This is a genomic window from Salinispora cortesiana, from assembly GCF_000484695.1.
Classification (GTDB): domain Bacteria; phylum Actinomycetota; class Actinomycetes; order Mycobacteriales; family Micromonosporaceae; genus Micromonospora; species Micromonospora cortesiana.
This window is the reverse complement of record NZ_AXVR01000002.1, coordinates 112,954-169,499: the sequence shown is the minus strand read 5'-3', so window position 1 is coordinate 169,499 and position 56,546 is coordinate 112,954. Positions and strand designations below refer to the sequence as shown.

At 70.2% G+C, this 56,546-nt stretch carries 53 protein-coding genes, 1 tRNA gene and 1 pseudogene (2 of these 55 only partly in view); 33 read left to right on the top strand and 22 right to left on the bottom strand.

The features are described from left to right. Positions 1-1,459 carry the 3' portion of a fused MFS/spermidine synthase gene (locus K228_RS0102400; protein WP_025616964.1) on the top strand. Its footprint begins 95 nt before the window's first position, so the window shows 1,459 of its 1,554 coding nt (coding positions 96-1,554); the start codon falls outside the window, past its left edge; its stop codon occupies positions 1,457-1,459. Between the two features lie 21 nt (positions 1,460-1,480). On the opposite strand, the gene K228_RS0102395 is transcribed toward K228_RS0102400, so the two are convergent. Both K228_RS0102395 and K228_RS0102390 read right to left on the bottom strand, forming a co-directional pair. Continuing rightward, positions 1,481-2,149: a potassium channel family protein gene (locus K228_RS0102395; protein WP_025616963.1), complete on the bottom strand. Its 669-nt coding sequence runs from the start codon at positions 2,147-2,149 to the stop codon at positions 1,481-1,483. After that, the gene (locus tag K228_RS0102390; protein WP_025616962.1) at positions 2,139-3,473 is read right to left on the bottom strand and encodes a TrkH family potassium uptake protein; all 1,335 of its coding nucleotides are present in this window, start codon (positions 3,471-3,473) and stop codon (positions 2,139-2,141) included. The genes K228_RS0102395 and K228_RS0102390 overlap by 11 nt, the downstream gene beginning before the upstream one ends. Before the next feature lie 181 nt (positions 3,474-3,654). Here K228_RS0102390 and K228_RS0102385 point away from each other — a divergent pair, with 181 nt between their 5' ends. Then, entirely contained in the window at positions 3,655-4,401 is a 747-nt protein-coding gene (locus K228_RS0102385) for an SDR family NAD(P)-dependent oxidoreductase (protein ID WP_025616961.1), read from the top strand. Positions 4,402-4,431: 30 nt separating this feature from the next. Here the strand turns inward: K228_RS0102385 and K228_RS0102380 are convergent, their stop codons facing one another. Further along, the gene (locus K228_RS0102380) at positions 4,432-5,250 is read right to left on the bottom strand and encodes a hypothetical protein (protein WP_025616960.1); all 819 of its coding nucleotides are present in this window, start codon (positions 5,248-5,250) and stop codon (positions 4,432-4,434) included. 105 nt (positions 5,251-5,355) lie between these two features. On the opposite strand from K228_RS0102380, the gene K228_RS0102375 reads away from it, so the two are divergent. After that, entirely contained in the window at positions 5,356-7,494 is a 2,139-nt protein-coding gene (locus K228_RS0102375; protein WP_025616959.1) for a RecQ family ATP-dependent DNA helicase, read from the top strand. A 4-nt stretch (positions 7,495-7,498) separates the two neighbouring features. Here K228_RS0102375 and K228_RS0102370 read toward each other — a convergent pair whose 3' ends face one another. The 5 genes from K228_RS0102370 to K228_RS0102350 form a co-directional block, all read right to left on the bottom strand. Then, positions 7,499-7,915 carry a helix-turn-helix domain-containing protein gene (locus K228_RS0102370; RefSeq protein ID WP_025616958.1) on the bottom strand — a complete coding sequence of 139 codons (417 nt, stop codon included), beginning with the start codon at positions 7,913-7,915 and terminating at the stop codon, positions 7,499-7,501. A 134-nt stretch (positions 7,916-8,049) separates the two neighbouring features. Next, complete coding sequence (locus K228_RS0102365; RefSeq protein WP_025616957.1) at positions 8,050-9,255, bottom strand: class I SAM-dependent methyltransferase; 1,206 nt, start codon at positions 9,253-9,255, stop codon at positions 8,050-8,052. Between the two features lie 101 nt (positions 9,256-9,356). Continuing rightward, complete coding sequence (locus tag K228_RS0102360) at positions 9,357-11,027, bottom strand: DEAD/DEAH box helicase (RefSeq protein ID WP_025616956.1); 1,671 nt, start codon at positions 11,025-11,027, stop codon at positions 9,357-9,359. Positions 11,028-11,611: 584 nt separating this feature from the next. After that, positions 11,612-11,839, bottom strand: a complete 228-nt coding sequence (locus tag K228_RS0102355) for a DUF3107 domain-containing protein (protein ID WP_018218186.1) — start codon at positions 11,837-11,839, stop codon at positions 11,612-11,614. Positions 11,840-11,904: 65 nt separating this feature from the next. Then, the gene (locus tag K228_RS0102350) at positions 11,905-12,564 is read right to left on the bottom strand and encodes a TetR/AcrR family transcriptional regulator (RefSeq protein ID WP_025616955.1); all 660 of its coding nucleotides are present in this window, start codon (positions 12,562-12,564) and stop codon (positions 11,905-11,907) included. A gap of 436 nt (positions 12,565-13,000) precedes the next feature. Between K228_RS0102350 and K228_RS0102345 the strand changes: the two genes are divergently transcribed. The 3 genes from K228_RS0102345 to K228_RS0102335 all read left to right on the top strand — a co-directional run bounded on the left by K228_RS0102345 (position 13,001) and on the right by K228_RS0102335 (position 17,288). Next, positions 13,001-15,022: a hypothetical protein gene (locus K228_RS0102345; protein WP_025616954.1), complete on the top strand. Its 2,022-nt coding sequence runs from the start codon at positions 13,001-13,003 to the stop codon at positions 15,020-15,022. Between the two features lie 75 nt (positions 15,023-15,097). Then, positions 15,098-16,348 carry an adenylyltransferase/sulfurtransferase MoeZ gene (moeZ, locus tag K228_RS0102340; protein WP_025616953.1) on the top strand — a complete coding sequence of 417 codons (1,251 nt, stop codon included), beginning with the start codon at positions 15,098-15,100 and terminating at the stop codon, positions 16,346-16,348. Between the two features lie 109 nt (positions 16,349-16,457). Beyond that, positions 16,458-17,288 (top strand): prenyltransferase/squalene oxidase repeat-containing protein, encoded by an 831-nt coding sequence (locus K228_RS0102335; protein ID WP_025616952.1) that lies wholly within the window; start codon positions 16,458-16,460, stop codon positions 17,286-17,288. 99 nt (positions 17,289-17,387) lie between these two features. Here K228_RS0102335 and K228_RS0102330 read toward each other — a convergent pair whose 3' ends face one another. Both K228_RS0102330 and proB read right to left on the bottom strand, forming a co-directional pair. After that, positions 17,388-18,629 carry a glutamate-5-semialdehyde dehydrogenase gene (locus K228_RS0102330; RefSeq protein WP_025616951.1) on the bottom strand — a complete coding sequence of 414 codons (1,242 nt, stop codon included), beginning with the start codon at positions 18,627-18,629 and terminating at the stop codon, positions 17,388-17,390. A 51-nt stretch (positions 18,630-18,680) separates the two neighbouring features. Beyond that, positions 18,681-19,838 carry a glutamate 5-kinase gene (proB, locus tag K228_RS0102325; protein ID WP_050580927.1) on the bottom strand — a complete coding sequence of 386 codons (1,158 nt, stop codon included), beginning with the start codon at positions 19,836-19,838 and terminating at the stop codon, positions 18,681-18,683. Positions 19,839-19,851: 13 nt separating this feature from the next. Between proB and K228_RS0102320 the strand changes: the two genes are divergently transcribed. From K228_RS0102320 to K228_RS0102305, 4 genes are all read left to right on the top strand, one after another. Further along, the gene (locus tag K228_RS0102320; protein WP_018254550.1) at positions 19,852-20,157 is read left to right on the top strand and encodes an MGMT family protein; all 306 of its coding nucleotides are present in this window, start codon (positions 19,852-19,854) and stop codon (positions 20,155-20,157) included. Between the two features lie 42 nt (positions 20,158-20,199). Then, entirely contained in the window at positions 20,200-21,693 is a 1,494-nt protein-coding gene (locus K228_RS0102315; RefSeq protein WP_025616949.1) for an MFS transporter, read from the top strand. Next, positions 21,690-23,192, top strand: coding sequence for a pyridoxal phosphate-dependent decarboxylase family protein (locus K228_RS0102310; RefSeq protein WP_025616948.1), 1,503 nt, complete (start codon positions 21,690-21,692; stop codon positions 23,190-23,192). Before K228_RS0102315 ends, K228_RS0102310 begins: the two co-directional genes overlap by 4 nt. 169 nt (positions 23,193-23,361) lie before the next feature. After that, positions 23,362-23,928 (top strand): NADH-quinone oxidoreductase subunit B, encoded by a 567-nt coding sequence (locus tag K228_RS0102305; protein WP_025616947.1) that lies wholly within the window; start codon positions 23,362-23,364, stop codon positions 23,926-23,928. Positions 23,929-23,959: 31 nt separating this feature from the next. On the opposite strand, the gene K228_RS0102300 is transcribed toward K228_RS0102305, so the two are convergent. After that, positions 23,960-25,006 carry a glucose 1-dehydrogenase gene (locus K228_RS0102300; RefSeq protein ID WP_025616946.1) on the bottom strand — a complete coding sequence of 349 codons (1,047 nt, stop codon included), beginning with the start codon at positions 25,004-25,006 and terminating at the stop codon, positions 23,960-23,962. A 177-nt stretch (positions 25,007-25,183) separates the two neighbouring features. Here K228_RS0102300 and K228_RS0102295 point away from each other — a divergent pair, with 177 nt between their 5' ends. The 5 genes and pseudogenes from K228_RS0102295 to K228_RS0102280 all read left to right on the top strand — a co-directional run bounded on the left by K228_RS0102295 (position 25,184) and on the right by K228_RS0102280 (position 28,614). Continuing rightward, positions 25,184-25,789 carry an NADH-quinone oxidoreductase subunit C gene (locus K228_RS0102295; RefSeq protein ID WP_025616945.1) on the top strand — a complete coding sequence of 202 codons (606 nt, stop codon included), beginning with the start codon at positions 25,184-25,186 and terminating at the stop codon, positions 25,787-25,789. Continuing rightward, positions 25,789-26,751 (top strand): complex I subunit 1/NuoH family protein, encoded by a 963-nt coding sequence (locus K228_RS0102290; protein ID WP_025616944.1) that lies wholly within the window; start codon positions 25,789-25,791, stop codon positions 26,749-26,751. The genes K228_RS0102295 and K228_RS0102290 overlap by 1 nt, the downstream gene beginning before the upstream one ends. Before the next feature lie 29 nt (positions 26,752-26,780). Beyond that, the gene (rarD, locus tag K228_RS0102285; RefSeq protein ID WP_029723302.1) at positions 26,781-27,743 is read left to right on the top strand and encodes an EamA family transporter RarD; all 963 of its coding nucleotides are present in this window, start codon (positions 26,781-26,783) and stop codon (positions 27,741-27,743) included. A gap of 22 nt (positions 27,744-27,765) precedes the next feature. Then, positions 27,766-27,888 (top strand): annotated as a pseudogene (locus K228_RS28150) (NADH-quinone oxidoreductase subunit H); the annotation flags it as partial. A 66-nt stretch (positions 27,889-27,954) separates the two neighbouring features. Continuing rightward, the gene (locus K228_RS0102280; RefSeq protein ID WP_025616942.1) at positions 27,955-28,614 is read left to right on the top strand and encodes an HAD family hydrolase; all 660 of its coding nucleotides are present in this window, start codon (positions 27,955-27,957) and stop codon (positions 28,612-28,614) included. A gap of 12 nt (positions 28,615-28,626) precedes the next feature. Here K228_RS0102280 and K228_RS28145 read toward each other — a convergent pair whose 3' ends face one another. Both K228_RS28145 and K228_RS26700 read right to left on the bottom strand, forming a co-directional pair. Next, the gene (locus tag K228_RS28145; protein WP_155251549.1) at positions 28,627-28,884 is read right to left on the bottom strand and encodes a hypothetical protein; all 258 of its coding nucleotides are present in this window, start codon (positions 28,882-28,884) and stop codon (positions 28,627-28,629) included. Between the two features lie 100 nt (positions 28,885-28,984). Beyond that, on the bottom strand, positions 28,985-29,851 hold the full coding sequence (locus K228_RS26700; protein WP_188116155.1) for a helix-turn-helix domain-containing protein: 867 nt from the start codon (positions 29,849-29,851) through the stop codon (positions 28,985-28,987). A gap of 394 nt (positions 29,852-30,245) precedes the next feature. On the opposite strand from K228_RS26700, the gene K228_RS0102275 reads away from it, so the two are divergent. The 3 genes from K228_RS0102275 to K228_RS0102265 all read left to right on the top strand — a co-directional run bounded on the left by K228_RS0102275 (position 30,246) and on the right by K228_RS0102265 (position 33,128). After that, positions 30,246-30,551, top strand: coding sequence for a hypothetical protein (locus K228_RS0102275; RefSeq protein WP_029723301.1), 306 nt, complete (start codon positions 30,246-30,248; stop codon positions 30,549-30,551). A 440-nt stretch (positions 30,552-30,991) separates the two neighbouring features. Continuing rightward, positions 30,992-31,942, top strand: coding sequence for an ATP-grasp ribosomal peptide maturase (tgmB, locus tag K228_RS0102270; RefSeq protein ID WP_025616941.1), 951 nt, complete (start codon positions 30,992-30,994; stop codon positions 31,940-31,942). 4 nt (positions 31,943-31,946) lie between these two features. Beyond that, complete coding sequence (locus K228_RS0102265) at positions 31,947-33,128, top strand: methyltransferase domain-containing protein (RefSeq protein WP_245603401.1); 1,182 nt, start codon at positions 31,947-31,949, stop codon at positions 33,126-33,128. An 8-nt stretch (positions 33,129-33,136) separates the two neighbouring features. Here K228_RS0102265 and K228_RS0102260 read toward each other — a convergent pair whose 3' ends face one another. Then, a complete protein-coding gene (locus K228_RS0102260; protein WP_025616939.1) occupies positions 33,137-33,883 on the bottom strand; it encodes a response regulator in 747 nt (248 codons plus the stop codon). After that, positions 33,862-35,136: a sensor histidine kinase gene (locus tag K228_RS0102255; RefSeq protein ID WP_025616938.1), complete on the bottom strand. Its 1,275-nt coding sequence runs from the start codon at positions 35,134-35,136 to the stop codon at positions 33,862-33,864. The genes K228_RS0102260 and K228_RS0102255 overlap by 22 nt, the downstream gene beginning before the upstream one ends. A gap of 132 nt (positions 35,137-35,268) precedes the next feature. Between K228_RS0102255 and K228_RS0102250 the strand changes: the two genes are divergently transcribed. Both K228_RS0102250 and K228_RS0102245 read left to right on the top strand, forming a co-directional pair. Next, positions 35,269-36,168 carry an ABC transporter ATP-binding protein gene (locus K228_RS0102250; protein ID WP_025616937.1) on the top strand — a complete coding sequence of 300 codons (900 nt, stop codon included), beginning with the start codon at positions 35,269-35,271 and terminating at the stop codon, positions 36,166-36,168. Then, positions 36,165-36,950, top strand: a complete 786-nt coding sequence (locus tag K228_RS0102245; RefSeq protein WP_025616936.1) for a hypothetical protein — start codon at positions 36,165-36,167, stop codon at positions 36,948-36,950. Before K228_RS0102250 ends, K228_RS0102245 begins: the two co-directional genes overlap by 4 nt. Positions 36,951-37,236: 286 nt before the next feature. Here K228_RS0102245 and K228_RS0102240 read toward each other — a convergent pair whose 3' ends face one another. Further along, complete coding sequence (locus K228_RS0102240; protein WP_025616935.1) at positions 37,237-38,298, bottom strand: glutathione S-transferase family protein; 1,062 nt, start codon at positions 38,296-38,298, stop codon at positions 37,237-37,239. Positions 38,299-38,535: 237 nt separating this feature from the next. On the opposite strand from K228_RS0102240, the gene K228_RS0102235 reads away from it, so the two are divergent. The 7 genes from K228_RS0102235 (at position 38,536) to htpX (ending at position 46,195) form a co-directional block, all read left to right on the top strand. Further along, positions 38,536-39,225 carry a NuoI/complex I 23 kDa subunit family protein gene (locus K228_RS0102235; protein ID WP_188116154.1) on the top strand — a complete coding sequence of 230 codons (690 nt, stop codon included), beginning with the start codon at positions 38,536-38,538 and terminating at the stop codon, positions 39,223-39,225. Then, complete coding sequence (locus K228_RS0102230; protein ID WP_025616933.1) at positions 39,222-39,785, top strand: NADH-quinone oxidoreductase subunit J family protein; 564 nt, start codon at positions 39,222-39,224, stop codon at positions 39,783-39,785. Before K228_RS0102235 ends, K228_RS0102230 begins: the two co-directional genes overlap by 4 nt. Next, positions 39,782-40,129 (top strand): NADH-quinone oxidoreductase subunit NuoK, encoded by a 348-nt coding sequence (gene nuoK / locus K228_RS0102225; RefSeq protein ID WP_025616932.1) that lies wholly within the window; start codon positions 39,782-39,784, stop codon positions 40,127-40,129. Before K228_RS0102230 ends, nuoK begins: the two co-directional genes overlap by 4 nt. Then, positions 40,126-42,075: an NADH-quinone oxidoreductase subunit 5 family protein gene (locus K228_RS0102220; protein ID WP_025616931.1), complete on the top strand. Its 1,950-nt coding sequence runs from the start codon at positions 40,126-40,128 to the stop codon at positions 42,073-42,075. Before nuoK ends, K228_RS0102220 begins: the two co-directional genes overlap by 4 nt. Continuing rightward, entirely contained in the window at positions 42,072-43,583 is a 1,512-nt protein-coding gene (locus K228_RS0102215) for a complex I subunit 4 family protein (RefSeq protein WP_025616930.1), read from the top strand. The genes K228_RS0102220 and K228_RS0102215 overlap by 4 nt, the downstream gene beginning before the upstream one ends. Positions 43,584-43,602: 19 nt before the next feature. Then, the gene (locus K228_RS0102210) at positions 43,603-45,204 is read left to right on the top strand and encodes an NADH-quinone oxidoreductase subunit N (RefSeq protein WP_025616929.1); all 1,602 of its coding nucleotides are present in this window, start codon (positions 43,603-43,605) and stop codon (positions 45,202-45,204) included. 121 nt (positions 45,205-45,325) lie between these two features. Next, positions 45,326-46,195, top strand: coding sequence for a zinc metalloprotease HtpX (gene htpX, locus K228_RS0102205; protein WP_025616928.1), 870 nt, complete (start codon positions 45,326-45,328; stop codon positions 46,193-46,195). Positions 46,196-46,249: 54 nt separating this feature from the next. Here the strand turns inward: htpX and K228_RS0102200 are convergent, their stop codons facing one another. Next, positions 46,250-47,110 carry a YoaK family protein gene (locus K228_RS0102200; protein WP_025616927.1) on the bottom strand — a complete coding sequence of 287 codons (861 nt, stop codon included), beginning with the start codon at positions 47,108-47,110 and terminating at the stop codon, positions 46,250-46,252. A 197-nt stretch (positions 47,111-47,307) separates the two neighbouring features. Here K228_RS0102200 and K228_RS0102195 point away from each other — a divergent pair, with 197 nt between their 5' ends. Beyond that, the gene (locus K228_RS0102195; protein WP_025616926.1) at positions 47,308-48,024 is read left to right on the top strand and encodes an SDR family oxidoreductase; all 717 of its coding nucleotides are present in this window, start codon (positions 47,308-47,310) and stop codon (positions 48,022-48,024) included. 584 nt (positions 48,025-48,608) lie between these two features. On the opposite strand, the gene K228_RS0102190 is transcribed toward K228_RS0102195, so the two are convergent. Next, entirely contained in the window at positions 48,609-49,103 is a 495-nt protein-coding gene (locus tag K228_RS0102190) for a YajQ family cyclic di-GMP-binding protein (RefSeq protein ID WP_025616925.1), read from the bottom strand. 147 nt (positions 49,104-49,250) lie between these two features. Between K228_RS0102190 and K228_RS0102185 the strand changes: the two genes are divergently transcribed. Beyond that, positions 49,251-49,334: transfer RNA gene (locus K228_RS0102185), tRNA-Tyr, on the top strand. Between the two features lie 63 nt (positions 49,335-49,397). On the opposite strand, the gene K228_RS0102180 is transcribed toward K228_RS0102185, so the two are convergent. Then, a complete protein-coding gene (locus K228_RS0102180; RefSeq protein WP_025616924.1) occupies positions 49,398-49,916 on the bottom strand; it encodes an O-acetyl-ADP-ribose deacetylase in 519 nt (172 codons plus the stop codon). Between the two features lie 387 nt (positions 49,917-50,303). Between K228_RS0102180 and K228_RS0102175 the strand changes: the two genes are divergently transcribed. Next, a complete protein-coding gene (locus tag K228_RS0102175; protein ID WP_029723297.1) occupies positions 50,304-50,897 on the top strand; it encodes a pyridoxamine 5'-phosphate oxidase family protein in 594 nt (197 codons plus the stop codon). 1,289 nt (positions 50,898-52,186) lie between these two features. Then, complete coding sequence (locus K228_RS28140; protein ID WP_155251550.1) at positions 52,187-52,546, top strand: helix-turn-helix domain-containing protein; 360 nt, start codon at positions 52,187-52,189, stop codon at positions 52,544-52,546. On the opposite strand, the gene K228_RS0102165 is transcribed toward K228_RS28140, so the two are convergent. Both K228_RS0102165 and K228_RS0102160 read right to left on the bottom strand, forming a co-directional pair. Continuing rightward, positions 52,427-53,077, bottom strand: a complete 651-nt coding sequence (locus K228_RS0102165) for a futalosine hydrolase (protein ID WP_025616923.1) — start codon at positions 53,075-53,077, stop codon at positions 52,427-52,429. The genes K228_RS28140 and K228_RS0102165 overlap by 120 nt on opposite strands. Next, positions 53,074-54,663 (bottom strand): MFS transporter, encoded by a 1,590-nt coding sequence (locus K228_RS0102160; RefSeq protein ID WP_025616922.1) that lies wholly within the window; start codon positions 54,661-54,663, stop codon positions 53,074-53,076. The genes K228_RS0102165 and K228_RS0102160 overlap by 4 nt, the downstream gene beginning before the upstream one ends. Before the next feature lie 84 nt (positions 54,664-54,747). Between K228_RS0102160 and K228_RS0102155 the strand changes: the two genes are divergently transcribed. Further along, a complete protein-coding gene (locus K228_RS0102155) occupies positions 54,748-55,587 on the top strand; it encodes a DUF3027 domain-containing protein (RefSeq protein ID WP_025616921.1) in 840 nt (279 codons plus the stop codon). A gap of 18 nt (positions 55,588-55,605) precedes the next feature. Here K228_RS0102155 and K228_RS0102150 read toward each other — a convergent pair whose 3' ends face one another. Beyond that, positions 55,606-55,851, bottom strand: a complete 246-nt coding sequence (locus K228_RS0102150; protein ID WP_025616920.1) for a DUF2530 domain-containing protein — start codon at positions 55,849-55,851, stop codon at positions 55,606-55,608. A 50-nt stretch (positions 55,852-55,901) separates the two neighbouring features. On the opposite strand from K228_RS0102150, the gene K228_RS0102145 reads away from it, so the two are divergent. After that, positions 55,902-56,546 carry the 5' end (the start) of an NCS2 family permease gene (locus tag K228_RS0102145; RefSeq protein ID WP_033776403.1) on the top strand. Its footprint extends 867 nt past the window's final position, so only the first 645 of its 1,512 coding nucleotides appear in the window; the start codon lies at positions 55,902-55,904; its stop codon lies off the right edge, out of view.

The following is a 56,546-nucleotide window of genomic DNA, read 5'->3' as shown; positions in this document are numbered from 1 at the left end:
CTTCTTCTCCAGCGGCGCGGTTCTGGTGCTGGAGACAGCCGCGCTGCGCCTGGTCGGTCCGTACGTCGGGGTGACCCTCCAGGTGACCAGCTCGGTGATCGGCATCGCGTTGGCCGCGATCGCGTACGGGGCGTGGGCCGGCGGGTGGCTGGCGGACCGCCGGGACCCGCGTACCCTGCTGGCCCCGGCGCTGGTGCTGGCCGGGATCGCCACCGCGGTGACCCTGCCCGCGGTCCGGTACGCCGGGGAGGTGCTGCGGGGCGGGGCGGCCTCCGCGATCCTGCTGCTCGTCGCGCTGGCCGTCTTCGTACCGGCGATGCTGCTGTCGGCAGTCACCCCGATGGTGGTCAAACTGCAGCTGTCCGACCTGCGCCGGACCGGCCAAGTCGTCGGCCGGCTCTCCTCGATCGGCACCCTGGGTGCGGTCACCGCCACCCTGGTCACCGGCTTCGTGTTGGTGGCCGCGTTGCCCAGCACGGTGATCCTGCTCGGCCTGGCGGTCTCCCTGGGGCTTACCGGGCTGATCCTCGGCGGGTGGTTGAGGCGGACGGCGGGCGAGCAGCTGACCGGACCGGCCCGGGTGTCGGCCAGCCTGGCCGTGCTCGGCCTGCTCGGCGCCGGACTGACCACGGTCGCCCCGAACCCGTGTGACATCGAGACGGCCTACCACTGCGCCCGCGTCGAGACCGACCCAGGCCGGGCGAGCGGGCGTACGCTGCTGCTCAATTCGGCCCGGCACTCGTACGTGGACCTGGCCGACCCGACCCACCTGGAGTACGCGTACACCCGGTGGATCGGGGCGGTCGCCGATGTCATCGCACCGGCGGGTCGTCGGCTGGACGCGCTGCACCTAGGCGGAGGTGGTTTCACCATGCCGCGGTATCTGACTGCCACCCGGCCGGGCACCGAGAACGTGGTCTTCGAGATCGACGGCGGGCTGGTCGAGCTGGGCGAGGAGAAGCTCGGCGTGCGTCCGGGGCCGGAGCTGCGCGCGGAGGTGGGGGACGCCCGGATGCTGGTCGCCGCCGAGTCGGCGGAGAGTCAGGACCTGGTGGTGGGGGACGCGTTCGGGCATCTGGTGGTGCCGTGGCACCTCGCCACCCAGGAGATGGCCGCTGAGATCCGCCGGGTGATCCGTCCTGGCGGCGGCTACGTGCAGAACGTCATCGACTATCCGCCGCTGCGCTTCATTCGCAGTGAGGTGGCCACCGTCGCGGCCGAGTTCCGGCAGGTGGCCCTGATCGCCCCGCCGGCCGCGATCGCCGGTGAGCAGGGGTCCAACTTCGTCATCGTCGCCTCGGACGCGCCGTTGCCGCTGGCCGCGCTCCGAGAGCGGCTGCGCGAGGTGGACCCAGGTGCGGTCGTGCTGGACGGTGCGGCGCTGCAGGAGTTCGTTGGCGACGCGTTGGTGTTGACCGATGACTACGCCCCGGTGGACCAGCTGCTCGCGACCGCGTGATCGACGCCGCCTCCGCCGGGGTCAGCTGAGCGCGGCGAACGACTGCACCTGCTCGATGCTGCCCTCCACGATCAGCATGCTCCCCGAGGCCAGCACGGTGTCGCCGGTGGCCGCCTGGAACCGCTTCCCGGCCAGCTTCGCCGCGACCACCCGTACTCCGTGGCGGTCCTCCGGGTTCAGCTCGCGCAGTGGGCGGCCGGTGAGGCTCTCCGGGGTGCGGACCTTGGCGATCGCGAAGTCGTCGCCGAACTCCATGAAGTCCAGCATCCGGCTGACGATGAGATGGGCCAGCCGTTCGCCGGCCTCCGCCTCCGGGAAGATTACGTGGTGGGCCCCGACCGAGGTGAGGATCTTCGCGTGCTCCGGCGAGCGGGCCCGCGCCCAGATCTGTGGTATCCCCAGGTCAACGAGGGCTAGAACGGACAGTACGCTCGCCTCCAACGAGGCTCCGATGGACACCACGGCGCGTTCGAGGTCTTCCGCGCCGAGCTGGCGCAGCGCCCCCTCTTCGGTGGCATCGGCCTGCACCACCCGGTCGATTCGGTCGGCCCACCGCTGCACCCGCTCCGCGTCCTGGTCGATGGCGAGTACCGGATGCTCGAGCTGCACGAGCGTGTCGGCGACCTGGGAGCCGAAGCGTCCGAGCCCCACCACGATGACCCCGCTGTGTTGGTCTTTCCTAGCCGACAAGGGGTTGCTCCTCCGGGTAGCGGTACAGGCGTCGTCGGGTGTTCAGCGCGAGTGCCGACCCCAGGGTCAGCGACCCGACCCGACCGATGTACATCAGGACAACAAGTACGTACTGCCCGGCGTCGGGCAGGTTGGGCGCGATGCCGAGAGAGAGGCCGGCGGTGCTGAAGGCCGAGGTCACCTCGAAGAGCGCCACGTGGTGTGGCATCCCCTCGGTCAGCAGGATCAACGTCACCGTGCCGGCGAACACGAGTGCCACGCCGAGCAGCGCCACCGTGACCGCCTGCCGTTGGCTGGCGGTGGCGATTCGGCGATGGCGGATGGTGACATCCGGCTCGCCCCGTAGCTCGGCCCAGATCACGAAGGCGAGGAGGAAGAAGGTACTGACCTTGATGCCGCCGGCGGTGCTGGCGCTGCCGCCGCCGATGAACATCAGCGCGGTGATCGCCGGGATGCTCTCCTCGCCGAGCGCCTCGATGTTGATCACGTGGAACCCGCCGGTCCGGAAGAACGCGTTCTGGGCGAACGCGGCGAGGAGCTTCTCCGGCCACGGGCGGATGCCCAGGGTGTAGGGGTTGGACCATTCGGCGGCCAGCAGGGCGAGGAAGCCGACGCTCAGCAGGGTCAGGCTGCCCCAGATGGTGAGCTTGGTGGAGATCGACCAGCGGGTTGGGTGTCGCCGACCCCGGACGGCCTCGAACAGGGCCGGGAAGCCGAGTCCGCCGAGGAGTGCCCCGAACGCCATCGGCAGGATGAGCCAGGCGTCGCTGGAGAACCCGAGCAAGCCGTCGCTGTAGAGGGCGAAGCCACCGTTGTTGAAGGCCTGGACGGCATGGAAGACACCGACCCAGAGCGCCTCGCCGAAGGCGTAGTCGTACCGAACCCACAGGCGGAGCGTCAGGATGACGGCGATGACCGCCTCGGCGGTCAGTGCGATGGCGGCGATCCGAAACAGCAACCGACGGACATCACCGAGCCCAAACTCGGCGGTCTCGGCCTGCACGAGTAGCCGGTTACGCAGCCCGAGTCGGTGGGACACCACCAGGATGACCAGGGTGGCGCCGGTCACGATGCCGAGACCACCGACCTGGGTGAGGATGGTGATCACCGCCAGGCCGAAGTCGTTCCAGTAGTTCGGCGTGTCCACCACGGCCAGGCCGGTCACCGAGACCGCGGAGGCCGAGGTGAAGAGGGCGGTGACGAACGGGGTGTGCCGCTGCTGGCCGGTCGCCCATGGCAGCATCAGCAGGAAGGTGCCGATGAGGATCGTTGCGCCGAACCCGATCGGCACCAGTCGAACGGGGCGCCGCAACAGCCAATGCACCCGACAATCTTCACTTTTCGCCTTAGATGATGGGGTGGAAATGGCACTCTGGAGGGCCGACCAGCGACGAGAAATCGGCCTTCTGTGGGCGTTTCAGGCCAACCTGCGGCCGGTGGCACCCCGGCACGGGCGCACCCCGCTAACCTCCTGATCGACGGTGGGCTTCGAAGGAGGACAGTGCATGGGCGAGCGGCTGGCCGTGATCAGTGGGGGTGGCACCGGGATCGGGGCAGCCACCGCGGAGGCGCTCGCCGTTGACGGTTTCGACGTGCTCGTCGTGGGCCGGCGGGAGGAGGCGCTGCGGGCCACCGCGGCCCGACTCTCCTGGGACCTCGACCGACCCGGCGCGGTCCGGGCGGTGGTGGCGGACCTGACCGATCCGCAGCAGGTTCCCCGGGTGGTCGAGGCGGTCGAAGGCCGGGCGGTGGACGCGGTTGTCAACAACGCCGGGGGCTACCTCGGTGGGGAGCCCGACACCCTGGCCGGGGTCGCCGAGCAGTGGCGGGTCAATCTCGAGGCGAACGTTCTCACCGCCGTCCTGCTCACCGAGGCGCTGCGGCCGGTGCTGCGGCGTCCCGGTGGCCGGGTGATTCTGGTCAGCTCGATCGCGGCGCAGCGGGGCGGAGGTGGGCCGTACTCTGCGGCGAAGGCCGCGCTACACGGCTGGGCGTACGACCTGGCGGTGCGGCTCGGGCCGGAGCAGATCACGGTCAACGTGGTCAGCCCCGGGTATGTCGCGGACACCGACTTCTTCGGCGGCCGGATGACTGCCGAGGGACACGACCGGCGGGTCGCGGCCACGTTGGTCGGTCGGGCTGGCACCCCGGACGACATCGCAGCGGCAGTCCGCTACCTCGCCGGCCCCGCCGCCGGCTACGTCACCGGGCAGGTCCTCGGCGTCAACGGTGGGTCGGTCCTGGGTCGGTGACGACGGCGGCACCCCGCCGCCGTCGGCTCCCTAGCCCAGTAGCTCGTAGACCTCGGCGGGCGCTGGCACCACGTCACCGGTGGGCGGAGTGATCGCCGGCGCCTTGCCGTAGTCGAAATACTTCACCATGTACTCGCCGGCGGGTTGTTCGCCGACTCCGGGAAGTTCGATGGACAGCGTCTCGAGGTTGCCGTCGGCTCCGATCGCTGCGGTGAACGGAATCGACGCCGCCGCGTCGCCCAGCTCCGAGATGTCCCCGTCAAACAACGCCTCGGTGGCCAGCGGATCATCGGTCAGGTCGACGGTGCCGGTGTAAGAGCCATCGGCCTGCTCCTGCACATCGTCGGACGCTCTGATGATCACTCCGGTGTTGCCGACATCGGCGATTTCATACGTCAGTGAGTCGTCGGCGAGCTTGCTCTGGTCGAGATCCACCCACTGCTTCTGCTTAACTCCGAGGAGGTCGTACAGCTCGGTCGTCTCCCCGAAGTCCACCTGCATCCAGAGGTCCTGGTCAAGCGCTCGCATGGACATCGCTATGCTCAACTCGCCCCCGTTCATGTCCTCGGACATGGTGAGAACCATCTCCATGCCGCTGTTCGTCGGGTCAACGACGCCGGAGAGGGCCGTGCCGTCGGTTTCCGTGCCGGAGAAGCGGAACGCCGGCGTCTTCTCGTCCGGCACCGCGGCGAGCAGGGTTTGCTTCGGGGTAGCCGGGGTGCTGGGGGCCGCGGACGGCTCCTTGTCCACCACGCCGCAACCCGCCAGTAGTAGGCCAGCGGTCAGGAAGGCGGCTGATCCGACGGCGGTCCGCCGGATCAGGGGGGTGGCGGAGGTGCGCTGGGTCATGCGTGCTGCCTCGCAAACTATTGGGGGAAAGCACAGTCGATCATTTCATAGCCCGGCAAAACCGGCCGTCCTCGCCAGCGCGGGAGGCACTGGTAGAAATGTCTGATGGGTCAGGATCGAACGGCGGTACGCGAGCAGGCAGAAACGGTGCTGCGCCGGCTGGCCGGAGAAGACGCCCGGCTCCGCGACGACCAGTGGCGGGCGATCGAGGCGCTGGTGGTCGACCGGCGGCGGGTGCTCTGCGTCCAGCGCACCGGTTGGGGTAAGTCAGCAGTCTACTTCGTGGCCACCGCGCTGCTGCGGACGTCCGGCGAGCACGGACCGACGGTGATCGTCTCCCCGTTGCTGGCGTTGATGCGGAACCAGGTCGATGCGGCTGCCCGGGCCGGGATCCGGGCCCGGACCATCAACTCCGCGAACCTCGACGAGTGGGACGAGATCACCGGGGAGATCCACGCCGGGGCGGTGGACGTGCTTCTGATCAGCCCGGAACGGCTCAACAACCCGGACTTCCGGGATACCGTGCTGCCGAAGCTGGCAGCCACCACCGGGCTGCTCGTGGTGGACGAGGCGCACTGCGTCTCCGACTGGGGGCACGACTTCCGCCCCGACTATCGCCGACTGCGGACATTCCTCGGCAACCTGCCGGCCGGCACGCCGGTGCTCGCCACCACGGCCACCGCCAACGCCCGGGTCACCAAGGACGTCGCCGAGCAGCTCGGTGCGGCGTCCCGGCTCGGGGCGGGGCCCGAGACCCTGGTGCTGCGGGGCAGCCTGGACCGGGAGTCGCTGCGGCTCGGCGTGGTCGACCTGCCCGGCCCGGCGTACCGGCTGGCCTGGCTCGCCGACCATCTGGACGAACTCCCCGGCTCCGGCATCATCTACACCTTGACAGTGGCCGCGGCGGCGGAGACCGCCGACTTCCTCCGGTCCCGGGGCTACTCCGTGGCCTCGTACACCGGCCAGGCCGACGACGCGGACCGTCGCGCCGCCGAGCAGGATCTCCTCGACAACAAGATCAAGGCATTGGTGGCCACAAGCGCGCTCGGGATGGGTTTCGACAAGCCCGACCTCGGGTTCGTGGTGCACCTCGGCGCGCCACCGTCGCCGATCGCGTACTACCAGCAGGTCGGCCGGGCCGGCCGGGCCGTCGCCCACGCCGAGGTGCTGCTCCTGCCCGGCGGTGCCGAGGACGCCGCGATCTGGCGATACTTCGCCGCGCTGGCCTTCCCGCCGGAGGATCAGGTGCGGTCGGTGCTGGCCGCCCTGTCCACCGACCGCCCCCGCTCCACGCCCGCGCTCGAGCCGATCGTGGACCTGCGCCGTACCCGGTTGGAGCTGATGCTCAAGGTTCTGGACGTTGACGGTGCGGTCCGCCGGGTACGCGGTGGCTGGATCGCCACCGGTGAACCCTGGACCTATGACGAGGTCCGGTTGCGTCGGGTCGCCGCGGCCCGCACCGCCGAACAGTCGGCGATGCGGGAGTACGCGACCACCTCCGGCTGCCGCCTTCGCTATCTGCGGGAGTGCCTGGACGACGCTGGGGCAACCGACTGCGGCCGATGCGACCGGTGTGCCGCACCGACCTTCACCGAGGAGCTGTCCGAGGACGCCCTGCGGGCGGCCGAGGCCTTCCTCGGTCGCCCCGGTGTCGGGATCACCCCTAAGAAGCTCTGGCCAACCGGCCTTGCCGCGGTGGATGTACCCCTCCGGGGGCGGATCGCCCTCCCCGAGCAGACGTTGCCTGGTCGGGCCGTCGGGCGCCTCTCTGACCTCGGCTGGGGCGGGCGGCTGCGCGAACTCGTCGGGCCGGACACGGCCGACGTGGAGGCGCCCGACGATGTGGTTGCCGCCGTGGTGGAGGTGCTCCGGGAGTGGGCGCACGGCGCCGATCCCTGGCCGCGTCGCCCCGTCGGGGTGGTCGCGGTCGGCTCCCGCCACCCCCGGCTGGTCACCTCACTCGCCGGGCGGATCGCCGCGGTGGGGCGAATGCCGCTGCTCGACACCGTCGCGGTGTCCGCCGGGGGCGGAGCACGCGGCAACAGCGCCCAACGGGTACGCGCCCTGCACGGCTCGGTGACCCTGCCGTCGGAGCTGGCCGGTGCCCTGGCCGGACTGGCCGGGCCGGTGCTGCTCGTTGACGACCTCGTCGACTCGGGGTGGACCATGGCGATGGTGGCCCGGGAACTGCGTCAGGCGGGCGCGCCGGAGGTGCTTCCGCTCGCCCTGGCGGTCGCCGGTTGAGTGTTCAATCCGGCCGGTGGACCGGCCGCTGGGCCAGGTGACGCAGCAGGTCCCGGATGTGGTGCTTCTCCTCGACCGACACCGCCGGGTCGGCCAGGCGCTCGAGGATCGCCCGGACATCCGCCTCGACCGGTCCCTCGTTGCCGAGCCGAGGCAGCGTGGAGCCGGCCTCCGGCAGGCCGAGAGCGCGGAACGCGGCGGCGACGGGTAGGTCGAGCGCGACGCAGAAGCCCCGCACCTTGGCCAACTCGGGGTAGTCCTGCCAGTCACCGGCGAGCCAGCGGAAGACGGTGGAGCGGCCGACCCCAGTTTGGGCCGCCAGGTCGGTCACCGTCCACCCGCGCTCTGCACGGGCATTGTCGATGGCGCGCCGGACGAAGCGGGCGAAAGCTGCCTGTGCGGTTCCCTTTCCCGAAGTCATCCCAGCTGATCTTCCTTCCCTCGGCCTGGTGCGGCCTTCGCATCATCGAGAGTCGACACTCGACATTCGACGGTGCGTGGTTCGAGGGTAGTACGGCGGCCCGGATTGGGGACCGACCACTGTGGATGTAACGATCAGCCGGTGGGGTCTGTGGTGGTGCCCGCCGGGCGGTTGGTGGCACTGGTTACCGTCGCGCCGGCTGGCTCACCGAGCAGGGTCGCCAACCTCGGTGTGACCCGCCACTGGTCGATCAGGGACCGGTACTGCGCCCAGTGTTCACCAGTCGGGGGCGCTCCGGTGCGGCGGGCCCGGATGAGCAGGTTGCGCGGCGTGTGACGGGAGTCGACGAACTCGACCACCTCGGCCCGGTACCCGTGCAGTCGTAACAGTCCGGCCCGGATCGCGTCGGTGAGCACGTCGGCGAAGCGCTCGCGGAGGATGCCCTGTCGAGTCAGCAGCTCGTACGGGGGCGGGGTGGGCTGGGAGCGGAGCTGGGCGGCGAGGTCGTGGTGGCAACAGGGAGCCGCGAGCACCCAGCGAGACCTCCACTGCACCGCCCGCGCGAGCGCCTCGTCGGTGGCGGTGTCGCAGGCGTGCAGGGCCAGCACCAGATCGGGGTCGGGCCCAACAGTCGCATCGGTGATCGTTCCCGCCACGAAACGCACCTGATCGGCCCAGCCCAGCCACCGAGCCAGCTCGGTGTTGCGTTGGCGCTGGTCCTCGCGGACGTCCACGCCGACCAGGTGGACATCGATGCCCTGCTGGGTCAACCAGCGGTACGCGGCGAAGGTCAGGTAGGCGTTCCCACAACCCAGATCGACCACGCGCAGTGGGCCGCGGAGCCCGTCCGGGAGCGTCGCGGCGAGTGCCCGCAGAAAGGCGTCCACCTGCCGCCGCTTGGCGGCTGACCCACCGATCACGGTGAAGATCGGGTCGCCGGGATCGAGCAGGTGGGCCTTCGTTCGGTCGTGTCCGACCGGCTCGGCTGCCGGCGGGGCCGCCGTGCGGTGTACCTGTGCCGCGCCGGACTTTGTGACTCGGAGCTGCAGGGTCGTCGCTGTGGTCTCGACGTGCCAGTTGCCGAAGGGCTCGGCCAGCAGCGCGTCCACCGCCGCCTCCGCTTCCGCGCCGCGGACGAGGTTGCGGGTGTGGGGTGCGCTCCCGTCCGCGGTGATGACCTGGAGGCGGGGGCCGGAGTTGAGGGTGACCGGCCGTAGCTCCGCACGGTGCACCGATGGGCGAAGCCCACGGCGATGCCCAGCGGCCACCGCCCGGGTGAGCCCGGCGTCGAGCAGCAGCGTCCGCACCTCGGCGAGCGCGACGGGTAGGGGTTCCGGCATGGTGTCGTCCTCCGGGATGAGCGGTGGGGCACTGCGCTGGCACCAGCGCGCGACGCCCCCCGCTGGTGCCAGCGAGGGACGTCGGCAGCGACGCGACGTGCTCAGTCGGTGGCCGTCTTGGCCACCGTGCCGGTGTCGGCCGTCTTGACCGTGCCGGTGTCGGAGCCACCGCTGCGGCGCCGCCGACGGCGTCGCGGCTTCGGCGCCGCGGTGCCCGACGAGTCGGCGGTGGCTGCTTCGCCGGTCTCGCCGGTTGACGCCGCGGGCTCGCCGGCGGTGACCACCTCGCCGTCCCGGCGGCGTCGCCGCCGGCGGGGGGTACGCTCCGCGGTCTCGCCGCCCTCGCCCTGCTCGGTGGTGGCGCCGGCGCCAGAACCGGCGTCGCCGCCACGGCCCCGGCGGCGGTCCCGGCCCGTGCCACGGCGGGGCCCGCGGCCGTCGCCGCGGCGGGACCGTCCGCCGAGGTCCTCCTCGACCTCGGCGGAGAGCCCGGCCCGGGTGCGTGCACCGGTGGGCAGAGTGCCGGTGATCTCCGGGGAGATGTCCAGCTCGGCATAGAGGTGCGGGGAGGTGTGATAGGTCTCCGGCGGCTCCGGCATCTCCAGGCCGAGGGTCTTGTCGATGATTCGCCAGCGGGGCATGTCGTCCCAGTCGACGAAGGTCACCGCGACGCCGCTCGCCCCCGCCCGGCCGGTCCGGCCGATCCGGTGGGTGTACGTGTCCTGGTCCTCCGGGCAGTCGTAATTGATGACGTGGGTAACGCCGCTGACATCAATTCCCCGGGCGGCCACGTCGGTAGCGACCAGGGTATCGATCTTGCCGGTACGGAAGGCCCGCAGTGCCCGCTCCCGGGCACCCTGGCCGAGGTCGCCGTGGACGGCGGCCACGGCGAAGCCGCGGAAGTCCAGGTCCGCGGCGACCCGGTCGGCCGCTCGCTTGGTCCGGGTGAAGATCATGGTCAGCCCGCGCTCCTTGGCCTGGAGGATCCGCGCCACGATCTCGATCTTGTTGAGTGAGTGGGTGCGGTAGGCCAACTGCTGGGTCTGCGGTGACGGGCCGGTCTCGGCGGTGTGCCCGGCGTGAATCGTCATCGGCCGGCGCAGGAAGCGCCGGGACAGCGTGACGATCGGGTCCGGCATCGTGGCCGAGAAGAGCATCGTCTGCCGTTCTTCCGGCAGCATCGCCAGAATCTTCTCGACATCGTCGAGGAAGCCCAGGTCGAGCATCCGGTCGGCCTCGTCCAGGACGAGCGCGCGGACCCGATCCAGCTGCAACTGCTTCTGCTTGGCCAGGTCGAGTAGCCGGCCGGGGGTGCCGACCAGGATCTCCGCACCCGTGCGGAGCGCCTCGATCTGCGGTTCGTACGCCACTCCGCCGTAGATCGGCAACACCCGCACGCCACGGGTGCTGCCCGCGGCGTGGAGGTCCTTGGCGACCTGGATGCCCAGCTCGCGGGTGGGTACGACGACCAGCGCCTGTGGGGTGCCGTCGCCGCCCTCGGCGGGAGCGAAGACCCGTTCCAGCAGCGGTACGCCGAAGCCGAGGGTCTTGCCGGTGCCGGTTGGGGCCTGGCCGATCAGGTCAACGCCGCGCAGCGCGATTGGCAGCGCGTACTCCTGGATGGCGAAGGCCCGGGTGATCCCGGCGGCGCTCAGCGCGTCAACGGTCTCTTTACGGGCGCCCAACTCGGCAAAGGTGGGTGCTTCCGGACGTACTGATGCGGTGGCGGCGAGTTCGGTGCCATCCATGAGGTTGTGGGTGAGTTCGCTCATCTCGACTGGGGGTGCCCTCTCGTGGGTGCGCCCCGTTGAGTCCTCGAGGCGCGGACGGTGTGGCGCGGGCCACACGATCGGGTGGCGAATCGCCAAGCCGGACCGGGCCGCACGCGCGCCGCGGGCCGGCTGCGACCAGATCGAAACGGGAACTAATCGATCGTTGGACCAGATCGATTGCTGGACCAGATCGAGATCGAACGTCGGTCGGTGCCCACGGCAACTGTTCTATTCTACCTGAACCTCCCCGGCGCCGCTCAGATTCCGGCAGGTGATGCCGGGGAGAGCCGGCGCCTTTCGCCTGCTCGAGGGGGTAACCGCAGGCTACCGGGGCAGGGGCGAGGGGTGGTCCGCTCGCCGGCACTGAGCTTCGGGTGGGGCCGGGACCCGTCGAGGGTGGCCACGACTCGGCGTGGCGGCCCCAACCGCCTACCGCGCCCCCGGGGCCGGACCGAGGGACTTTCCCCAGGGTTGACTCGCCGCTGTCCCGCGCACGGAGCGCGGGGCGTCGGCATCGCTCGTGGCCGGCGGGCTGGCCACGAGCCACGGCAAGTGCCTCGGCACCTGCCGTGGCGGGCCGCTGGTCAGCGGACGGTGAATCCGACCGCCCGGGAGGACGCCTCGGCGATCTCGACGTAGGCGACCTTGTCGACCGGAACGATGACCCGCCGCCCCTTCTCGTCGGTGAGGGAGAGGGTGCCGCCGTCGCCGGCGATGGCGTCGGTCACGATCCGCTCAATCTCGGCCGGCGACTGTGCGCTCTCCAGAACCAGCTCGCGCGGCGCGTACTGCACGCCGATCTTGACCTCCACTGTGCCTCCTCCGCTGGGGGCGAGAATGCCGCCTTGCGAAGGCTATCCGATCACGGGGGCGGCGGTCAGGCTGACTCACCTTGCAGCGGGAAGCTCGCGATGCCTCGCCAGGAGAGCGTGGCGACCAACGCCTCCGCCTCCTCCTTCGCCACCTGCCGCCCTCGGGCCAGCCAGAACTGCGCCGCCGTCTCGGCCGCCCCGACCAGGCCGGATGCGAGTAGCTCCGCGTGTGCCCGGCTTACGCCGGTATCCGAGATGATCGTGTCGGTGATCGCCGCGATGCAGCCCTGCTCCACCCGCTCGACCCGCTGCCGTACCGCGGGGTCGTTGCGCAGGTCGGACTCGAAGACCAGGCGGAATGCCTCACTCTCATGGTCAACGAAGTCGAAGTACGCGCGGACGGAGGCGCTCACCCGCTCCTTGTTGTCGAGGGTGCCGCGCATCGCTTCCTGCACCTTCGCCACGAGCGTGTCGCAGTGGGTGTCGAGGAGCGCCAGGTAGAGCTCCATCTTGCCGGGGAAGTGCTGGTACAGCACCGGCTTGGAGACCCCTGCGCGTTCGGCGATGTCGTCCATCGCGGCTGCGTGGTAGCCCTGTGCGACGAACACCTCCTGCGCCGCGGCGAGCAGCTGTCTGCGGCGGGCGGACCGGGGCAGGCGGGTGGGCCTGCCGGCGGTCTGGGTGCCGTTCCCCACAGCGGTCATGGGAGCCTCCGAGTTCTTCATACGAGCTGGCATATCACCCGAACCGGTCAAGGATCGCCGCCTGTCCCGGAATTGGCCCGCCGCCGTAACTTATCGCCACTGTCACCACACGGTAGCCTCAGCGGGGGCGACCAAGGAGCGCGCGGTGAGTGATGCAGGGCAACCCGGTGCCGCCACCCCGGGAGAGCACGGTGACGGGACCGGTCCAGAGCCGGTCCACTCCCGATCCGACAGTCCGTGGGCGCCCCCCACCGGAGGCTGGTCGCCAGAGTCAACCACACCCCGGCGCCGAGATGGCTCGTCCGCTGGTTGGGCCGACTCCTCTCCGCGCCATGGCGACCTGCCAGCTCCGTTGCCCGGCGCGACCGAGAGTGGTCCTCGCCCCCATCTCAATGGATACCGGACAAATGGTCACGCATTTGCCGCGCCGGAGGTGCCGGCCAGCCGGCCAGGCCCGGTGAGTGCCCCGCCGGGCCGTTCGGGCAGGCCGGTCCAGGAAGCCGGCGGAGACCGGCCGACCGCGCCCGCCGCTGAGCAGCCACCCGCGCCAGCCGGGGCACCCGAGGCCGTCCGGGACGACCGGCTGGACCCGCCGGCCGAGCCCGACCCTCGGCCGATGGCCGACCAGCCCACACCGCCACCACAGGGCTGGTCCGGCCCGAGTTGGGGGGCCGAGTGGGCGCCTGAGCAGGCCGGCGCCGGGTCGCCACCGGCCGGCCGCCGAGCTCGGGTGGAACCGGATGGATGGGACGAACCGGAGCCGCCTGGCCGCCGGGCTCGGGTGGAGCCGGACGGGTGGAACGAGCCAGAGCCACCTGGTCACCCGGCTCGGGTGGAACCGGACGGGTGGGACGAACCGGAGCCGACCGGCCGGCGGTTCCGGGGCGGGACTCCGCGGGACGCGGCGGGGGAGCGGCGGGAGACCTCCGGCCGCCGGTTCCGTCCAGACCCAGACGAGACCGAGGCGGGCGAGGGGGGCCAGCCGAGCGTCGAGCGTCCCGCCTGGGCCGTCGAATCGCAGCGGGCCTTTGAACCGGTCCGGGCCGAGCCGCAGCGGGCCTACGAGCCGCTCCAGGCCGAGCCGTCCTCGACGTTTCCCAGCGAGCCGGGCCGTCGCTCCGGCATCCGGTCGGAGCACCAGCCCGCCACCGAGTCGGCCCACCAGCCGCCAGCCGCCCCTGCGGCCTGGGCGCCGGAGCAGCCAGCCGGATCGGCGGAGGCGGGCCCGCCGTTGACCGCGTCCGTTCGTGGCGGCCCCGGTGGTTGGGACCGCACCCCGGCCGAGTCGATTCCGACGAGTACACCCCCCTACCCGGCCCGCCGGTCCGCCCCCGAGCCGGCATCCACGGCGCCGTCGGCCGACGCCGACCGACAGCCGGAGTCGGTGTCCGCGATGTTGCCGCAACGTGTCCCCGCCGAACCGGATGTACCCGCCGGGCCGGAGCTGTCAGCTGCAGAGGTGCCCGCCAAGACCCCAGAACTCGCCCGTATCGCCACCCACCTCCGCCAGGTCGACGAGCCCGCTCCGCTGCGCGAACGTCCGGAGGGCTTCGACGTGGACGCCATTCTCGGTGCGGTTCGTGGGGTGACGGGTGTCCGCGACGCGGCGTTGCGCCGTACCCAGTCCGGCGCACACAGCCTCCGGCTGGACCTCGCCGACGGTGCCGACCCGGCGGAGGTGAGTCGGCACGTCGCTCGGCTCCTTCAGGAACGGCTGGGGCTCGCCGCTGCCCCGCAGAACATGCCCGACGGGCTCGCCGATGGGATGTCGTCCACCCATCGGCAGCCGGCCGGGCCGGCTGCGCCGAGCGGACGGTCTCCGGTTGGCCTCCCGTCGTGTACCGAGCGCCGGGACGCGGCCCTGTCGGAGCCGCCGCGTCGCCGACGGCACTCCGGCGGACCGCATCGGGTCCGGGCCGCCGCCGTGGACGAGCCAGCCACGGCGGTCAGCGGTGCCGCCGATGGCCCGGCGACAGCCGAGACGTCGTACGGCGGGGGGCAGGTCGCGGCGACCGAGCTGGCCCCGTCCCGCCCGCTTGACACCGGGGGTCGGCCCGGGCCTCGGGTGGTGCTCGACCACGTGCAGGTAAGCACCTTCGGCCTCGATGCGACCGTCGAGGTTCGCCTGCTCGCCGCCGGGTCACCCGCCGCCGGCTATGCGACCGGGCCGGCGGTGGACGGCTACATGCTGCGGCTGAGCGCGGCGGCGGCCGCCGCCGCAGTGGATCAGCTGCTGCGTGCGCCGGGGCCACAGCCGGACCGGGGGCGCTGCTTCGTCGAGCACGCCACGTTGGTGCCGCTGGGCAACTGCGAGGTCGCGACGGTCGTGGTGTTGCTGGTCTGCGACGGTTGGGTCGAGCAGCTCGCCGGCTCCGCGCTGGTCGCCGGCGACCCCCGCCAAGCGGTCGTACGGGCCACCCTGGCTGCGGTGAATCGTCGCCTCGAGGCGCTGCTCGCCGACCCCGGGGACGCCGGATAGCGCCCCGCTCCGGCGGCCGGCCCACGGCCGGCGGGTTATTCCCGTTCCCGCAGTTCGGGCGACGTGTCCCCGCTCATGGCCGCCGGCCTGCCCGGCGAGCGACAATGGCGCGGTTCGCCACTGCCGACCCACGGGGAGTTAACCGTGTCGCTGCCCCCGCTCGTCGAGCCCGCCGCCGAGCTGACCGTTGACGAGATCCGTCGCTACTCGCGTCACCTGATCATCCCAGATATCGGGGTCGAGGGGCAGAAGCGGTTGAAAAACGCCCGGGTGCTCTGTGTCGGTGCCGGTGGTCTCGGTTCTCCGGCGCTGATGTACCTGGCCGCCGCCGGGGTGGGAACCCTCGGCATCGTCGACTTCGACACCGTTGACGAGTCCAACCTCCAACGGCAGATCATTCACGGCGTCTCGGATGTCGGCCGGGCCAAGGCCGAATCCGCCTCCGCCAGCATCCGTGAGATCAACCCGCTGGTCGAGGTGAGGATCCACAACACCGCGTTGGACCGGGACAACGTCCGGGACATCTTCGCCCAGTACGACCTGATCGTGGACGGCACCGACAACTTCGCCACCCGGTACCTGGTCAACGACGCGGCGGTGCTGCTCGGCAAGCCGTACGTGTGGGGGTCCATCTACCGGTTCGACGGGCAGGCGTCGGTGTTCTGGGCCGAGCACGGCCCCTGCTATCGCTGCCTCTACCCGGAGCCGCCCCCGCCCGGCATGGTGCCCTCCTGCGCGGAGGGCGGCGTGCTCGGCGTGCTCTGCGCCTCGATCGGCTCGATTCAGGTGAACGAGGCGATCAAGCTCCTCGCCGGTGTCGGTGAGCCGCTGGTCGGCCGACTCATGGTCCACGACGCTCTGGAGATGAGCTACCGCAAGATCAAGGTGCGGAAGGATCCGAACTGCGCGCTCTGCGGCGAGAACCCCACGGTCACCGACCTGCTGGACGACTACGAGGACTTCTGCGGTGCGGTGTCGGCCGAGGCTCAGGAGGCCGCGGCGGACGCGACGATCACCGCGGGCGAGCTGAAGGCGTGGCAGGACGCCGGCAGAGAGATCTTCCTGGTTGACGTGCGGGAGCCGGCCGAGTTCGAGATCGTCCGAATCCCGGGCTCCACGCTGATCCCCAAGGGGGAGATCATCTCTGGGCAGGCGCTGGTCAAGCTCCCGCAGGACCGACAGATCGTGCTGCACTGCAAGTCCGGCGTGCGGTCCGCGGAGGCGCTCGCCGCGCTGAAGTCCGCTGGCTTCCGAGACGCGGTGCACCTCCAGGGGGGTGTCCTCTCCTGGATCAAGCAGGTCGATCCGTCGTTGCCCGCGTACTGATCGGGCCGGGGATGGCCAGCGCGGGAACGCCCCGGTACCCGGCGTTGCGGCGAGCACCGGGCAGTGGGTGGCCGATTCCCTGAAGCGGGGTCGCATCTGCCCAGGTAGCGTGACCGCCGTGGTGGATATCGAGGCCGCGATCGGTTACGTGGTGGCGCGGGGAGACGTGGTGGAGCGTGCCCGGCTTGCCCGACTTCGTACCGGCGCGGTGCCGGCTGAGGAGGTGCTCGCCGTCGCCGAGGCCGGGCAGCTACCGGCGGGCGGCTGGCCGGCGTACCTCGAGGGGGAGACCGCCTCCGTTGACGCGACCTGTTTCCGTCTCGGCGAGCTCGACGACCTCGGTGCCCTCGGCCGGCCGGCGGCTCGGCGGGCGCTGGACTGGCTCGCCGCGCGCCAGCTGCCGGAGGGGGGCTGGGAAGAGGACGTCGCGCTGACCGACACCGCCCCGGAGTGGGCCCGGCCGGGCGACCCGGAGGCGGGCTTCTACCTGACGGCGAGCGCGGCGTTCTGGCTCAGCGTCGCCGGGCTGGACGCCCGGGCCGCCGGCCCGTTGGACGCCCGGGTCGGCGGGGCGTACGCGGGCGTCGTGCACGGTGCCGCGCTCTCCCTCGCCGCCCGCCTGAACTCGGACGGGACCTGGCCGTCGTTCCTCGCCGCCGGCTGGCTGAGCGCGGCGGTGCTGTTTCGGCAGGAGATGTACCAGGAGTCCGCCCGGATTCAGGTGGCGCTCGCCGAGCGGATCGGCGACATGGCCCCGGCCAACGTCGCCTGGCTGGCCGCGACGCTGCGCCGGGTCGGCGTGGACCCGCAGGACTGGGTCCTGGTGCGCGCCCGCCGCCGGCTCGCTGAGACCCAGCGCAGTGACGGGGGCTGGGAGAGCGAGGACGGGCACCAGTTCGACGTCCACGCGACGCTGACCGCGGTCCGCGCCTGCCGTTGACCGCCCAGCTTGGGCGTGGTCCCGGCGCTGCCCTGCTCGGGCGCCGCCGGTGCTGCCCCGCCCAGACCTCGCCACCGGGACACCGGCCCGGGCCGGCGGTCAGCGTAGCTGACCGTCCCCGGTGACCACATACTTCGTGCTGGTCAGCTCCGGCAACCCCATCGGCCCGCGGGCGTGCAGCTTCTGGGTGGAGATGCCGATCTCGGCACCGAAGCCGAACTCCCCGCCGTCGGTGAACCGAGTCGAGGCGTTCACCATCACCGCCGCCGCGTCAACCCGGGCCACGAACTCGCGGGCGGCCGACTGGGAGTCGGTCACGATCGCCTCGGTGTGCCCCGTCCCGTACCGCTGGATGTGCGCGACCGCCGCGTCCAGCGACTCGACGACGGCGACCGAGATCTCCGCCGCCAGGTACTCGGTGGCGTAGTCCTCGTCGGTCGCCGGCAGCACGGCGGTGGAGTGCCGAGCGACCTGCGGGCAGCCGTGTACGGTCACCCCGGCCGCGGCGAACGCGGCCAGCGCCGGGGGCAGATAGGCGTCCGCGACCGCGGTGTGCACCAGCAGCGACTCGGCTGTGTTGCAGGTGGAGAGGCGCTGCGTCTTCGCGTTCAGGGTGATCGCGACCGCCTTTTCCACGTCCGCGGCGGCGTCAACGTAGACGTGGCAGTTGCCCACCCCGGTCTCGATCACCGGGACGGTTGACTCCTCGACAACCGTGCGGATCAGTTCCGCACCGCCGCGCGGGATCAGGACGTCGACCAGCCCCCGGGCACGCATCAGCTCCTTGACCGAGTCGCGGGTCGTGGCGTCGAGCAGCTGTACCGAGTCCGCTGGTAGGCCGGTGTCGGCGACCGCGTCCCGCAGCACCGATACCAGCGCGGCGTTCGACCGGGCGGCGGAGGAGGAGCCCCGCAGCAGCACCGCGTTGCCGGACTTCAGGCAGATGCCGGCGGCGTCAACGGTGACGTTCGGTCGCGCCTCGTAGACGATCCCCACCACCCCGAACGGCACCCGAATCTGCCGCAGCTGTAGGCCATTGGGGAGGGTCGAGCCCCGGACCACCTCACCGACCGGGTCGGGGAGCGCGGCCATCTGGCGGAGCGCCTCGGCGATGCCGGCCACCCGCCCCGGGTCGAGGGCGAGCCGGTCCAAGATGGCCGTACTCAGCCCACCGGCACGTCCGGCGGTGAGGTCCGCGCTGTTGGCGGCCAGGATCTCGGCCGTCCGCGCCACCAGCGCGTCGGCCATCGCGTGCAGCGCGGCATCCTTGCCAGACCGCGTGGCGACGGCCAACTCGGCCGCCGCCGTCCGGGCTCGTCGTGCCTGCTCGACGACGCTCATCTGCACTCCTTGGGATCTCGGGAAGGACTCGTGCCGGGCCAGCGCCCAGCCTTACAACAGCACCAGGTCGTCGCAGTGGACGACCTCCCGTTCGTAGCCGGGGCCGAGGGCCGTGGCGAGCTCAGCGGTGGAACGTCCGAGCAGGCCGGGTAGCTCTACCGCGTCGTAGTTGACCAGCCCGCGGGCCACCGGCACGCCGTCGGTGTCAACCAGGTCAACCGGATCGCCGGCGGTGAAGGCGCCCCGCACCGCGGTGATCCCCGCGGGTAGCAGCGACTTGCGTCGGTTGACGACGGCCGCGACCGCGCCCGGGTCCAGCTGCAGCCACCCGCGCGGGGTGGTGGCGTGCGCCAGCCAGAACAGCCGGGCAGCCGGCCGGCGTTGACTGGGGTGAAAGAGCGTGCCGACCGGCTTGCCGTCCAGCGCCTCGGCCGCCTGGTCGGCGGAGGTCAGGATCACCGGGATGCCGAAGCCGGTGGCGATCCGGGCTGCCTCCACCTTGGTCACCATGCCCCCGGTGCCGACCCCGGCCCGGCCGGCGCCGCCGATCGCCACCCCGGACAGGTCCCGTTCGTCGTGGACCTCGGCGATCCGGGTCGATCCGGGGCGGGCCGGATCGCCGGTCCAGAGCGCGTCCACATCAGAAAGCAGGAGGAGCAGATCGGTGTCGACCAGGGCAGCCACCAGGGCGGCGAGCCGGTCGTTGTCGCCGAACCGGATCTCGTCGGTGGCGACCGTGTCGTTCTCGTTGACGATCGGCACCGCGCCCAGGTCGAGTAGCTTGCGCAGGGTCCGGTACGCGTTGCGGTAGTGCGCCCGCCGGGTCAGGTCGTCCACGGTGAGCAGGACCTGACCGACGGTGCGCTGGTGCCGGGCGAAGGCGGCGGCGTATCGCCGGATCAGCAGCCCCTGGCCGACACTGGCGGCGGCCTGCTGGGTGGCCAGGTCCCGGGGGCGGCGGGTCAGCCCCAGTGGGGCCAGCCCCGCGGCGATCGCGCCGGAGGAGACCAGCACGACCTCCCGGCCCTGGGCGGCGAGCGTGCCGAGGGTGTCCACGAGCGCGTCCACCCGCCCGTCATCCAGGCCGCCGGCGGGCGTGGTCAACGAGGAAGAACCGATCTTGACGACCACCCGCCGGGCCGCCGTCACCTTGTCGCGCACCCGCCTATTCTGCGATGTCGGTCCGTCAACGCCCGGCCCGGTTCCCATATCGTGGCGCGTCGTGGGACCCGAGGAGTATGTCGAGGCGGTGCTGGAACTGGTCGAGCGGATCCCGCCCGGCCGGGCGATGTCGTACGGTGCGGTGGCCGACGCGCTCGCCGAACGTTCGGGGCGGGCGTCGCCCCGGCTGGTCGGTTCGATCCTGGCGCGCCACGGCGGGGGTGTGCCCTGGCATCGCGTGGTGAACTCGGCTGGCCGGCTCCCGCCCGGGCATGAACTCTCGGCCCGGGCCCGGCTGCTCGCCGAGGGGACACCGCTGCGCGGCGACCGGGTTGACCTGCGGGCGGCGGGCTGGTCGCCGGAGTAGGGGATGTGATCGCCGCCATACTTGTGAGTAATATTCGACGCCATGGACGCGCCGCCGGTTGGAACCGGTCCACCTGCTGCTGGCTCCACCGCCCTCCCGGCGCCGGCCGGCGCCACTGCCGGCTCGCCCGGAAGCGCGGCGCTGCCCCGACGGGTGCACCTGGGCTACGCCACCGGATCGTTGGCCACCGGGGCCTTCGGCGCCGTGCCCGGGCTGCTGCTGCTGCCCTACCTGACCGACACGCTGGGTGTGACGGCGGGAATCGCCGCCCTGCTCGTGCTGCTGCCGAAGGCGTGGGACGTGCTGGTCAATCCGGTCGCCGGCCGGATCTCCGACCGCACCCGCTCCCGGTGGGGAGCCCGCCGCCCATACCTCCTCGGCGCCGGGATCGCGCTCGCCGTCTGCTTCGCCGCGATCTTCGCAGCGCCGTTCGGCACCGGGGCGGCGGCCGGCGGCTACGTGGCGTTGGCCTTCCTGGCCACCGCGACCGCGTTCGCCTTCTTCCAGGTTCCGTACGTGGCGATGCCGGCCGAGCTGACCACCGGCTACACCGAGCGCACCCGGTTGATGACCTGGCGGATCGCGGTGCTGGCGTTGGCCATCCTGGTCTCCGGCGCGGTGGCCCCGCTGGTGCGGGACGCGGGCGGTGGCGGGATCGCGGGGCACCGCTGGATGGGGCTCTTCGTCGCCGGCCTGATTCTGCTGGGCGCGGTCGGGGCGTTCGTTGGCACCCGGTCCGCCCCGGTCGGCATCGTGCAGGAGAGCGAGCCGTCGTTGCGGACGCAACTCGCAATAGCCGGACGTAACCGCGCGTTCCGGGCGCTCCTGGCCTGCTTTGTGATCCAGTCTGCCGGGGTGGCGACGATCTTGGCCGGGGTGAACTACTTCGCCACCCAGATCCTGCGCAACCCGGAGAGCGGGCCCACCGTCCTGTTCGCCTGCTTCGTCGGGCCGGCGCTGTTGGTCATGCCGCTGTGGAGCCGGTTCGGACAGCGGTTCGGCAAGCTCGCCGGGCTGGTCGCCGCCGCGCTCCTCTTCGCCGCCGGTGCGCTGGCCCTGGTCGCCGCCGAGGTGCTCCCCGCCGTCGGGATCTACCTGCTGGTCGCGCTGGTCGGTGTCGGGTACGCGGGCCAGCAGGTCTTCGCCCTCGCCATGTTGCCCGACTGCATCGCCTACGACGAGGCCCGCACCGGTCGTCGGCAGGCGGGCGTCTTCACCGGGGTGTGGACCGCCGGGGAGACCTTCGGGCTGGCGCTCGGGCCAGGCATCTTCGGTCTGGTGCTCCACCTCTCCGGCTACCTCTCGTCGGACACCGGAGCCGCCGCGACCCAGCCGGAATCCGCCCGGCTCGGCATCCTCCTCGGCTTCACCGTCCTCCCCGCCATCCTGGTCGGTGCCGCCACCCTGCTGCTGCGCCCCTACGCCCTCACCTCCGTCGATCTCGGCAACGTCATGGCGGAGCCATCTGCCCACGAGTCCGAGCACCCGGCGGGGAGTACGGTCACCGAAAACCATGGAAAGGGCACCACTGAATGATCGACGAAGCGGGGCTGCCCGCCCACGGACTGCCGGCAGAGCGCGTGCTGGCTGGAATCCGGGCACTGCGCAGCGGGGACCGGCCCACCCACGGCGGACGGCTGTTCGCGTACGTCTACGACCCGGCGGTTCCCGGGCTGGATGAGCTGACCGCCGCCGCCCACGCGGAGAGCGCCCACGTCAACGGGCTCGACCCGACCGCCTTCCCGTCCCTGCTCGCGATGGAGAACGCGTTGGTCGGTGCCGCCGCCCAGCTACTCGGGGGCGGGCCCGGCACCGCTGCGCCGGACGTGGTGGGCTCGGTCACCGGCGGGGGCACCGAATCGCTGATCCTGGCGGTGAAGGCGGCCCGGGACGCCCACCCCGAGATCACCGAACCCCGGATCGTGATGCCGGTCACCGCCCACGCCGCGTTAGCCAAAGCCGGCCACTACCTGCGGGTGGCCGTGGACATGGTGCCGGTGTCGGCGGAGACCCTGCGCCCCGACCCGGCCGCCGTCGCCGCCGCGATCCGCCCCGAAACCGTGCTGGTCGTCGCCTCCGCCCCGGGGTACGCGCACGGGGTCATCGACCCGGTCGCCGAGATCGCGGCGGTCGCCGCCGACGCCGGGGTGCGCTGCCACGTGGACGCCTGCTTCGGTGGCTGGGCCCTGCCCTGGCTCCGCCGCCTCGGCGAACCGGTGCCGGCGTTCGACTTCGCCGTACCCGGGGTCACCTCGATCTCGGTCGACCTGCACAAGTACGCGTACGCCCCGAAGGGCGTGTCCATCCTGCTGCACCGGGACCCGGAGCTGCGCAAGCCGCAGTACTTCGTGCACGCCGACTGGCCCGGCTACACGATGATCAACCCAGTGATCGCCTCCACCCGCTCCGGCGGGCCGATCGCCGCCGCCTACGCGACCCTGCGTCACCTGGGCGAGGACGGCTACCTCCGGCTGGCGGCGGTGACCCGGGACGCGGTGCGAGAGCTGGCCGACGTCGTCCGAGCCACGGACGGGCTGCGGCTCGTGGCCGAGCCCGAGTCGACCGTGATCTGCTTCACCGCGACCGATCCGGAGCTGGACCTCTTCGTGCTCGTGGACGAACTGGGCGCGCGGGGCTGGCACACCCAACCACAGCTCGCCTACGCCGGTCTGCCGCGCAGCGTGCACCTGACGGTGACCGCGTCAGTGGCGCCGGTGGTAGCCAAGTTCGGCGGTGACCTGGCCGACGCCATCGCGGCGACCCGGGCGGCCGGGCCGGTCACGCTCCCCGCGGAACTGCTCGCCCTCGCCCGCTCACTGACCCCGGAGGGGCTGACCTCGGACCTGGTCGCCGGCCTGGCCGCCGGGCTCGGTCTCGGCCTGGGCGAGGCGGCGGACGCCGGGTCGGCCGAGCCGGTGCCGGACCGGATGGCCGTGGTGAACACCCTGCTCGAAGAGGTGCCGGCGGCGCTACAGGAGCGCCTGCTCATGGAGTTCGTCGGCCTGCTTCAACGACCCACCTGGTCGCACGACTGACGGCGGGGACGCCCGCGAGCGGCGTAACCGGCGTCTGCTCGCCCGGCCCTACCAGGCGCGGTCCGATCCTTACCGGCGCAACCAGGTCGACACCGGCCCGGTTGCGCCGGGCGCCGCCGCGGGCGCTGTGGTTGACTGTCGTACCGGGAACGGATGAGGGAGGCCCGAGGTGCAGGTGCCGGCTGTGCTGGGCGAGCCGATTCGATTCGTGCTGAACTGGGGCCGGCGCTACTCGCTCTGGGTCTTCAACTTCGGCCTCGCCTGCTGCGCCATCGAGTTCATCGCCACCAGCATGAGCCGGCACGACTTCATGCGCCTCGGGGTGATCCCGTTCGCGCACGGTCCCCGACAGGCCGACCTCATGGTGGTGTCGGGCACGGTCACCGACAAGATGGCCCCCGCCATCAAGCGGCTCTACGACCAGATGCCGGAGCCGAAGTACGTGATCTCCTTCGGTGCCTGCTCGAACTGCGGCGGGCCGTACTGGGACTCATACTCGGTCACCAAGGGCGTTGACCAGCTCATCCCGGTCGACGTCTACGTTCCGGGCTGCCCACCCCGGCCGGAGGCGCTGCTGCACGGCATCCTGCGGCTGCAGGAGAAGATCGCCGCCGAGCAGGCCGGCGTCGGCGGGGTCTCCCGTCCGGACGCCCTCGCCGCACCGGCCGACGCCCCCGCCCCCCGTTCCGCCGAGTCGCTGACCGCCCCGCCAGTCCGTCCGCCCGACCCGTCCTGACCCGTTCCGTTCCTGCTGGGGCGTCCCCAGCTCAGGCGGTGAGGTCCAGGACCACCTTGACTTTCTCGTCGCTGACCTCGTACGCGGTCGTGAAGTCGGACATCGGTATCCGGTGGGTGATCAGGGAGTCCAGCCACGAGTGGTCGGCCCGGACCAGCGCCGCCACGGCCTGTTCCCAGTGTCGGCGGTTGCCGGTGACCGACCCGAAGACCACCTTGTTCTCCAACACGAGCGTTCCGTTCAGCGCCCCGGCGTCGAAGTCGATGGTCCGGCCACCGCTGGACATGCCGGTCAGGCAGACGATGCCGTTCGGGCCGACCCTGCACATCGAGTCCAGCACCACCGTCGGGCTGCCGGTGCACTCCACCAGCACATCCGGCTGGAAGTCCAGCTCGTTGACCGACCCGGTGTGGTAGCTGGCACCGAGCGTCCGGACCAGGTCCGGCTTCGGCCCCGTCGTGTTTCGGTCCAGTACGTGGACGGTCAGTCCACGTTGGGTGGCGAGCAGCGCGGCGAGCAGGCCGATCGGCCCGGCGCCGGTGACCAGGACGGTCCGCGCGTCCCAGTGGGTGCGCTGGCCGATCCGCTCGATCTGCTCCCACGCCTTGGCGACCACGCTGGCTGGTTCCAGCAGCATCCCCACCCGGGCGAGGGTGGCGTCGAGCGGCACGGCGAACTTCGGCTGCACCCGCCACCGGTCTCGGGCGAAGCCGGGGAGCCCGCTGATGCCGTGCTCGGTGTACAGCCCATTGCGGCACATGTCCCACTCGTCCGCAGCGCAGTTCGGGCAGGGCAGCGGGTCGGGATGCCGAACGATCGCGGCCACCAGGTCCCCGCGGTGCAGGGTGCCGGTCGGGTCCGCCAGCACCCGGCCCAGCGACTCGTGCCCGATGACCAGCCGCTCCTGGTCGGGGGGAGCGTCACCGCGTTCGCCGGCGATAATGTCCTGATCGGTGCCGCAAACCCCCACCGCCAGCGCCTCGACCAGGATCGCGCCCTCCTCGGCGGCCGGCTCGGGCCAGTCCTCGACCAGGCGGAGCGAGCCGGGGATCCGAGGAGAAACCGTCACCGCGCGCATGATCCTGATCTTCGCCGAGGGAGGCGGGCGCCGGGTGCCGAACACCATGCGGACCCCCGATCGAGCCATCGGCCGACCGGGGACCCGCGGTCACGCCATCGGCCGGCCGTCCGCGCGGTGGAGATTGGCTGCCGCTGGGCAACGCACGCCGACTCCAGCGGTCATAGGATCGGCGACATGACTCTGGACGAGGTAGGCCAGCGGATGGCCGCGTTGCTCGCCCCGGTCGAGGTCACCACCTCGGTCTCCGGCGGTCAGGCGTACGCCCGCGCCACCGTTGACGTGCCCGCGGAGAGCTGGACCGACGCGCTGCGTGCGGCCCGGGACGACGCCGAGCTGGCCTGTGACTTCTTCGACTGGCTCTCCGCGGTGGACGAGTTGGCCGCCGGGTTCGACGTGGTGGTGCACCTGTGGTCCAGTACGCGTCGGCACGGGCTGCTGCTGCGTACCCGGGTGCCCCGCGCGGCGCCGCGGGTCACCTCGGTGGTCGACATCTTTCCGGGTGCGGCCTGGCACGAGCGCGAGACACACGAGATGTTCGGCATCGACTTCGTCAACCACGTCGACCTCAAGCCGCTGCTGCTGCCCCCGGAGTTCGAGGGGCATCCGCTGCGTAAGGAGTTCGTCCTCGCCTCCCGGGTGGCCAAACCCTGGCCGGGGGCGAAGGAGCCGGGCGAGGCCAAGGCCGGTGGCGGTCGCCGGCCGATGCGCCCACCGGGCGTGCCGGCGCCGGGGGAGTGGGGCCCGGCACCGACTTCCCCCGAGAGTGGGGGGACGGCCTGATGCCGCTCTGGGTGGAGCTGCTACTCCGGGTCGGCGGGGTGCTGGTCGCCTTCCTCACCCTGCCGCTGCTGGTCGGCCAGGCCGAGCACAAGGTCATGGCGCACATGCAGGGCCGGCTGGGCCCGATGTACGCCGGCGCCTTCCACGGCTGGGCGCAGCTGATCGCCGACGGCGTGAAGTTCGTGCAGAAGGAGGAGATCACCCCCCACGGGGCGGACCGCCCGGTGTTCCGGCTCGCTCCGGTGGTGGCCCTGGTGCCCTACCTGCTGGTGCTGATGGTGATCCCACTCGGGCCGGGTGATCTGGTCGGGCAACCGCTGGACATCGGTCTCTTCTTCGTGCTCGCCGTGGTCGGGGTCGGCGTGGTCGCCGTGCTGATGTCGGCGTGGGCCTCCGCCAACAAGTACAGCCTCCTCGGTGGTCTGCGGGCCGCGGCCCAACTGCTCGGCTACGAGCTGCCGTTCGTGCTCGCCGCCGCGTCGGTGGCGATGGCGGCCGGCACCCTGAGCCTGCCGGGCATCGTCGAGGCGTGGCAGCCCTGGTGGCTGATCTGGCAGGCCCCCGCGATGATTGTCTTCTTCGTGGCGGGGCTCGCCGAGATCCGGCGGCCGCCGTTCGACATGCCGATCGCCGACTCGGAGCTGGTGTTCGGCTACCTGACCGAGTACACCGGCCTGCGCTTCGCGTTCTTCCTGCTCGCCGAGTACGTGGGGGTCGTGGTGATCGCCGCGCTCACCACCGTGCTGTTCCTCGGCGGTTGGCAGGGGCCGTTCGCCGACGCGCAGCTCGGCTGGCTCTGGACCCTACTCAAGGTCGCCGCGGTCAGCTTCGTGATCATCTGGTTCCGGGTCAGCTACCCACGCCTGCGTGCAGATCAGCTCCAGCGGCTCTGTTGGCTGGTGCTGGTTCCCGTGTCGCTGGCCCAGCTTGTCCTGACCGTCACCGTCCGCATCGCCCTTTAGCGTCTGTCATCCCTTAGCGTTGCGGAGTGATGCCTCGCAAGCTCGGCTACCTGTACGGCATCGGCGCGTACGTGCTCTGGGGCTTCTCTCCGCTCTACATGAGACTGCTCCGGCCGGCGAGCCCGTTGGAGATCCTGGCCCACCGGGTCGTCTGGTCAGTGGTCTTCGTCGCGCTGGTGCTGGCAGCGATGCGCAACCGCAGCTTCCTGCGAGCGCTGCTGCGCAGACCGCGGGCCCTGGCCGCGCTCGGCATCGCCGCCGCACTGGTCGCCCTCAACTGGGGCACCTACATCTACGGGGTCAACTCCGAGCGGGTGGTGGAGACCTCCCTCGGATACTTCGTCAACCCGCTCGTCGTGGTGCTACTCGGAGTCTTCGTACTGCGGGAGCGGTTGCGCCCCGCGCAGTGGGCGGCACTGGGCGTGGGCGGGGCGGCGGTCGTGGTGCTGACCGTCGACTACGGCCGCCCACCGTACCTGGCGCTGGTCCTCTCGTTCACTTTCGCCGGGTACGGGCTGGTCAAGAAGCGCCTCGGCCTCCCCGCCGCCGAGGGGCTCTTCGTCGAGTCGGCGGTCCTCGCCCTACCCGCGTTCGCGTACCTAGCGTGGCTGGGTGGCACCGGCGGGGCCGCGTTCGGGGCGGTGTCGGCGGGACACACCGCCCTGCTGGTCTCGGCCGGAGCGGCAACCGCGATTCCGCTACTGATGTTTGCTGGTGCGGCCAACCGGCTGCCGTTGACCAGCCTCGGGATGCTTCAGTATCTCGCCCCGATTCTCCAACTCGGCTGCGGCGTCATCATCTTCCGCGAGCCCATGCCCCCCGCTCGCCTGGCGGGCTTCGCCCTGGTCTGGCTCGCGCTCGCCGTCTTCACCGTCGATGCCGTCCGCGCCGCCCGCCGCCTCACCCCGCAACCTGAGGAAGGAGCATTGGCCGCGGTTCAACCCGGAGCCAGCACTTCACCTCAGCAAGAGCGCAAGATCGTTTCGGGCTGAACTGTCGGTCCTGAGTAGTGACTGGTTCTGGGTCAGCTACCCACACCTGGGTGTAGATCAGCTCCAGCGTCTCTGTTGGCTGGCGCCGATCCCCATGTCGCGGGCCCAGCTTGTCCTGGCCGTCACCGTCCGCATCGCCCTTTAGCGCCTGCCGTCCCATATCGTTGCCGACAAGCTCGGCTAGTGGCTCGCCGCCGGGTAGGTTTGACCAATGACCACGAGCGCGACGGTGCCGGATGGTAGGGCCTACGAGGCTTTGATATTTGACTGGGATGGCACGCTGGTGGATTCCAGTGAGGTCTGTTTTGCGGCTTTGGCACGTGCGATGGCAGATGTGGGAGTCAAACTAGATCCGGATTGGTACTGGCCGCGGCAAGCCATTGCGTCGCCCGACCTGCTGCTCGTGTGGGAGCAGGAGTTTGGCCAATTGCCAAAACCGATTGAAGAAATTATCGGTAGGTGCCGCCAGTACGTGCGGGCAGCCGCTCCTAATCTGAGAGTCATCGATGAGGTGGTCCTGGTTGCGCGCACAGCGCGGCGACGCGGCCAGCGGCTCGGCATCGGCTCGAACTCGTCCGGGAGCGTCATGGCTGCTGGGCTTGAAGCGACAGGCCTTGCAGCCCTGTTTGATGTCGTAGTCACCTGGAGTGATGTGCCGCAGGGCAGGGGGAAACCCGAGCCGGATATCTTTTTGCTGGCTGCCCAGCGGCTCGATGTTGAGCCGGCCGACTGCTTAGTATATGAGGACACTGAGGCGGGTATCGCGGCGGCGATTTCGGCAGGTATGACGGCATACAATGTCCAGACTGGCGTCCTGAGTAGGCTTCCTGGAGTGAAGTCTGTGCTGACGGAGTCAAGTGCGGTGGATTAAGAATCGCCGTCGTCAGGTCACCGCAATAAGCCCAGATCGCCGGGCAAGGTCATGCACGAGTGTCCGAACCCTTGCCCGGTCACGAAAGATCAGTTCGCGCAGCAGTTCCCGTACCAATGTCGAGTCTCGAACCTCTTCATAGGAGTGCTTCTCGGCATCGAGAAGCCGGAGTATAGCAGGCTCATCTGCGCCTTGACGGACGAAGCCGCGTGCCATATTGATCAGCGCGGCCGCACGGCGCTCCACGCTCGGAATTCCTTCGAATTTCAAGCGCGAAGAGTATTTGACGACATCGTCGCATCGCCCAAGCTCAGCACTTATAGCGAGCCGATGAATGTCGACGTTCGTCGGGCAGAAAGCCGTCCAGGGATCACAGTATTTTCCGGTCGCGCGGGTTGCCTGCTCGGCAACTTCGTGAAGCGCCCACGCCCGTCCGTCTTTCGTCGGACTGGGCGGCACTGATGGACGCCGCAAGGTGCAGCATCCCGTAGTCTGCGATCAGCTTCGAGTCAGGTTCTGTTTGGTTGATGCACGCCTTGACCTCGTCGGCAGCGGCGAGACATAAGCGTGTCGCCTCGTCTTGTTGCCCGGCTCGACGATAAGATGCAGAAAGGGCCCATGCGCCCATTGCGACCAGGTGAGGGTCGTCTGCCTCTCGTGCTGCATACATCGCCCTGTCGGCGGCGATCCAGGCAAGGCCCGCGTCCGGTAGATGATGCAGCCATTGGCGGGCGATCTGGTACGCTCCTGCGAGATTCTGAGCGACCGGTCGCCGGTCGCCAGCGCCATGGCGGATGGCAGTAGCGTCAATAATCAAGCTAGGCAGCAGGTCGCCCAGCATGGTGTGAGCAAACGGCGAGCTATGCCAGATTTTCCACGCCTCGGCCACTCGCTTACCGATATTCGATTCTGCGGCTTGCGGTAGGGATGTAGGCACTGCTACCCGCATGATCGCTTCCCGGACTGCGGCCACAGCATCGCCCGACGGGCGCTGCCTTGGGCTGTGATTATCTATAGGGCGACTTATTAGATCCTCAATCTGACACCGCACGGCCTGTGCGATCCGTAGCAGATCAGTAAGGCGTTCGGCGTGTCGACGGCCTTGTTCCACTGCCGACACCCACTGCACGGACTTTCCGATCCGTGATGCAAGCTCCTGTTGGGTGACCTTGGCGGCGCGGCGATGAGCGGCGATGTTCGTCCCGATCCCGCGCACCAAACTCGACTCAGTGCTCATACCTACGACATCCTCCTGGCACCAGGATACGGACACTGCTACCGATGTAGTAGTTCCAGCATGCAATGGAGTCATAAAGTTTGGTCAGCATCACTGATCGCTTCAAGCTGATTGGCCGGTGTAGGTCGCCCTAACCGGACGTGCCACGAGCTGCCGTTCGGTTAGGTGCCCTCCCCACAGCGAGGGGTTGAGAGTCCCTTTCCAGAGAAGAGGAGACTGCCATGCGAATGCGCTGGTTTCGCTGCAAAGAGCCGGATCCGCCCGCCCTGCCGCAACGAGTCCGGGGTACGGCCCCGCCAGCGTGGATGACGCAGCCGACCTGCTGCTACCCCCGGCCGGGTAGCGTCGGCCGACTGACCCCAGCTCAGCAGTGGCGGGCTAACGGAGGTCGTTGGTGAACCTTCATCAGCTTCCACAGCCGAGGCTTGGTCCGTATCCGGAGCACCCTCAGCACCGCACCGGAGACCGGCCACCCCACACCCCGCTACGGCCCAGGTGGGCGTGTCGTGCCTGCGGCCAGCCTTGGCCCTGCGGCGAAGCCCGCCTCCTCCTTAAAACCGAATTCGAGGGTCGAAAATCAAGCCTGTTGATCTACTTTTCTGGTCTGTTCTACGAAGCGATGCACGATCTCTACTACCTCAACCCAGGTGGTCAGGTCGAGCCCCACGAGCTGTTCGACCGGTTCGTGTCATGGGCGTAGTAGCTAGAGCTTCGATGATGCGGCCGAGGGCCCCGCCGGCCCATCTCTGCCAGATGACCCCAGATCGTTCGGTAAGGCAGGAGATCGGAGATGGCATGTTTGGATCAGTGGCTTCACCTCAAGCATTGGTTAGCGAGAGTGAACGATTCGCAACGGGGCGCGCCGTAGCCCCAATGAGTGACAGCGCTCTGTCGGAGCGGGGGGTACGCCCCTTCGGGCTGAGTTTCGCACGCCCGCTGGACAGGACTGATCGCGTCGCGCTGCCTGAGTGGCGGTGGTCCGACGACCGTCAAATCGGTGTCACTCCCAACGGTGAATCCTGGCACCAAACCGTCCAGGCTGGAATCATGAAAACGACCGGGCCATCGCCTGACGGAGGCCCCAACACCGGGGGCGAAGAGTGGACTCCGGACTTCATGCCGGACCAGCCGAGCTGACACATGACCGTTCTGGTGCTTGCCGCAGACGTCGACCCGACGGTAGACGCGGTGGTGGAGATGCTGACCCGGCGAGGCGTTCCCATATTTCGCTGTGACACCTCGTGGTTTCCCAGCCGCCTCAGTCTGGATGCGGAGATGACCGAGGCGGGTTGGCGCGGCGTTGTTCGTACTGAGCACCGGACGGTGGCGTTGGAGGGGTTGCGGTCTGTGTGGTACCGCAACCCCACCACGTTTGCTGTCTCGGATCGCATGTCGCCGGCCGAACGGTGGCACGCCACTCACGAAGCGAAGTTCGGGCTCGGTGGGGTCTTGTGGTCTTTGCCGGTGCGCTGGGTCAACCACCCGGGCCGGCAGGCAGAAATGTACAAACCGATGCAGCTTACTGTGGCCCAACGGTGTGGTATCCCGGTTCCTGCGACCCTGGTCACCAATCAGGCTGATGCGGTGCGCCGCTTCGCCGATCACCACCCCGGCCACGTGGTTATGAAACCTCTCAGCTTCGGTTCCATCCTCGAAGAGGGGTGTCGCAAAGCGCTGAACACTCACCTGCTGTCTCGCGCGGACCTAGCCGACATGCGCGGGGTCGAGACAACGGCCCACCAGTTCCAACGCTTTATCGACAAGGCATATGAGGTGCGGCTGACGGTGGTGGGTGAGCGGATGTTCGCGGCAGCCATCACCGCGCACAGTGAGGAGGCGCGGATAGACTTTCGAGCTGACTACGATGCCCTCACCTATAAAGTCGAGGATGTTCCCGGCCGGGTGGCCGATGGGGTTAGTGCATTCATGTCCCACTTCGGAACCGTGTTCGGTGCCTTCGACTTCGTGGTCGACCCAAACGGCAAATGGTGGATGTTGGAGTGCAATCCAGCCGGGCAGTACGGTTGGATTGAAGGCGCAACCGGGCTGCCAATAGCCCCCGCGTTAGCTGACTTACTGGAGAAAGGGTGATGAATTGACTGACTGGCAGCCGTGGGCGGCTACGTTGGCAGACAAGCTTGCCGCTGAATCCGCGATAGCCGATGACCAGTGGCGGGCGGCATTCGAGGGCACCCCGCGACACGTGTTCGTACCTCGATACTGGGAACTTGACGAGTACAACCGTCCCAGCCGGCTCGTGGACGGCGCCATCTCCGCCCACCGTCCGGAGTGGCTGGAAGCCGCGTACACTGATCGTTTTTTGGTGACCCAGTGGGTGGCTGACGAGGACAGGAGGGTCGTCACCAGCTCAGCCTCCCTACCGTCACTGGTGGCCAGGATGCTGCACATCCTTGACGTTGCAGACGGTCACCGCGTCCTAGAAATCGGTACCGGTACCGGCTACAACGCAGCCCTACTGTGTCACCGGGTCGGCGCGCAAAAGGTCGTCAGTGTGGACATCGACGCCGGCCTGGTAGCCGACGCCGCCGGCCGCTTGAACACCGTGGGTTACGCGCCCACGGTGGTTGCCGGAGACGGAGCGCTGGGCGTCAAGGGTCACGGCCCGTATGACCGCATCCTGTCGACCTGCGCCACGCGTGGGGTGCCACCCGCGTGGATCGACCAGCTCGCCGACGGCGGACGGATCGTCACCCCGTTAACCATGGGCGGGGCGCTCGCGGTGCTGACCAAATCTGGCCCCGACGAGGTGTCCGGTCATTTCGACGTGGAACAGGCCTGGTTCATGGCGATGCGTCCTGCCACCCGGGCGATGCCGGTCGGCTTCCTCGCCGACCAGCCCCAACCCGTTTCTGATGAACTCGCGGGCCTCGGCGTCAGTAGCCTTGAACCCAAGGCGCTGGCGGACCCTGACTTCCGGCTGTGGCTCCTGCTCCACCAGCCGACGCTGCATTTTGTCGAGCACTTCGACAACGAGTTGGCGCATGCCGGGCTTACCGTCCACGACGGAGCTGACATCGCCACCGCACTGCGGCGCGCTGATGGGCCGCTGCACGTCCGGCAGTCGTCCCCCAGGCGGCTGTGGGACACCGTCGAAGTGGCGTGGCGGTCGTGGATTGACCACCACAAGCCGCGACGCGATCGGCTCGGGATCGCCGCCACCACTGATGACATCCAGTACGCGTGGCTCGATCACCCGGCTCGACACCAGGGCGGAGGTGGCCGTGCCGGTGTCTTCCGCTGGCCATTGCTCGCCTGACCCTCTGCTCAGACCAGACCGGCGTCGTGGACCAGAAGCGCCACCTGGACCCGGTTGTTGAGATCCAGCTTCGCCAGCAGCCGCGACACGTACGCCTTGACCGTCGCCACACTCATGAACAGCTCCCCCGCAATCTCGGCGTTGCTGCGGCCCCGGCCAAGCGCGATCGCGACCTCCCGTTCCCGCTCACTCAACCCGGCAAGACGCCCCTGTGCCCGCTGCCGGCGCGAATCAGCGCCAACGCCCCCGGTGACGTGCGCGACCAGTTGGCGGGTAACCGTCGGAGACAACATGGTCTCACCCACTGCCACCCGCCGGAGGGCATGCACGATCTCAGTCGGTGCAGTGTCCTTGAGCAGAAAGCCAGCCGCCCCAGCCCGCAACGCCCGCAGCACCTGCTCGTCAGCATCGAATGTCGTCAGCACCAACACTTCAGGTGCGTTGGGCGCAGACCGCAACTTCTCCGTGGCCGCCAGCCCGTCGAGCTGCGGCATCCGGATGTCCATTAACACGACGTCCGGCGCGTACGTGGCCACGGCAGCAGGCACCTCGGCGCCATCAGTGGCCTCCCCCACCACCAGAAGGTCCGCCACACCGTCGATAATCATCGACAGCGCAGCCCGAACCAGCGGATCGTCGTCGACGATCAACACCCGAACCGGACCGGCCGGCGCCCCACCATCCGCCGGCGAGCCGTTCGACCCCGCAGGGCCCGGCTCGCCGGACGGACTGGTCAGGCCGGCCACGGCAGCCACGCGGCGAGCCGGAAGTGCCCGGCGGCGTCCCGTCCGTGCTCCAGCCGCCCGCCCGCCAGACCGACCCGCTCGGCCACACCGACAAGCCCAGTCCCGGCGCCGGGAATATCAGCACCAGAACCGGCCGCAGGGCTTCCCACGCCCTGCCCCGCTACGCCAACCGGCCAGGGATTGCGGATCTCGACAGTGAGCCCGTCGCCCCGGCGCCCGGTGAGCCGCACGTCGACCACCACACCCGGGGCGTGCTTGCGGGCGTTGGTCAGCCCCTCCTGCACGATCCGGTACACGCTGCGCCCCACCGTGGGCGGCAGCTCCACCCGTTCGGCGACTTGATCGACGAGACTCACCCGGACACCGGCGGCTCGAGACTCGCTGATCAGCGTCGGCACGTCGACGAGGGTGGGCTGAGGTCGTTCCGGTTCGGCGCCCTCCGCCACTCCGGTCTCCGCCCGGAGTACCCCGATCACCTCCCGCAGGTCCCGCAGGGCAGCGTGTGCGCTGCCCCGGATCACCCCGGCCGCCCTGGCAACCTCCTCGGACGAGGCATCTGGACGGAATTCCAGTGCTCCAGCGTGCAGGCTGAGCAACGAGATGCGGTGCGCCAACACATCATGCATCTCCCGGGCGATGCGGGTACGTTCCAACTGTCGAGCCCGCGTCACCCGCAGCTGCTGCTCAGCCTCGGCCCGGTGCGCCCGCTCCCGCAGCGACACCACCAGCTGCCGACGTGCCCGGACGAACATGCCCCACGCCAGCATGGCCCCGAGGCACAACAGGATCCAACCCACGACCAACCACAGCGACCTCACCGGTTCGGGGCGTAGCCGCAGATAGATCGGTATGGCGAGCAGATGTACACCGAACATGCTGGCGGCGACCGGGAACGGCCGGTGCACGCTCACCGTGAACAGAATGATCAGCAGCGCCACGTCGCCACTGACCGAGAACAACGCCAGCGGCAGGCTGGCCAACGCCAGACCCACCGGCCAGCGCCGACGGACCCAGAGAGCACCGCAGAGCACCAGGCTGGCCAGGAAGTCGACCTCGTTGAGCCAGCTCGGTCCGGCGTTCAGCGCCAACGCCGGCTCGGCCGACAGCGAATCCTCCCACGCCACCAGCGCCCAGCCGAGGGCGGCCAGGAAGCAAAGGCTGTCGACGAACCAATCCCGCAGTGTCCGCCGGGCCCGGGCCGTGGGGGCCGTCAGAGTGCCCGGAAGGAGCCAGGAGTGTTCGGATACGGCGGTGCTGGTCACTGGTCAATCGTAGGGACCGGCCGGGGAGACCCGACAGCTACTAAAGTCGACGCCGGCCATGGCCCAAGGTCTACCCGACGACAGTCGGCCGGCCGCAGCACACCGCCGGGTGGTTCCGGCAGTTTCGATGCCATGATCATGGTCGAACACCTCACCAAGCGGTACGGCCCGCACACGGTCGTCGACAACGTCTCGTTCCACTGCGAGCGAGGCACTGTTACCGGCTTCCTCGGACCGAACGGTGCCGGCAAATCCACCACCATGCGGATGATCTGCGGGTTGACCCCGCCGACCGACGGCAGCGCAACGGTCGCCGGCCGGCCGTACCGGCAGCTACCCAATCCGGGACGGGAGATCGGGGTGCTGCTCGACGCCTCGGCCCAGCACTCGGGGCGCACCGGGCGGGAGACGCTGACCCTGGCGGCCACGACGATGGGTGTGGACCGTAGCCGGGTCGCCGAGGCGCTGGACCTGGTCGGATTGAACGCGGTCGCCGCCAGGCGGCGGGTCGGGGCGTATTCGTTGGGGATGCGGCAGCGGCTCGGCCTAGCGCTGGCGCTGCTGGGTGACCCCCGGGTGCTGATCCTCGACGAGCCGGCCAACGGCTTGGACCCAGAGGGCATCTACTGGATGCGCGGCCTGCTGCGCGACTTCGCCGACCGGGGTGGCACCGTGCTGCTGTCGTCGCACCTGCTGCGCGAGGTGGAGGCAGTCGCCGACCGGCTGCTGGTGATCGGCGGCGGCCGGATTGTTGCCCAGGGCGCCAGGGACGTGTTGCTCGCCGACACGGGCACCCTGGTCCGGGCACGGGACTCGGATTCCCTGCGGCTCACTCTGCAGCGGGCCGCACTGGACGTCACCGCCGACACCAACGGCGGATTCGTCGTGCACGCCGAGCCGGGCGTCGTGGGCCAGGCCGCCGCCGACGCCGGGTTGGTCCTCACCGAACTGCGGCCCGCCGCCGACGGCGGCCTCGAACAGCTCTTCCTCACCCTCACCGCGGGCGCGACCACGAAGGAGGCCGTCAAGTGACCATGACCGCCGAGCCCACCACCGAGGCGGACACCCGCGTCGCGGCCGCCAGGCCGTCCATAGCCCGACTGACCTCGATCGAGCTACGCAAGCTCACCGACACCTGGGCCGGCCGCTGGCTGCTGGCCGCCATCGGGCTGATCGCGGTCGCCATCGCCGTGGTGCAGCTGTTCGTGTTGGACGACGCGGAGCAGACCTTCACCAGCTTCCTCTCCCCGTCGCTGCTCCCGGTGGGCCTGCTGCTGCCGGTGGTCGGCATCCTGTCAATCACCTCGGAGTGGACGCAGCGCACCGCGCTGACCACGTACGCCCTGGTCCCACATCGGGAACGGGTGGTGCTGGCCAAGCTCGCGGCGGTGGTGCTGGCGGCACTCGCGTCGGTGCTGGTGAGCCTGGCCGTGGCCGCCGCCGGCACCCTCGCCGCCAAGGCCACCGGTGGCGCGGGAAGCTGGGACGGCGAGTGGGCGTTGGTACTGAACGCGGCCGTGTTCCAGTTGGTCAACGTACTGATGGGGGCCGCGTTTGGCCTGCTGCTGCTCAACACCCCGCTGGCGATCGTCGGCTATCTGCTGCTGCCGACGGTCTGGAGCATCCTCGCCACGATGATCTCGGCGCTGCAGGGCCCAGCCAACTGGCTCGACACCTCGATCACCATGGAACCGCTCTACGGCAGTGAGATGACCGCCGGGCAGTGGGGCCGGCTGGCGGTCTCGGTACTGGCTTGGGTGGCCGTGCCCTTGGTCGCCGGCCTGCTGCGGACCCTGAGGCGGGAGATTTCCTGAAGGGATCGCAGCATATCGATTTCCGCGAAGCGTGAGCCCGACCTGCGCGTCACTAATCACGTCTGACGGGATCGCAACAAGCGTCGTATGACGGCGAACTGCCCCGCCCTCGGCCTCACAGCTGGGCGGGGCGGTTTCACCTCGCATGCCAAGGATCGACGTGTCGTCCCGAGGCTCGTACGGACGCGCTGCTCCGAGACTTCGAGACCGACAACAAGGCCGGACCGGCCGACCGTCGACGCTCTCGACCTCCGGGGCTCACCGGCGGCGACTCACGGCGGCTCCGTCAGCGTGGTGGGGTGTGTGCGGGGTCGACCCGCTCGGCTGGTGGGGGCGGCGGTGGGGCGGTGCCGTCGCCGAAGGGGCGACCACCCAACTCCCCCCGACCGTGCGGTGTCAGCCAGTTCGTCAGGTCCGGCCCGAGCGGGACGATCCCGGTCGGGTTGAGGTCCCCGTGCACCTCGTAGTAGTGCCGCTTGATGTGATCGAAGTCGATGGTGTCGCCGAATCCGGGGGTCTGGAACAGGTCCCGGGCGTACGCCCAGAGCACCGGCATCTCGGTCAACTTGCTGCGGTTGCACTTGAAGTGGCCGTGGTAGACCGGGTCGAAGCGGACCAGCGTGGTGAACAGCCGTACGTCCGCCTCGGTGATCGTCTCCCCGACCAGGTAGCGGCGCTCGGCCAGCCGGTCGCTCAGCCAGTCCAGCCGGTCGAACAGCCGCCGGTACGCCCGGTCGTACGCCGACTGGCTGCCGGCGAAGCCGCAGCGGTAGACCCCGTTGTTGACATCGGCGAAGACCACTGCATTCACCTCGTCGATCTCGTCCCGGAGCTGCTGCGGGTAGAGCTCCGGTGCCCCGTCGCGGTGGTACGTGGTCCACTGGGTTGACAGGTCGAGACTCATCTGCGCGAAGTCGTTGGTCACCACCTGCCCGGTCGGTACGTCGATGATCGCGGGGACCGTGATCCCGCGGTCGTAGCCGGGGAAGCGCGCGAAGTAGGCGTCCGCGAGCCGTTCGATGTCCAGCACCGGATCCCGCCCACCGGGGTCGAGGTCGAAGCTCCAGCTTCGCCGGTCGTGGGTCGGGCCGGCGATCGCCATCGAGAGGACGCCCTCCAGCCCGAGTAGCCGTCGGACGATGACCAGCCGGTTCGCCCACGGGCAGGCGCGACTCACCGCCAGCCGGTACCGCCCCGGCTCCACCGGCCAGCCGTCCCCGCCGTCGGCGGTGATCCGGGTGGCGATGTAGCGCTGATCCCGGGTGAACTCACCGCCCGGCTCGACGTACCTTCCGCCGGTGCGGCGCAGCGCCGCCTCGCCGCTGCCCGCCGTCGCGCCCTCGGTCACGCCGCCCCCTCTGGTCGTCGCGATGCGCCCACTACCCATCATCGCCGGATCAGACGGCGCGCGAAGCGTCGTGCCGTAACCCGGCCGTGCCTCGCCCGACCGATGGGTTACCTGCCGGCTGTGGCCGGCAGCCGCAGCTCGCCCCGGCCGATGGTCGCCGCCGGTACCGGCCGGCAGCCGCACTCCGCGCCGGGTGGTGGTCGCGCCCGCCGGGGGGCACAGGGCAGGATGGTCGGCATGACCGACCCCAGCGAGCGCAGCGACCCGGCCGACGGTGAGCGCAGCCTGCCCGGCGTGGGCCTGGTTAAGGGGCTCGGGGTCACGTTGAAGACGATGACCCGCCGCTCGGCCACCCAGCAGTACCCGGATGTCGCCCCGGCGTTGCCGCCGCGCTCGCGCGGCGTGATCGCGCTACTCGCGGAGAACTGCACGGTCTGCATGCTGTGCGCCCGCGAGTGTCCGGACTGGTGCATCTACATCGACTCGCACAAGGAGGAGGTGGTGGTGCCCGGGGCGGCCCGTGCCCGGCAACGCAACGTGCTGGACCGGTTCGACATCGACTTCTCGCTCTGCATGTACTGCGGGATCTGCATCGAGGTCTGCCCGTTCGACGCGCTCTACTGGTCCCCGGAGTTCGAGTACGCCGAGTACGACATCAAGGACCTCCTCCACGACAAGGAGCACCTGGGCGAGTGGATGGGCACCGTTCCGCCGCCGCCGGCGCACGACCCGAACGGCGAGCCGGCCAAGGAAGAGACCGCCGCCGCGCGTAAGGCCGCGATCCCCGCCGAGCGCCCGTCGGCCGCTCCGCCCCGCGCCGGCGAACGCCCGACGGCCGCCCCGCACCGCTCTGCCGAACGCCCACCGCCCCGCCCCGGGTCCCGACCAGCCGGGGAGAACGCCACCGGGGAAGGCCCGACCCCGTGACCGGCACCGACGCGCTGCTGCTCGCCCTGGGCGCGCTGGCGGTCGGCTCCGGCGCCCTGGCGGTGGCCACCCGACACCTGGTCCGGGCCGGCCTCTACCTGGTGCTCTGCCTCGCCGCCGTGGCCGGGATGTACCTGGTCCTCACCGCCGAGTTGGTCGCCTGGGTGCAGGTGCTGATCTATGTGGGGGCGGTGGTGGTGCTGCTGCTCTTCGCGGTGATGCTCACCCGTGCTCCGATCGGCGCCTCCACCGATCTGGACCGACCGGGTTGGCCGGCGGCCCTGATCGGCGGCGGCACCGGGCTCGGGCTGGCCGCACTGCTGGTGGAGGCGTACTGGTGGTCGTCGGTGCCGCTACCCACGGCGGGTAGCGCCGAACGAATCGGGGAGCAGATCTTCGGCAGCTGGGTGTTGCCCTTCGAGGTGCTCTCGGTGCTGCTGCTCGCCGCCCTGGTGGGGGCGATCATCCTGTCCCGCCCCGACATCGGACGGTCGCCGGTGGACCAGGCCGGCGTCAGCGGGGCGGACGAGGCCTCCGCCGAGGGTAGGCGGCCCCGGTGAGGCCGGTCATCCCCTACGTCACCGCCGCACTGCTGTTCGGGCTCGGCACGTACGGGGTGCTGCGCCGGCGCAACGCCATTCTGGTGCTGATCGCGGTCGAGTTGATGCTGAACGCGGTGAACCTGATCCTGGTCACCGCCGACACCACAGTTCGATCCCAGCTGCCGCACGGCGGCCAGGTCTTCGCGCTGTTCGTGATCGTGCTGGCCGCCGCCGAGGTGGGCGTCGGGCTGGCCATCGTGCTGCAGCTCTACCGGCTGCGCGCCAGCGTGGCCGTGGACGAGGTGCCGCTGGCCGAGCCCCCGCCCACCACAGCGGCCACCCCTGGGGAGGCAGACCGGTGAGCACGCCCGTCCTGCTCGGCACGCTGCTGCCGGCCGTACCCCTGGTGACCGGCCTGCTCGGCCTCCTGCTGCCGCCGGCGTCCCCGCAGGCCGGTGCGGCGCGGCAGCGGGCCCGCCGGGCGGCGATCACCCTCGGGACGACCGGCGCGGCCCTGTCGCTACTCCTCGCCGTCGCCCTGCTGGTCACCCTCGACGCCCCGGCCGAGGCCACCCGGACCTGGATCGACTTCGGCGACCTGACGGTCACTCTCGGCGTCCGGCTGGACTCGACGGTGGCGCTGGTGGCGGTCACCGTCGCCGCGGTGGCCCTCGCGGTGCAGGTCTACTCGATCGGCTACCTCCGGAGCGGCCCGCACGACGAGGTGGACGTCGACCATCGCTACCCGCCGTACGCGGCCCAGATCAGCCTCTTCACCGCCGCGATGCTGCTGGTGGTGGTCGCCGGAGACCTCATCCTGCTGCTGGTCGGCTGGGAGGTGATGGGCCTCTGCTCGTACCTCCTGATCGCCCATGAGCGACGGCTGCCCGCAGCACCCGGCGCCGCGATGAAGGCATTCCTGGTCACCCGGGTGGGCGACGTCGGCTTCCTGCTCGGGATCGCGCTGCTCGGCGTCTCCGCCGGCAGCTTCCGGATCGCCGACGTGCTCGGCCACGACCACGCCACCGGGCTGCTCACCGCCGCCTGCCTGCTGTTGCTCGCCGGGGTGGCCGGCAAGAGCGCCCAGTTCCCGCTGCACACCTGGTTGCCCGACGCGATGGCCGGCCCCACCCCGATCTCCGCGCTGATCCACGCGGCGACCATGGTGGCCGCCGGGGTCTACGTCGTCGCCCGGCTCTTCCCCCTCTTCGTGCAGGTGCCGGTCGCCCTGGCGGTGCTCGGTGTGCTGGCCTCGATCACCCTGCTGCTGGGCGCGTTCGCCGCCATCGCCCAGGACGATCTCAAGCGGGTCCTCGCCTGGTCAACGGTCTCCCAGCTGGGCTACCTGACCGGCGCGCTGGCCGTGGGCGCGCCCGCGGCGGCCCTGTTCCACCTGCTCACCCACGCCGCCTTCAAGGCGCTGCTCTTCCTCGCCGCCGGGGCGGTGATCCACGCCGCGGGTACCGCGCTGATGTCCGAGCTCGGTGGCCTGCGCCGCACGATGCCGGTGACCTTCTGGTCCATGCTGATCGGCCTCGGCGCGCTGGCCGGGCTGCCGCCGCTGTCCGGCTTCTTCAGTAAGGACTCCGTGCTGTACGCCGCCGAGGAAGCGGCCCGGCACGGCGGCCCCGCGCCGGACTGGGTGAGCTGGTTGGTGTGGCTGGCCGGGCTGGTCGGGGTCACCCTCACCGCCGGGTACGCCACCCGGCTGCTGCTGCGCACCTTCTTCGGTGCACCCCGCAGCCCGCTGCGTCAGCCGCACGACCCGCCCGCGGTGCTGCGCTGGCCGGTGCTGCTGCTGACCGTCCCGGCGGCGCTGCTCGGTCTGGCCGGATTCTCCGGAACCTTCGCCGGGTGGCTCGAACCTTACGGGCCGGCCACCCGGGAGCGCCCCGCGGAGCTGCTGCCCGCCGATCCGCTGGTGCACCTCGGCCCAACCGTGCTGCTGCCGCTTGTCCTGCTGGCGCTCGGGGCGGGGCTCGCCTGGGCCCGTTGGCGGCGAGATCCCGCCGGTGACCCGGCCGCGCTGCTGGGTCGGCTGCGACCGCTCAGCGCCCGGGCGTTCTGGCTCGACGACCTCCAGCACACCCTGGTGGTACGCCCGATCGGCCGGCTCGCCGCTGGTGCGCGTACCGCCGACGAGGTGGTGGTGGACGGGGCGGTCACCGGCAGCGGTCGGGTCGCCTGGTGGCTTGGGGGCGGGCTGGCGGCGTGGCACCGCGCCACGCTGCCCCGGGCCGCGGCCGGTGTGCTGGCCGGCGCGCTGCTCATCGGGCTGGCGGCGGTGCTGATCGGAGGCGACGCATGAGTGGGCTCGTGGGGCAGGTCCTGCTGGTCGCGGTGCTGGCGGTGCCGGCGGTCGGCGCGGTGGTCGTCGCCGCGCTCCGACACGACCGGGCCGCCCGCCTGGTCGGTACGGTGGCCGCCGGGCTGACCCTGCTCGCCGCGCTGCCGCTGGTTGCGGGCGGCGACGACGGTGGGACGGGCGCCGACCCGAGCCCCGCGGTCCGCCCCTGGCACCAGGTGGACCTGCCCTGGGTGCCCGGCCTGGACCTCCGCCTCCACCTCGGGGTGGACGGCATCTCCTGGCCGCTGGTCGTGCTGACCGCGCTGCTGACCCTGCTCTGCTGCGGCTACACCCTGTGGAGGGTCCCCAGTGGGGGGAGCGGGCGGGCCTTGGTGGCGTTGCTGCTGGTGGTCGAGGTGGGCATCCTCGGCACCTTCCTCGCCCTCGACCTGGTGCTCTTCTTCGTCTTCTTCGAGGTCGTCCTCCTGCCGATGTACGCGATCATCGCTGGCTGGGGTGGGCCGGACCGGCACCGGGCGGCCCGAAAGTTCGCCCTCTACACCCTCTTCGGTTCGGTGCTGCTGCTGGTGGGCGTCCTGGTGGTGGTGACCGCCGCCGGCACCGCGGACATCGTGGCGCTGACCGGCGGCACCGGGCTCTCCCGCGGGCCGCAGCTCGCCGCGTTCACCCTGCTGGCGCTCGCCTTCGCGGTGAAGAGCCCGCTGTGGCCACTGCACTCCTGGCTGCCCGACGCGCACACCCAGGCGCCCACCGTGGGCAGCGTGATCCTCGCCGGGGTGCTGCTCAAGATGGGAACCTACGGGCTGATCCGGGTCGCGGTCGGCGTCGCCCCCGAAGGCGCCGAGTGGGCCGCGCCGGTACTCGGCGTGCTAGCTGTCGCGGCGATCCTGGTCGGCTCCCTGGTCTGCCTGGCGCAGACCGAGCTGAAGCGGCTGATCGCGTACTCCAGTGTGGGGCACATGGGCTTCGTGCTCCTCGGCGTCGCCACGCTCACCGGTACCGGGCTGCGGGCAGCCCTGATCGGCAACATCGCGCACGGGATCATCACCGGCCTGCTGTTCTTCCTGGCCGGTGCCATCAAGGACCGGGCGCACACCGGTGACCTGGCGGACCTGTCCGGGTTGCGGGAGACCGCGCCCCGGCTGGCCGGGCTGCTCGGCTTCGCCGCCGTCGCCTCGCTGGGCCTGCCCGGCCTGGCCGGCTTCTGGGGAGAGGCCTTCGCCGTGATCGCCGCGGTCCGCGTCGGTGGTCCCCTCTGGCTGACCCTCGCCGTCCTCGCGGCGCTCGGCGGTGCGCTCACCGCCGCGTACCTCCTGCGGCTGCTCCGCCAGGTCACCCACGGCCGGGCCAGCTCGGCGGTGGCGCAGCTCGGGCCGGGTGTGGCGAGGGCGGAACTGCTGACCTGGGCGCCGCTGGTGTTGCTCACGCTCGCCGTGGGGTTGGCCCCGATCCTGGTCCTGGGCGTGGCCCAGGCGCCGGTTGACGCCCTGCTGTCGGGGCGCCCGTGAGCTGGGTGGAGGTACGGGCATGAGCATGGTGCAGACCGTCGACAACGTGGCGCTGCTGCCGGCGTACCTGGCCGCCGGGACGGCGGTGCTGGTGCTCCTCGCCGACCTGCTGGTGGCGCGGGCGCGGGTCACCGTCTCCGCCGCCGCGCTCGGTGCGCTCGCCACGGCCGCCGGCGCGATCTTCGTTGGCGGAGGCGGCGAACGTCGTACGTTCTGCGTCGGCGCCGACTGCTCGTACGTCTTCGGTGGCCGGGCGGCCTTGGTCGCCGTGCTCGTCGCGTTGCTCACCCTGGGCGTGCTGGGGCTCTCCGGGCCGCTGCTGTGGGCCGGGGCGACGCCGGTGGGCGAATACTGCTTCCTGCTTGCCGCATCGATGACCGGTGGGGTGGCGCTCGGTGCGGCCGGTGACCTGATCACCCTGATCGTGGCGCTGGAGACCCTAACCCTTCCGCTGTACGTCCTGGTGGGCCTGCGCCGGGGCAGCCTGGCCAGCATCGAGGCGGCGGTGACCTTCTTCGTGGTCAGCGTGGTCGCCACGACGCTGACCCTGCTCGGGGCGGCCCTGCTCTACGCGTCCACCGGTGCGCTGCACCTCGGCCGGCTCGGGGTGCTCTTCGCCGAGCAGCCGGAGCTGCTCGACATCCCGCTGACCACGGTCGCCGTGGCGCTGGTCGTGGTGGGGCTGACGGTCAAGGTGGCGGCGGTGCCCTTCCACGCCTGGGCGCCCACCACCTATGACGGCGCGCCACTGCCGGTGGCCGCGTACCTCTCCACGGTCTCGAAGCTCGGCGGGGTGGTGGCCCTGCTCGCGGTGGTGCAGCACGCCCTGCCGGCCCGGATCACCGGCCCGGTGCTCGCGCTGCTCGCGGTGTTGACCATGACCGTCGGTAACCTGGTGGCGCTGCGCCAGCGCCGCACCGTACGGCTGCTCGCCTGGTCCTCGGTGGCCCAGGCGGGCTACATCCTCGCGCCGCTCGGCGCGCTGGCCCTCGCCGCGGGCCGCACCGGCGACGCCCGCGCCGCCGCCTACGCGGCAGCGGTGGCGTACACGGTCTTCTTCGTGGTCCTGGAGCTGGCGGCGTTCGCGGCCGTGGTCGCGCTGCGACCGGCGGGCGCAGACGGCGGCACCCTCGATGAGTTGCGGGGCGCGGCCCGGCGCCGGCCGTGGGCGGCGGTGGGGCTGGCGCTGGCACTGGTCGGCCTCGCCGGTCTGCCGCCCGGCCTCGCCGGGCTCTTCGCGAAGGTCACCGTGGTCCGGTCGCTGCTTGACGGCGGTGCTGCCTGGCTCGCCCTGGTGGTGGCGGTCAACGCGGTGCTCGGCCTGGCCTACTACCTACGGGTTGCCGCCGCGCTCTGGTCCACCGACCGACCGGCAGCGGCGCCGGCCGACCCGGCGGTGGCGGCGGTGCCTGCGACCGGACCGGCGGTGCCTGCGACCGACCCGGCAGCGGCGGTGACGGGTCCGAAGGTGGTGCCGACCGACCCGAAGGTGGTGCCGACCGATCCGACAGCGGTGCTGGTCCGGGCGAAGTCAGTCGCGGTGGTCCTGGCGGCGGCGACGGTCGTGGCGCTGGTGGTCGGCTTCGCCCCGCAGCTCGTGCTCGACCTCGCCGCCCGCTGACCCAGCGGCCTGCACCCCTCGTTACCAGGCATTTCACAGCCATATGACGGATGGTTGACGGGTACCGGTGGTGTTGAACCGGTCAGCGGATCGACGCGGTCCGCGCACCGAAGGAGTGACCGTGCACCATAACCGTCTGAAGACCGCCGTGCTGCTCGGCCTGCTCACCGCCCTGATCCTGGCGGTGGGCTACTGGTTCGGCGGCAGTGGCGGACTGGTCATCGCCGTCGTCATCTCGCTGGGGATGAACGGCGTCAGCTACTTCTACTCCGACAAGCTCGCGCTGCGTGCGATGCGGGCGCAACCGGTCAGTGAGGCACAGTTCCCCGAGCTTTACCAGATGGTGCGGGAACTGGCCGCCGAGGCCCGGCAACCGATGCCTCGGCTCTACGTGAGCCCGACCAGACAGCCCAACGCGTTCGCGACCGGTCGGAACCCGCAGAACGCGGCCGTCTGTGTCACCCAGGGGATCGTCGAGATCCTCGACTATCGCGAGCTGCGTGGGGTCATCGGGCACGAGCTGTCGCACGTCTACAACCGGGACATTCTTATCTCCAGCGTGGCCGCCGGCCTGGCTGGCATCATCACCGCGTTGGCCAACCTGGCGTTCTTCATCCGGCTCGGGGGTGACGACGAGGAGGGGCGCAACCCGGTGGTGCTGCTGTTGACCATGATCCTGGGGCCGATCGCGGCCACGCTGATCCAGCTTGCGATCGGCCGTAGCCGCGAGTTCCAGGCGGACGCTTCCGGCGCCCAGCTCACCCGAGACCCGTTGGCCCTGGCCAGTGCCCTTCGGAAGATCCACAAGGGCACCCAGGCGCGTCCGCTGCCGCCGCAGGGACAGCTCACCAGCGCCGCCCACCTGATGATCGACAACCCGTTCAAGGGCGGCGGCATGGCGGCGCTCTTCTCCACCCACCCCCGGATGGAGGAGCGGGTCGCCCGACTGGAGCAGATGGCCGGCAGCGCCGGGCCGATCCAGTACCGCTGAACCGGCTGGGTTCAGGCACCGACTCCTCCCTCCCGGGGTCGATGCCTGAACCAGTCATCGGTGGGTACCACGCCTTTTGTGTTCGTCTTCTTCTCCAATCGCCTTGGCTGCCTCGGCTCGGTGCTGATCAGCGCGATTCTTACGGTGATCCTGCTGCTCATCTTCGCCCGGTGACTGCTTGTCATCGCCCGATGAGCGCGACGGCAGCCGGCGGCGCGACCGGGTGATGATGATCGCAGTGCCCAGGACCGAGGCCACCAGCGCCGCGGCGAGCGCCGGCGCCCAGAGCGGCGCGACCCGCAACACCACCGCGCCGAGCACCGCGCCGCCGAGGAGCCCCACCAACCGAGTCGCGCCGGCCGCACCTGCCGCGAACCGGTGCGGGTCGAAGACCACCCCCCGCACGATGGAGGTGAGCGATCCGGTGAGGTAGGTCGTGGTGGCGTGGGGTATCCCGGAGCTGATCGTCACCACGCTCTGTATCCCACTGGCCGTCGCGGCGGCGAAGAGCAGAACCAGGGAGGCGGGGTATCCGGGCCGCCCTCCGCTGGCCCACCAGCCACCCGCCACCCCGACCAGGATCAGCACCTGGGCCGCGGTGACCACGTGGGTACGGGAACGCCAGCCCGGCCCGGCGTGCCGCAGCGGTAGGGTACCGGCGGCTACGCCGACCGCGTAGCCGCCGACCGCAACGGACCCGCCGCTGAGCAGGCGAGGATCGACGGCGACCAGATTGTGGCCGAGCTGAACCAGATTGCCGGTGATCACGCTGGCGAAGAACCCGCCGAGCTGGGTCACGCAGAAGACGTCGAGGCAGCCGGAGGAGGCGGAGAGTACGACGAGGAGGCGCGCCACCGCCCGGTGCGACAGGTCCGGGTGGCCGAACTTCGCGTCCTGCGCTCCCGCCCCCCGCATCCGGCTGCCTTTCCTGGCCGGTCACTCTTCCCGGTCCGTCGCCTTTCCGGCTCGTCACCCTTCGCGACCATCGCTGGGATCGCTTCTTCCCCCGTTGTCGGCTTTCATGCTCCCGACCAGGCACGGGCGCATTCGAAGGGCGCTGCCGGTGACCCCACTCTTGACATCAAGTCAGCTTCAAGTGCTCTGATCTTGTGGTGAATCTGGACGGACTACGGGTTGCTGTTACCGGCGCCGGGCGCGACTTCGGGCGCCTCCTGGCGACCACCCTCGCTGAGCACGGTGCGCAGGTGTTTGTCTCCGCCCGCGACGAGGCGGCAGCCAGACGCACCACGGAATTGATCCGGCAGCGTGGGCGGGGGAGCGGCGAAGCCTTCGGCTGTGACCTGACCAGCCCCGACTCGGTACGCGCGTTCGCGGCGGCGCTGGCCGACCGTACCGACCACCTCGACGTCCTGGTAAACAACGGTGCTGGCTACCTGCACGGTGCGGACCTCGGCGACGTCGAGGATGATCACATCATCGCCACGATCGGCGGCGCCGCGACCGGCACGGTCCTGCTGACCAAACACCTGCTGGCGCTGCTGCGAGCGTCAACGCGGCCGGACATCATCAACATGATCTCTGCCTGCGGCGAGGTCGGCCACCACCGTTCGGCGGCCCATCCCGCCTTCTACGCCGCCAAGCACGCCCAGGCCGGCTTCGCCGAGATCATGTCCCATCGGCTACGGGCCGCAGGAATTCGAGTCATCTCCCTCTTCCCGCCGGACTTCGTGCAACACGGTCCACGGGCGGCAGCCGGCGACCTGACCGCCCAATCTGTCGTGGACTGCGTGCTCTTCGCGGTCAGTCAGCCGCGGGACTGCTTCATCCGCGAGTTTCGCTTCGAGCAGGTCGTCGGTCCGGAGCGCTGACGGTAGCGGGCCCAACGGACGGTCAGGCCGTCGCCAGGCCCGTCCGAGGGTGACCCGAGCACCTGGTCCACCTCTCGACAAGTCGCCGAGAACGCCGGGGAGGCTGTAACCCCGGTACGCCAGGCTGGCGTACCCACGGAGGTCACTTCCAGCAAGCCTGAGCGTTACTGTGCCACTCCCGCCGACCGAGACCGGGTGAGCGAGGCTCTGAACAAGATGAACCCCAATCGGGAACCAGCCTCCCGCGGCGGGTACGTCATGGCGCCGAGGCTGTTCCCCGAAGACAGCACCCTGGTCATCTCGACCTTCTTCGACAAATCGAACCATACGGTTTGGACGATATTTTACCTCGCCCCAACTGGTTCGACCTCCTGCGCGTTAAGCGGCCAGCTGGGTAAGGGGGAGTACACGGGACCCGAGCCCCGACCCACCCGTGTCACGTTTCCCGACCTGCCCGAGTAGGCGCCTGGACCTGGCAAAGCACCGGAGACTGACGAGGCCAAGGGCTTGGGTGAGGCCAACAGGTCCCAGGGAGATCGCGTGATCAACGAGCGCCGGCCTGGTCACCAGGCCGGCGCGCCTCCTTACCGGTAGTTGGTGAACTGGAGTGCCACGCCGAAGTCCTCGCCCTTCAGCATGGCGATGATGGCCTGCAGGTCATCCTTCTTCTTGCCGGTCACGCGGAGCTGGTCACCCTGGATCTGCGCCTGGACACCCTTCGGGCCCTCGTCGCGGATCTTCTTACTGATGGCCTTGGCCTTGTCCGTCTCGATGCCCTGGATCACCTTGCAGTCGACCTTGAATTCCTTACCTGACGCGCGCGGGTCCCCGGCGTCCAGCGACTTCAGCGAGATGTTCCGCTTGACCAGCTTCTCCTTGAAGACATCGAGCGCGGCTCGGACGCGCTCCTCGGTCTCCGCCCGAAGGCTGATCGCCTCCTCGCCGGACCAGGAGATTTCGGCGCCGGTGCCCCGGAAGTCGAACCGCGTCGAGAGCTCCCGCTCCGTCTGGCGGAGGGCGTTGTCGACCTCCTGACGGTCGACCTTGCTCACGATGTCGAACGACGGGTTGGCTGCCATGCTCATACTCCTGTTGTCCTGGCGGTCTGTCCTGTTACATGCACTACGGGCCAGCCGTACGCCCCCTGACGGTACCCGGTTGCGACTACGCCGGGGCGAGCCGCTATCCTTGCTCTCGCCGCCGCGTCGCGACGCGGCGGATGCCCTGGCGGGTTGCCCGAGCGGCCAATGGGAGCGGACTGTAAATCCGTCGCGAAAGCTTCGAAGGTTCGAATCCTTCACCCGCCACCAGGTGCAAAAATAGGCCCCTGACCAGCGCAAACGCCGGTCAGGGGCCTATTTCGTGAGTCTCACTCAGTCCCGCTCCAGCCCGGCTGTCATCGCGGCTTGCAGGTAGGTCCGAGTGTCGTCGTCGAACGCGACGAGTCGTACCCGTTGGACGGTTGTTGGGGTTGATCTGATCGTTGCTACCGCGATTCGGGCGGCCTGCTCGGGAGGGAAGCCATACACGCCGGTCGCGATCGCCGGGAAGGCGACTGTCCGGGCACCGAGTCCGTCAGCGACCTGCAGACTCCTGCGGTAGCAGGAGGCCAGGACGTCGGCTTCATCGAAGGCACCGCCTTCCCAGACCGGCCCGACGGTGTGGATGACGTGCCGAACCGGCGGGTCGAGGTCAAACGCCGGAGTCGCCATCGCGTCACCCGGCTCACAGGGACCGACCGCACCCCCGGCCCGCGCCAGCCGGGGTCCGGCCGCGCGGTGGATGGCGCCATCGACACCACCGCCGCCGAGTAGCGACTCGTTCGCGGCGGTGACGATGGCGTCGACCCGTTCCCGCGTGATGTCACCCATAATGATCTCGATCATTGTCACACCAGAAATTTTGGCACAGCCGACGACAGCATGTCGGCCCGCCGACTCCACACCGTGGTCGCGGACTCCACCAGATCACCACCGACAGCTGCTATCACCTGCCTTGCCCCAGATACGTGCTCCGGCGATATGCGCCCAGGCTTACGCTGCGTGTGTGGCGGACGTGATCGTGCGCGCGACCGCTCTTGGGTGGGCCAGCGATTCACTCCCCGGTAGCCTGGAGGTGAGCGTCGTGGACGCCGCTGGGCAGGAGCATCGAATTCTTGGGGCTGACGATGTGCGGTGGCCTTGAGTCAACCGAGCCAGTAGGGGCGGTAGCAGTCGCCCATACTGGTGACGGCGTGTGTCGATGCCGATTGTTCGTCATGGACTGGAAGGATGTCAATCATGGGGAAGACGCATGAGAGAATTTCTGGCCGGCTCAGGGAGTTTATTGAGGCGCAGCCGATATTCTTCACCGCGACGGCACCGCTTTCCGAGTCAGGAACTGTCAACCTGTCGCCGAAGGGACTCGCTGGATCGTTTGCGGTCCTCGACGACTTGACGGTGGCCTACCTGGACTTCGCAGGAAGCAACGCGGAGACGATCGCGCATCTGCGCGAGAACGGTCGTATCACCCTGATGTGGTGTGCGTTCCAGGGGCCACCCAACATTGTACGCATCCATGGGCGCGGTGAGCCTGTCTTCCGGGACGACCAACGTTGGCCTGATGTCATGTCCAACTTTCCCCATATCGACACCTCGCTGCACGGGCTACGCGCGATCATCATCGTGCACGCCGATCTTATCCGCGATACGTGCGGCTATGCCGTGCCGCTGATGACCTACGAAGTTGATCGGGATCTGCACGCCAAGCGCTTCTCCCGGGAGGATGATGCGTCGCTGGGACAGTACTTTGAGAAGAAGGAGTTCGTCGCCACGAGCATCGACGGACTTCCTGGTCTACCGTTGCCGCTGCCGTCCATGCCATCAGGTAACTAGGACTCGGGCGAGGCCTAGCCGTTTTGACTGGGTGGGAGGCGCTGGTCGGGACAGCAACTCGGCAAACGGCTGTCCCGACCAGGGCCTCGCCTACTCCCTACCTCAACGCCGTCGTTGTCGGATCGGGCCTTTAGCTGTTCGCTCGACGTAACTCTGTCATCCCCGAAACCAGCGCCGCCTTGGGCGGCGATGACTTTCCGTGGGTAGCAGATCGCCCGGCACCGTCCAACTTTCCTAAGCGAGCTAGCGAGTCATCCAACGGCCCAGGTTGGTTAAGTCGCCCTTCCGGGCGGTTCAAGCGCATTGGATCGGACCCGATTAGGGCGGTTGGGCTCGCTTAATGGATTCGCGGCCCCGTTTCCGCTACCTCCGACAGCATCTCTACGTACTCATGGTCAGAGAACATGAATGGACCGCCGTGCGGTCCTGGCCGCTACGCTGCCTGTTCGATCGAGTGACGCCCGGGGCTTGCTGCAAGCTGACTCTGTGGTTTTGCCTGATGGGAAGCGTGATGCATCTAAGGGGGTGGAAATCCATATTCGACGCCAAATCGATCGATGTTCAGCCTCTCGTCTGGAGCGACGGCTGCGTCTTTCCTGTCCCCGGCACTTTGGGCGCCCGGCTGGGCTGGGGGTCGGTTCGGTCGACGACACTAAACGTAACCGTGGTCGTCATCGATTTAACGGGCAGTGTCTGGATTTTCTGTCCCGGATCGGGTCGTGCCGGATCGGGTTGTGCCGGTCCGTGGGCAGACTTGTCTGTGCTTGCTGTCGAGCTGCCCGTAGATGGGGCGCTGGAAGGAATGGGGTCGGCGGATTCGGTGGATCGCCGGGCTGTCTGTTTGATAGCCGGGCCACCGGCCCGTCCTCTGTTGGCGTAGGTGGATCTCTGGTGGCCGCTGCACCGTGCATCTTTCTGTTTCATTGCGGCGCTGGTCCCACTGTCGGGGCACCTCGACAGCTTCGGGAGACCTCATGGCCCACGGCGTCAAACGCCGCGCTCCACCCATGGCGTAGTCAAGTCACCGCACTACCGAGCGCCGCTCGCTGGACTGGACGTGCTGCGGTGTCACGTCGCGATGTCACGATGTTTGTCCACAGCTCTATCCACAGGTTTGCGGGCCTGTTGAAAGTCCGCGCCCGCGCCCGGGAGCCTCGTTTCGTGTCCCTCCACCCCGATGCGCAAGTCGCCCTCCGCTCCGAGGCCCGCCCTGACCTCCAGCCTGAGGCGTACCCCAACCTTTAGCCTGAGGTGCGCCTCGATCTTGGCACCACGTTGCGGGCTGCGCCATCGGGGCCGATCTGAGCCAACGCGAGCTGGCGGAGCGTTCGGGCGTACCAAAGAGCGCATTGGCGCGAATTGAGTCGCAGCCCGGGGCGGGCCCCCGGGTGCGGACGGTCGAGCGCCGGTTCCGCGCCGTTGGCGTTGAGCTCGTCGCCCGCCTACCTGGAGCCGAGCCTGCGGAGCGTGCGCGGTCGCGCGCGGCGACGGCGTCGGATTTCGTCGGTCCGACCAGCTTCGACCGGTCTTCAGTCGGGGAGGGCCAAGGCGGCCTCGGTGAGGGCAGCGAGAGCCTCGCGGAGGCGCCAGGCGTTGCGGTCGCGCGGCCCGACCGGGTTGGAGATGGTGCGGAGCTCGACGAAGGGTAGCCCGGCGTGCGCGGCGGCGACGGCCACCCCGTACCCCTCCATGGCCTCGGCCACCGCGTCGGGGTGCCGGCGGACGAGCGCGTCGGTACCGGCGACCGTTCCGGTGACCGTGCTGACAGTCAGCACTGGACCCACCGTGGCGGCGGGAAGCGCGGCCCGGAGTGTGGCCACCAGGTTCGGGTCCGCGGTGATGGTGGGGCCGACGCCCAGCAACTCGGCCGGCATCCCGAGCTGGTCCACTGGGATGAAGCCCGTCGGGGAGTCGGCACCCAGATCGGCCGCGATCGCACTGGTGCCGACGACCGTTCCGCCGACCTTCACCCGACCCGGGAAGCCGCCCGCCACGCCCGCACTGACGACCAGGCGGTACGGGCGGCCGGCGGCTTCCGCCAAGGCCAGCAGTCGGGCGGTGCCGGCCCCGGCCACCGCCGGACCGACCCCGACCGGCGCTACCGTGACCGTCGGTCCTCGCCCCGCACGGACCGCCTCGGCCTCGGCGGGAACCGCGGTGACGACCAGGACATCGGTCACGGGATCGACCCCGGGCGGCTCTCGTCATCGCTGCTGCCCGGACCGCCCACCGCCGACGACGGGCGGTAGAGGTGGAAACCCGGTGGTGCCGGGTCAACGTCGCCCCCGGTGCCCGGTCTCGGGGCGGGCGAGGTGGGGGTCGGGTCGCCGGAAGTGGATTCGACCAGGGTCGACTCGCCTTCGGCGAGTTCGTCATCCGCCAACGGCCGGCCAGCCAGCCGCTCCGCCCGCAGGCGGCCGGCGACCAGGATGCCGCGGGCCGTGGCGAGCGTGGCGACCCCGGCGGAGACGGCGATGCCGAGCCTGCCATCGAAGGGGACGAGGCCCAGCCCGCCGCCAGCGACGAAGGCGAGCATGAGCGCCGTCTCCGAGTGGGCGAACGAGCTGGCGCGTAGTCGTTCGGGGATGCGCTCCTGGATCGAGGCGTCCACCGCGAGCTTGGCGATGCCGCTCGTCAATGCGGTGACCAGGCAGAGCAGGGCGACCATCAGTAGCGAGAACTTGAGCGTGGCGAGGACGGCCACCCCAGCAATGATCACCATGCCGCTGGACTGGAGCGCCGCCGGGCGGTGGATACGCAGCCGGGTGCCGATCGCGGTGGCCAGGAAGCTGCCGATCGCCAGCGCCCCACCGACCAGCCCGAGGGCGGCCTCGTCGCCCAGGTCCCGGCCGAAGACAACGGTGGTCAGGTCGCCGGCCTTGATCGCGAAGGCCAGGAAGAGTAGTAGGAAGCCGTAGACCGCGCGCAGTGTGGCGGCGCCGATCAGGGTGGCGATTACCAGCCGGCCATGCGGACGCCCCCGGCCGAGGGGGCGGTCGCCGGAGCCCCGCCGGAGCGCCCGCAGCGGGCGTGGTACCCGTTCGGGCGGCTCCGAATCCGCCTTCGGTGGCAGTCGCAGGGCGATGACCATGCCGACCAGGAAGATCACCGAGGCGACCCGCAGCGGCCACTGCGGACCGAACCAGAAGGCGGCCAGACCGATTGGCGCGAGTAGGGCACCGGCTATGGTGCCGTACACGCTGGCTCTGGCCCCGACCTGGGAGAGCCCGATACCTTCCGGGAGGAGTCGGGGTACGGCGGCGGACCGGGCCACCCCGTACGCGCGGGAGAGCGCCAACACTCCGAAGGCCGCCGGATACAGGCCGAAGCCGTGGATGTAGTCAGAGATCAGCCACGCCAGGAACGCCCGCCCGAGCATGCTGGTGGCCAGTGCGTACCGCCGTCCGTGCCGGAAGTGATCAAGCAGCGGGCCGACCACCGGGGCGAGTAGGGCGAACGGGATCATGGTCACCAGCAGGTAGAGCGCGACCTTGCTGCGCGCCTCTCCGAGCGGCACGTTGAAGAAGATCGTCCCAGCCAGGCCGATCGCGATCAGGGTGTCCCCGGCGCAGGAGAGCGCGTGCAGGTCGAAGAGGCGGACCATGCCGGTCTCCCCGCCGGCGCCTCGGGCACGGGCCCGCCCCACTGACTGGGTCATCCAGCGCCCGCCGCTGACCGAACCGCGCAGCAGCAGGCGGACGGCCTTGACACCGGTGCCGACAGTCCACCCGAGGAAGGAGCGCTCGGAGCGGAGGGAAGACGGCATGTGCACCAGTCTCACCCATCGGCTCGACCTGCGCGCACCACTGCCACGTTTGGTTCGGGGAGTCCCTGTCAGGTGGTCCCACGCATGGGGAACAATAGTCGGGTGACCAGGTCCGCCTCCGCTCGTGCCCCCCGTCTCGACCAGGTCTGCGCCGCCGCCGTCGAGGTGGCTCGAGACGCCATCACCGAGGTTGACCCGGCGGATGTCGGCGATCATCTCCAGACCCTTGCCGAAGGTGATCGTCTCGTCACGCACTACTTTGAGTGTCGGCTCGCGGGCTATCGTGGCTGGCGCTGGGCTGTCACCGTCACCCGGGTGCCCCGCAGTCGTACGGTCACTGTGTGCGAGACCGTGCTGCTGCCCGGGCCGGATGCGTTGCTCGCCCCGGGCTGGCTGCCCTGGCAGGAGCGGCTGCAGCCCGGTGACCTGGGCCCGGGTGATCTGCTGCCCAGCCCGCCCGACGACGACCGGCTCCAGCCCGGTTACCTGCTCTCCGACGATCCGGCGGTCGAGCAGACCGCCTGGGAGTTGGGTCTCGGCCGGGCGCGGGTGATGTCCCGGGAGGGGCGCGGCGAAGCCGCCCAACGGTGGTATGACGGCGACCACGGGCCAACCGCACCGATCGCCACCGCCGCTCCGGTGGCTGCCCGCTGCGGGACCTGCGGCTTCTATCTGCCGCTCGCCGGCGCGCTGTGCCAGTCCTTCGGCGCCTGTGGCAACCTTTTCGCCCCGGATGACGGCCGCGTGGTCAGCGCCGACCACGGCTGCGGTGCGCACTCGGAGATTCTGGTCGAGACCCCCGAGACCCCGGCCGAGGAGCCACCGACCGTCTACGACGACAGCGCGGTGGAGACCGTCTCGGTGCGCGAGACCGACGCGTCGGCCGAGGTTGCCGAGGTGGCGGAAGCGAATGGCCAACCGTGAGGTGATCGCCGGCGCGGGTCAATGACCGGCGCGGCGGCGACGTCGGTGCGAGTCGTGCCGCATCATCGCGGCGAGGCCGGGCAGACCCCACAGGAACCCAGCCAGGCAGGTCCAGAGCCAGCCCTCGCGGCCGGTCTCCACCAACTGGTCACGGAAGAACAGCAGCACGATTCCGGCGATCGCCCAGCCAGCTATCCCGGCGAGGGCGAACGGGACCATCGGCGGGTCGAGCGGTTCGGGCCGCGGTTGCGCCTGCTTGAGCACGGGGCAAGCGTACGGGATCAGTTTCCCTGGCGGGCCGACCATCTGCGACGATGCGGCCGACGAGACAAGAGAGCACCTGCGAGGATCCGATGGCAGTAGCCCCGCCCGACGACGCCACGCCGCCCGCAACGCCGCGGAACGGTTTCGACCGCTACTTCGAGATATCCGCCCGCGGCTCGACGCTGGGTCGGGAGGTGCGCGGTGGGCTGGCGACCTTCTTCACCATGGCCTACATCGTGGTGCTCAACCCGCTGATCCTCGGCTCCGCCGTTGATGGCGCCGGGGAACGGCTGCCGATCCCGGCGCTCGCCGCGGCGACCGCGTTGGTCGCCGGCCTGGCGACGATCCTGATGGGCGTGGTCGGCCGGTTCCCGCTGGCGGTCGCCGCCGGTCTCGGCGTCAACGCGCTGGTCGCGTACGAGATCGCCCCGGAGATGACCTGGGCGGACGCGATGGGTCTGGTGGTGATCGAAGGTTTGATCATCGCGGTGCTGGTGTTGACCGGGCTGCGTACCGCGGTGTTCCGCTCGGTGCCCACCCAGATGAAGGCGGCGATCGGAGTCGGCATCGGGCTGTTCCTGACCATCATCGGTCTGGTTAACGCGGGTTTCGTCCAGCGACTCCCGGACGCGGCGAACACCACCGTCCCGGTCGGCCTGGGCATCGGCGGCAAGCTGGTCAGCTGGCCGATGTTG

Bases quoted from the DNA above. Each gene is read 5' to 3' on its own strand.
- K228_RS0102385 (WP_025616961.1), top strand. From the start codon at position 3,655: ATGGGCGAGCGGCTGGCCGTGATCAGTGGGGGTGGCACCGGGATCGGG.
- K228_RS0102380 (WP_025616960.1), bottom strand. From the start codon at position 5,250: ATGACCCAGCGCACCTCCGCCACCCCCCTGATCCGGCGGACCGCCGTC.
- K228_RS0102375 (WP_025616959.1), top strand. From the start codon at position 5,356: ATGGGTCAGGATCGAACGGCGGTACGCGAGCAGGCAGAAACGGTGCTG.
- K228_RS0102370 (WP_025616958.1), bottom strand. From the start codon at position 7,915: ATGACTTCGGGAAAGGGAACCGCACAGGCAGCTTTCGCCCGCTTCGTC.
- K228_RS0102365 (WP_025616957.1), bottom strand. From the start codon at position 9,255: ATGCCGGAACCCCTACCCGTCGCGCTCGCCGAGGTGCGGACGCTGCTG.
- K228_RS0102360 (WP_025616956.1), bottom strand. From the start codon at position 11,027: ATGAGCGAACTCACCCACAACCTCATGGATGGCACCGAACTCGCCGCC.
- K228_RS0102350 (WP_025616955.1), bottom strand. From the start codon at position 12,564: ATGAAGAACTCGGAGGCTCCCATGACCGCTGTGGGGAACGGCACCCAG.
- moeZ (WP_025616953.1), top strand. From the start codon at position 15,098: ATGGCCGCCGGCCTGCCCGGCGAGCGACAATGGCGCGGTTCGCCACTG.
- K228_RS0102330 (WP_025616951.1), bottom strand. From the start codon at position 18,629: ATGAGCGTCGTCGAGCAGGCACGACGAGCCCGGACGGCGGCGGCCGAG.
- proB (WP_050580927.1), bottom strand. From the start codon at position 19,838: ATGGGAACCGGGCCGGGCGTTGACGGACCGACATCGCAGAATAGGCGG.
- K228_RS0102315 (WP_025616949.1), top strand. From the start codon at position 20,200: ATGGACGCGCCGCCGGTTGGAACCGGTCCACCTGCTGCTGGCTCCACC.
- K228_RS0102310 (WP_025616948.1), top strand. From the start codon at position 21,690: ATGATCGACGAAGCGGGGCTGCCCGCCCACGGACTGCCGGCAGAGCGC.
- K228_RS0102300 (WP_025616946.1), bottom strand. From the start codon at position 25,006: ATGCGCGCGGTGACGGTTTCTCCTCGGATCCCCGGCTCGCTCCGCCTG.
- K228_RS0102295 (WP_025616945.1), top strand. From the start codon at position 25,184: ATGACTCTGGACGAGGTAGGCCAGCGGATGGCCGCGTTGCTCGCCCCG.
- K228_RS0102290 (WP_025616944.1), top strand. From the start codon at position 25,789: ATGCCGCTCTGGGTGGAGCTGCTACTCCGGGTCGGCGGGGTGCTGGTC.
- rarD (WP_029723302.1), top strand. From the start codon at position 26,781: ATGCCTCGCAAGCTCGGCTACCTGTACGGCATCGGCGCGTACGTGCTC.
- K228_RS0102280 (WP_025616942.1), top strand. From the start codon at position 27,955: ATGACCACGAGCGCGACGGTGCCGGATGGTAGGGCCTACGAGGCTTTG.
- K228_RS26700 (WP_188116155.1), bottom strand. From the start codon at position 29,851: ATGAGCACTGAGTCGAGTTTGGTGCGCGGGATCGGGACGAACATCGCC.
- tgmB (WP_025616941.1), top strand. From the start codon at position 30,992: ATGACCGTTCTGGTGCTTGCCGCAGACGTCGACCCGACGGTAGACGCG.
- K228_RS0102250 (WP_025616937.1), top strand. From the start codon at position 35,269: ATGATCATGGTCGAACACCTCACCAAGCGGTACGGCCCGCACACGGTC.
- K228_RS0102235 (WP_188116154.1), top strand. From the start codon at position 38,536: ATGACCGACCCCAGCGAGCGCAGCGACCCGGCCGACGGTGAGCGCAGC.
- K228_RS0102215 (WP_025616930.1), top strand. From the start codon at position 42,072: ATGAGTGGGCTCGTGGGGCAGGTCCTGCTGGTCGCGGTGCTGGCGGTG.
- K228_RS0102210 (WP_025616929.1), top strand. From the start codon at position 43,603: ATGAGCATGGTGCAGACCGTCGACAACGTGGCGCTGCTGCCGGCGTAC.
- K228_RS0102200 (WP_025616927.1), bottom strand. From the start codon at position 47,110: ATGCGGGGGGCGGGAGCGCAGGACGCGAAGTTCGGCCACCCGGACCTG.
- K228_RS0102190 (WP_025616925.1), bottom strand. From the start codon at position 49,103: ATGGCAGCCAACCCGTCGTTCGACATCGTGAGCAAGGTCGACCGTCAG.
- K228_RS0102175 (WP_029723297.1), top strand. From the start codon at position 50,304: ATGGGGAAGACGCATGAGAGAATTTCTGGCCGGCTCAGGGAGTTTATT.
- K228_RS0102160 (WP_025616922.1), bottom strand. From the start codon at position 54,663: ATGCCGTCTTCCCTCCGCTCCGAGCGCTCCTTCCTCGGGTGGACTGTC.
- K228_RS0102155 (WP_025616921.1), top strand. From the start codon at position 54,748: ATGGGGAACAATAGTCGGGTGACCAGGTCCGCCTCCGCTCGTGCCCCC.